The 54,537-nt window shown below is 55.6% G+C and carries 60 protein-coding genes and 1 tRNA gene (1 of these 61 only partly in view); 33 read left to right on the plus strand and 28 right to left on the minus strand.

The genetic code is table 11. The features are described from left to right. Nucleotides 1-63 precede the first annotated feature (63 nt). A complete protein-coding gene (locus FHL16_RS34020) occupies nucleotides 64-237 on the plus strand; it encodes a hypothetical protein (RefSeq protein ID WP_158080546.1) in 174 nt (57 codons plus the stop codon). 366 nt (nucleotides 238-603) lie between these two features. Here the strand turns inward: FHL16_RS34020 and FHL16_RS34950 are convergent, their stop codons facing one another. The 5 genes from FHL16_RS34950 to FHL16_RS08600 all read right to left on the minus strand — a co-directional run bounded on the left by FHL16_RS34950 (nucleotide 604) and on the right by FHL16_RS08600 (nucleotide 5,985). Then, nucleotides 604-999, minus strand: coding sequence for a GtrA family protein (locus FHL16_RS34950; RefSeq protein ID WP_077748030.1), 396 nt, complete (start codon nucleotides 997-999; stop codon nucleotides 604-606). A 5-nt stretch (nucleotides 1,000-1,004) separates the two neighbouring features. Beyond that, on the minus strand, nucleotides 1,005-2,021 hold the full coding sequence (locus FHL16_RS08585) for a glycosyltransferase family 2 protein (RefSeq protein WP_077748031.1): 1,017 nt from the start codon (nucleotides 2,019-2,021) through the stop codon (nucleotides 1,005-1,007). 28 nt (nucleotides 2,022-2,049) lie between these two features. Further along, complete coding sequence (locus FHL16_RS08590; RefSeq protein WP_138739026.1) at nucleotides 2,050-3,348, minus strand: hypothetical protein; 1,299 nt, start codon at nucleotides 3,346-3,348, stop codon at nucleotides 2,050-2,052. A 177-nt stretch (nucleotides 3,349-3,525) separates the two neighbouring features. Then, the gene (locus FHL16_RS08595; protein ID WP_077748033.1) at nucleotides 3,526-3,735 is read right to left on the minus strand and encodes a hypothetical protein; all 210 of its coding nucleotides are present in this window, start codon (nucleotides 3,733-3,735) and stop codon (nucleotides 3,526-3,528) included. Nucleotides 3,736-4,419: 684 nt separating this feature from the next. Continuing rightward, a complete protein-coding gene (locus FHL16_RS08600) occupies nucleotides 4,420-5,985 on the minus strand; it encodes a methyl-accepting chemotaxis protein (protein ID WP_077748034.1) in 1,566 nt (521 codons plus the stop codon). 191 nt (nucleotides 5,986-6,176) lie between these two features. Here FHL16_RS08600 and FHL16_RS08605 point away from each other — a divergent pair, with 191 nt between their 5' ends. Both FHL16_RS08605 and FHL16_RS08610 read left to right on the plus strand, forming a co-directional pair. Further along, nucleotides 6,177-6,371: a hypothetical protein gene (locus tag FHL16_RS08605; protein WP_077748035.1), complete on the plus strand. Its 195-nt coding sequence runs from the start codon at nucleotides 6,177-6,179 to the stop codon at nucleotides 6,369-6,371. Nucleotides 6,372-6,827: 456 nt separating this feature from the next. Next, nucleotides 6,828-7,283, plus strand: a complete 456-nt coding sequence (locus tag FHL16_RS08610; protein ID WP_077748036.1) for a DUF2214 family protein — start codon at nucleotides 6,828-6,830, stop codon at nucleotides 7,281-7,283. 185 nt (nucleotides 7,284-7,468) lie between these two features. Here FHL16_RS08610 and csrA read toward each other — a convergent pair whose 3' ends face one another. Then, a complete protein-coding gene (gene csrA / locus FHL16_RS08615) occupies nucleotides 7,469-7,663 on the minus strand; it encodes a carbon storage regulator CsrA (RefSeq protein ID WP_007938114.1) in 195 nt (64 codons plus the stop codon). 250 nt (nucleotides 7,664-7,913) lie between these two features. Here csrA and FHL16_RS08620 point away from each other — a divergent pair, with 250 nt between their 5' ends. Together FHL16_RS08620 and FHL16_RS08625 are read left to right on the plus strand one after the other, a co-directional pair. Then, on the plus strand, nucleotides 7,914-8,279 hold the full coding sequence (locus FHL16_RS08620; protein WP_010455972.1) for an SPOR domain-containing protein: 366 nt from the start codon (nucleotides 7,914-7,916) through the stop codon (nucleotides 8,277-8,279). Nucleotides 8,280-8,380: 101 nt separating this feature from the next. Then, nucleotides 8,381-9,292: a siderophore-interacting protein gene (locus tag FHL16_RS08625; protein ID WP_077748037.1), complete on the plus strand. Its 912-nt coding sequence runs from the start codon at nucleotides 8,381-8,383 to the stop codon at nucleotides 9,290-9,292. Nucleotides 9,293-9,350: 58 nt separating this feature from the next. On the opposite strand, the gene FHL16_RS08630 is transcribed toward FHL16_RS08625, so the two are convergent. The 3 genes from FHL16_RS08630 to FHL16_RS08640 form a co-directional block, all read right to left on the minus strand. Further along, the gene (locus FHL16_RS08630; RefSeq protein WP_010455967.1) at nucleotides 9,351-10,040 is read right to left on the minus strand and encodes an endonuclease; all 690 of its coding nucleotides are present in this window, start codon (nucleotides 10,038-10,040) and stop codon (nucleotides 9,351-9,353) included. A 4-nt stretch (nucleotides 10,041-10,044) separates the two neighbouring features. Beyond that, on the minus strand, nucleotides 10,045-10,335 hold the full coding sequence (locus tag FHL16_RS08635) for a DUF1654 domain-containing protein (RefSeq protein WP_042932723.1): 291 nt from the start codon (nucleotides 10,333-10,335) through the stop codon (nucleotides 10,045-10,047). Between the two features lie 169 nt (nucleotides 10,336-10,504). Further along, nucleotides 10,505-11,593, minus strand: coding sequence for an asparaginase (locus FHL16_RS08640; protein WP_010455963.1), 1,089 nt, complete (start codon nucleotides 11,591-11,593; stop codon nucleotides 10,505-10,507). A 346-nt stretch (nucleotides 11,594-11,939) separates the two neighbouring features. Here FHL16_RS08640 and FHL16_RS08645 point away from each other — a divergent pair, with 346 nt between their 5' ends. The 8 genes from FHL16_RS08645 to FHL16_RS08680 all read left to right on the plus strand — a co-directional run bounded on the left by FHL16_RS08645 (nucleotide 11,940) and on the right by FHL16_RS08680 (nucleotide 19,531). Beyond that, entirely contained in the window at nucleotides 11,940-12,377 is a 438-nt protein-coding gene (locus FHL16_RS08645; protein WP_077748038.1) for a hypothetical protein, read from the plus strand. A 176-nt stretch (nucleotides 12,378-12,553) separates the two neighbouring features. Continuing rightward, entirely contained in the window at nucleotides 12,554-13,510 is a 957-nt protein-coding gene (locus FHL16_RS08650; RefSeq protein WP_010455958.1) for a sugar ABC transporter substrate-binding protein, read from the plus strand. A 55-nt stretch (nucleotides 13,511-13,565) separates the two neighbouring features. Then, the gene (locus tag FHL16_RS08655; protein WP_077748039.1) at nucleotides 13,566-15,119 is read left to right on the plus strand and encodes a sugar ABC transporter ATP-binding protein; all 1,554 of its coding nucleotides are present in this window, start codon (nucleotides 13,566-13,568) and stop codon (nucleotides 15,117-15,119) included. Continuing rightward, the gene (locus tag FHL16_RS08660; RefSeq protein ID WP_010455954.1) at nucleotides 15,116-16,093 is read left to right on the plus strand and encodes an ABC transporter permease; all 978 of its coding nucleotides are present in this window, start codon (nucleotides 15,116-15,118) and stop codon (nucleotides 16,091-16,093) included. Before FHL16_RS08655 ends, FHL16_RS08660 begins: the two co-directional genes overlap by 4 nt. Before the next feature lie 3 nt (nucleotides 16,094-16,096). Continuing rightward, nucleotides 16,097-17,116 (plus strand): LacI family DNA-binding transcriptional regulator, encoded by a 1,020-nt coding sequence (locus FHL16_RS08665; RefSeq protein ID WP_010455951.1) that lies wholly within the window; start codon nucleotides 16,097-16,099, stop codon nucleotides 17,114-17,116. 24 nt (nucleotides 17,117-17,140) lie between these two features. Continuing rightward, a complete protein-coding gene (gene rbsK, locus FHL16_RS08670; RefSeq protein WP_010455949.1) occupies nucleotides 17,141-18,058 on the plus strand; it encodes a ribokinase in 918 nt (305 codons plus the stop codon). Further along, nucleotides 18,055-18,459, plus strand: coding sequence for a D-ribose pyranase (gene rbsD / locus FHL16_RS08675; RefSeq protein WP_077748040.1), 405 nt, complete (start codon nucleotides 18,055-18,057; stop codon nucleotides 18,457-18,459). Before rbsK ends, rbsD begins: the two co-directional genes overlap by 4 nt. A gap of 43 nt (nucleotides 18,460-18,502) precedes the next feature. Further along, complete coding sequence (locus tag FHL16_RS08680; protein WP_077748041.1) at nucleotides 18,503-19,531, plus strand: nucleoside hydrolase; 1,029 nt, start codon at nucleotides 18,503-18,505, stop codon at nucleotides 19,529-19,531. Between the two features lie 32 nt (nucleotides 19,532-19,563). Here the strand turns inward: FHL16_RS08680 and FHL16_RS08685 are convergent, their stop codons facing one another. After that, nucleotides 19,564-19,776, minus strand: coding sequence for a hypothetical protein (locus tag FHL16_RS08685; protein WP_010455943.1), 213 nt, complete (start codon nucleotides 19,774-19,776; stop codon nucleotides 19,564-19,566). A gap of 132 nt (nucleotides 19,777-19,908) precedes the next feature. Here FHL16_RS08685 and FHL16_RS08690 point away from each other — a divergent pair, with 132 nt between their 5' ends. Further along, entirely contained in the window at nucleotides 19,909-20,214 is a 306-nt protein-coding gene (locus tag FHL16_RS08690; protein WP_077748042.1) for a hypothetical protein, read from the plus strand. A 167-nt stretch (nucleotides 20,215-20,381) separates the two neighbouring features. Further along, on the plus strand, nucleotides 20,382-20,702 hold the full coding sequence (locus tag FHL16_RS08695) for an I78 family peptidase inhibitor (RefSeq protein ID WP_077748043.1): 321 nt from the start codon (nucleotides 20,382-20,384) through the stop codon (nucleotides 20,700-20,702). A gap of 72 nt (nucleotides 20,703-20,774) precedes the next feature. Here the strand turns inward: FHL16_RS08695 and FHL16_RS08700 are convergent, their stop codons facing one another. After that, nucleotides 20,775-20,987: a cold-shock protein gene (locus FHL16_RS08700; RefSeq protein WP_007905882.1), complete on the minus strand. Its 213-nt coding sequence runs from the start codon at nucleotides 20,985-20,987 to the stop codon at nucleotides 20,775-20,777. A gap of 290 nt (nucleotides 20,988-21,277) precedes the next feature. Continuing rightward, entirely contained in the window at nucleotides 21,278-21,580 is a 303-nt protein-coding gene (locus FHL16_RS08705; protein WP_077748044.1) for a hypothetical protein, read from the minus strand. A 372-nt stretch (nucleotides 21,581-21,952) separates the two neighbouring features. Between FHL16_RS08705 and thrS the strand changes: the two genes are divergently transcribed. The 13 genes from thrS (at nucleotide 21,953) to FHL16_RS08770 (ending at nucleotide 35,167) form a co-directional block, all read left to right on the plus strand. Beyond that, nucleotides 21,953-23,875, plus strand: a complete 1,923-nt coding sequence (thrS, locus tag FHL16_RS08710) for a threonine--tRNA ligase (protein ID WP_010455934.1) — start codon at nucleotides 21,953-21,955, stop codon at nucleotides 23,873-23,875. Further along, nucleotides 23,875-24,426: a translation initiation factor IF-3 gene (infC, locus tag FHL16_RS08715; RefSeq protein ID WP_169857083.1), complete on the plus strand. Its 552-nt coding sequence runs from the start codon at nucleotides 23,875-23,877 to the stop codon at nucleotides 24,424-24,426. Before thrS ends, infC begins: the two co-directional genes overlap by 1 nt. 60 nt (nucleotides 24,427-24,486) lie before the next feature. Further along, nucleotides 24,487-24,681: a 50S ribosomal protein L35 gene (gene rpmI / locus FHL16_RS08720; RefSeq protein WP_002553160.1), complete on the plus strand. Its 195-nt coding sequence runs from the start codon at nucleotides 24,487-24,489 to the stop codon at nucleotides 24,679-24,681. A gap of 28 nt (nucleotides 24,682-24,709) precedes the next feature. Continuing rightward, nucleotides 24,710-25,066 carry a 50S ribosomal protein L20 gene (gene rplT, locus FHL16_RS08725; RefSeq protein ID WP_007905879.1) on the plus strand — a complete coding sequence of 119 codons (357 nt, stop codon included), beginning with the start codon at nucleotides 24,710-24,712 and terminating at the stop codon, nucleotides 25,064-25,066. Between the two features lie 109 nt (nucleotides 25,067-25,175). Next, a complete protein-coding gene (gene pheS, locus FHL16_RS08730; protein WP_077748045.1) occupies nucleotides 25,176-26,192 on the plus strand; it encodes a phenylalanine--tRNA ligase subunit alpha in 1,017 nt (338 codons plus the stop codon). A 26-nt stretch (nucleotides 26,193-26,218) separates the two neighbouring features. After that, the gene (gene pheT / locus FHL16_RS08735; RefSeq protein WP_077748046.1) at nucleotides 26,219-28,600 is read left to right on the plus strand and encodes a phenylalanine--tRNA ligase subunit beta; all 2,382 of its coding nucleotides are present in this window, start codon (nucleotides 26,219-26,221) and stop codon (nucleotides 28,598-28,600) included. 3 nt (nucleotides 28,601-28,603) lie between these two features. Beyond that, nucleotides 28,604-28,906, plus strand: coding sequence for an integration host factor subunit alpha (gene ihfA / locus FHL16_RS08740; RefSeq protein ID WP_002553164.1), 303 nt, complete (start codon nucleotides 28,604-28,606; stop codon nucleotides 28,904-28,906). Continuing rightward, the gene (locus tag FHL16_RS08745) at nucleotides 28,887-29,243 is read left to right on the plus strand and encodes a MerR family transcriptional regulator (RefSeq protein ID WP_003179985.1); all 357 of its coding nucleotides are present in this window, start codon (nucleotides 28,887-28,889) and stop codon (nucleotides 29,241-29,243) included. The genes ihfA and FHL16_RS08745 overlap by 20 nt, the downstream gene beginning before the upstream one ends. Before the next feature lie 89 nt (nucleotides 29,244-29,332). Continuing rightward, nucleotides 29,333-29,409: transfer RNA gene (locus FHL16_RS08750), tRNA-Pro, on the plus strand. Nucleotides 29,410-29,925: 516 nt separating this feature from the next. Then, complete coding sequence (locus FHL16_RS08755) at nucleotides 29,926-32,256, plus strand: P-loop ATPase, Sll1717 family (protein ID WP_020300934.1); 2,331 nt, start codon at nucleotides 29,926-29,928, stop codon at nucleotides 32,254-32,256. A 259-nt stretch (nucleotides 32,257-32,515) separates the two neighbouring features. Continuing rightward, nucleotides 32,516-33,769: a tetratricopeptide repeat-containing protein gene (locus FHL16_RS08760; protein WP_077748047.1), complete on the plus strand. Its 1,254-nt coding sequence runs from the start codon at nucleotides 32,516-32,518 to the stop codon at nucleotides 33,767-33,769. Nucleotides 33,770-33,824: 55 nt separating this feature from the next. Then, on the plus strand, nucleotides 33,825-34,304 hold the full coding sequence (locus FHL16_RS08765) for a TIR domain-containing protein (protein WP_020300932.1): 480 nt from the start codon (nucleotides 33,825-33,827) through the stop codon (nucleotides 34,302-34,304). Then, nucleotides 34,304-35,167 (plus strand): DUF4231 domain-containing protein, encoded by an 864-nt coding sequence (locus FHL16_RS08770; RefSeq protein ID WP_020300931.1) that lies wholly within the window; start codon nucleotides 34,304-34,306, stop codon nucleotides 35,165-35,167. Before FHL16_RS08765 ends, FHL16_RS08770 begins: the two co-directional genes overlap by 1 nt. A gap of 77 nt (nucleotides 35,168-35,244) precedes the next feature. On the opposite strand, the gene FHL16_RS08775 is transcribed toward FHL16_RS08770, so the two are convergent. The 6 genes from FHL16_RS08775 to mobH form a co-directional block, all read right to left on the minus strand. Then, entirely contained in the window at nucleotides 35,245-35,712 is a 468-nt protein-coding gene (locus tag FHL16_RS08775; RefSeq protein WP_032903651.1) for a TIR domain-containing protein, read from the minus strand. Further along, entirely contained in the window at nucleotides 35,702-36,304 is a 603-nt protein-coding gene (locus tag FHL16_RS08780) for a 7-cyano-7-deazaguanine synthase (protein WP_020300929.1), read from the minus strand. Before FHL16_RS08780 ends, FHL16_RS08775 begins: the two co-directional genes overlap by 11 nt. Continuing rightward, nucleotides 36,301-36,999 (minus strand): 8-oxoguanine DNA glycosylase, encoded by a 699-nt coding sequence (locus FHL16_RS08785; RefSeq protein WP_032903619.1) that lies wholly within the window; start codon nucleotides 36,997-36,999, stop codon nucleotides 36,301-36,303. Before FHL16_RS08785 ends, FHL16_RS08780 begins: the two co-directional genes overlap by 4 nt. Further along, nucleotides 36,996-38,378 (minus strand): toll/interleukin-1 receptor domain-containing protein, encoded by a 1,383-nt coding sequence (locus FHL16_RS08790; RefSeq protein ID WP_020300927.1) that lies wholly within the window; start codon nucleotides 38,376-38,378, stop codon nucleotides 36,996-36,998. Before FHL16_RS08790 ends, FHL16_RS08785 begins: the two co-directional genes overlap by 4 nt. A 73-nt stretch (nucleotides 38,379-38,451) precedes the next feature. Beyond that, on the minus strand, nucleotides 38,452-39,606 hold the full coding sequence (locus FHL16_RS08795) for a carbohydrate kinase family protein (protein ID WP_020300926.1): 1,155 nt from the start codon (nucleotides 39,604-39,606) through the stop codon (nucleotides 38,452-38,454). Nucleotides 39,607-40,004: 398 nt separating this feature from the next. Further along, nucleotides 40,005-41,735: a MobH family relaxase gene (mobH, locus tag FHL16_RS08800; protein ID WP_020300925.1), complete on the minus strand. Its 1,731-nt coding sequence runs from the start codon at nucleotides 41,733-41,735 to the stop codon at nucleotides 40,005-40,007. Between the two features lie 222 nt (nucleotides 41,736-41,957). Here mobH and FHL16_RS08805 point away from each other — a divergent pair, with 222 nt between their 5' ends. Beyond that, a complete protein-coding gene (locus tag FHL16_RS08805; protein WP_020300924.1) occupies nucleotides 41,958-42,152 on the plus strand; it encodes a DUF7740 domain-containing protein in 195 nt (64 codons plus the stop codon). Between the two features lie 130 nt (nucleotides 42,153-42,282). Here the strand turns inward: FHL16_RS08805 and FHL16_RS08810 are convergent, their stop codons facing one another. Further along, a complete protein-coding gene (locus tag FHL16_RS08810; protein WP_032903620.1) occupies nucleotides 42,283-43,242 on the minus strand; it encodes an ArdC family protein in 960 nt (319 codons plus the stop codon). A gap of 131 nt (nucleotides 43,243-43,373) precedes the next feature. Beyond that, nucleotides 43,374-43,703, minus strand: a complete 330-nt coding sequence (locus FHL16_RS08815) for a hypothetical protein (protein ID WP_016978896.1) — start codon at nucleotides 43,701-43,703, stop codon at nucleotides 43,374-43,376. A gap of 456 nt (nucleotides 43,704-44,159) precedes the next feature. Between FHL16_RS08815 and FHL16_RS08820 the strand changes: the two genes are divergently transcribed. Next, nucleotides 44,160-44,558 carry a DUF3742 family protein gene (locus tag FHL16_RS08820; RefSeq protein ID WP_020300919.1) on the plus strand — a complete coding sequence of 133 codons (399 nt, stop codon included), beginning with the start codon at nucleotides 44,160-44,162 and terminating at the stop codon, nucleotides 44,556-44,558. On the opposite strand, the gene FHL16_RS08825 is transcribed toward FHL16_RS08820, so the two are convergent. From FHL16_RS08825 to FHL16_RS08845, 5 genes are all read right to left on the minus strand, one after another. Then, the gene (locus FHL16_RS08825; protein ID WP_020300918.1) at nucleotides 44,547-46,088 is read right to left on the minus strand and encodes a conjugal transfer protein TraG N-terminal domain-containing protein; all 1,542 of its coding nucleotides are present in this window, start codon (nucleotides 46,086-46,088) and stop codon (nucleotides 44,547-44,549) included. The genes FHL16_RS08820 and FHL16_RS08825 overlap by 12 nt on opposite strands. Before the next feature lie 10 nt (nucleotides 46,089-46,098). Continuing rightward, nucleotides 46,099-46,407 (minus strand): hypothetical protein, encoded by a 309-nt coding sequence (locus tag FHL16_RS08830; protein WP_020300917.1) that lies wholly within the window; start codon nucleotides 46,405-46,407, stop codon nucleotides 46,099-46,101. Between the two features lie 3 nt (nucleotides 46,408-46,410). Then, nucleotides 46,411-47,793: an integrating conjugative element protein gene (locus tag FHL16_RS08835; protein ID WP_032903621.1), complete on the minus strand. Its 1,383-nt coding sequence runs from the start codon at nucleotides 47,791-47,793 to the stop codon at nucleotides 46,411-46,413. After that, nucleotides 47,790-48,746 (minus strand): TIGR03756 family integrating conjugative element protein, encoded by a 957-nt coding sequence (locus FHL16_RS08840; protein ID WP_032903622.1) that lies wholly within the window; start codon nucleotides 48,744-48,746, stop codon nucleotides 47,790-47,792. The genes FHL16_RS08835 and FHL16_RS08840 overlap by 4 nt, the downstream gene beginning before the upstream one ends. Before the next feature lie 105 nt (nucleotides 48,747-48,851). Next, nucleotides 48,852-49,106: a helix-turn-helix domain-containing protein gene (locus tag FHL16_RS08845; protein ID WP_020300913.1), complete on the minus strand. Its 255-nt coding sequence runs from the start codon at nucleotides 49,104-49,106 to the stop codon at nucleotides 48,852-48,854. A 169-nt stretch (nucleotides 49,107-49,275) separates the two neighbouring features. Between FHL16_RS08845 and FHL16_RS08850 the strand changes: the two genes are divergently transcribed. The 3 genes from FHL16_RS08850 to FHL16_RS08860 all read left to right on the plus strand — a co-directional run bounded on the left by FHL16_RS08850 (nucleotide 49,276) and on the right by FHL16_RS08860 (nucleotide 50,878). After that, entirely contained in the window at nucleotides 49,276-49,533 is a 258-nt protein-coding gene (locus tag FHL16_RS08850) for a LasR-specific antiactivator QslA (RefSeq protein WP_076964374.1), read from the plus strand. Nucleotides 49,534-49,898: 365 nt separating this feature from the next. Further along, entirely contained in the window at nucleotides 49,899-50,147 is a 249-nt protein-coding gene (locus FHL16_RS08855; RefSeq protein ID WP_020300912.1) for a hypothetical protein, read from the plus strand. Further along, the gene (locus FHL16_RS08860) at nucleotides 50,144-50,878 is read left to right on the plus strand and encodes a zeta toxin family protein (RefSeq protein WP_020300911.1); all 735 of its coding nucleotides are present in this window, start codon (nucleotides 50,144-50,146) and stop codon (nucleotides 50,876-50,878) included. The genes FHL16_RS08855 and FHL16_RS08860 overlap by 4 nt, the downstream gene beginning before the upstream one ends. 37 nt (nucleotides 50,879-50,915) lie before the next feature. Here FHL16_RS08860 and FHL16_RS08865 read toward each other — a convergent pair whose 3' ends face one another. The 3 genes in view from FHL16_RS08865 to FHL16_RS08875 are tightly spaced (each overlapping or abutting the next) and all read right to left on the minus strand, a layout consistent with a single transcriptional unit that may run on beyond the window. Then, nucleotides 50,916-53,669: a conjugative transfer ATPase gene (locus tag FHL16_RS08865; protein WP_077748048.1), complete on the minus strand. Its 2,754-nt coding sequence runs from the start codon at nucleotides 53,667-53,669 to the stop codon at nucleotides 50,916-50,918. Beyond that, entirely contained in the window at nucleotides 53,669-54,085 is a 417-nt protein-coding gene (locus tag FHL16_RS08870; RefSeq protein WP_032903625.1) for a TIGR03751 family conjugal transfer lipoprotein, read from the minus strand. The genes FHL16_RS08865 and FHL16_RS08870 overlap by 1 nt, the downstream gene beginning before the upstream one ends. Further along, nucleotides 54,048-54,537 carry the final stretch of a TIGR03752 family integrating conjugative element protein gene (locus FHL16_RS08875; protein ID WP_020300908.1) on the minus strand. It continues 1,031 nt past the right edge of the window, so only the last 490 of its 1,521 coding nucleotides appear in the window; its start codon lies beyond the right edge, outside the window — the gene reads right to left on this strand; its stop codon occupies nucleotides 54,048-54,050. Before FHL16_RS08875 ends, FHL16_RS08870 begins: the two co-directional genes overlap by 38 nt.

Genomic DNA, 54,537 nt, shown 5'->3' on the forward strand with positions numbered 1-54,537 from the left:
GCCTCCTGAGAGAATCGGGAGCACAGCATCCGGCATCAGCTAAGCGCTTTGAATGTGGGGTTCATGGAGCGCTTACTTCACATCTGCGTGACCCATCAAGCCTTGGATGTATTCCTGTTCGAAACCCTGCTGCTCGTACAGCCAGGCGCCGAGTGTGCGGATCTCGTGGAAAGTGGGCCGCTCACCGGCCGGCACCTCTTCGTAGGCCTTCGAATCGTCGCGCGCCTGAGCGAATGACTTGCTCAGCTCAAGCTTCAGTGATGAAGAGCCTGTGCAGTTCGCCGTCTTTAAATACTGGTCGTGCTCTCACCTTTAATGGGTCATGGCGATTTAGGCCTTCATAAACTGGTCCAATGCGGCCTTCATGCTTGCCAAGTCAGAGCATGGGTATGCCGTTGGCAACAATTGAGCTGATGCACCCTTTGCGCGCCAGTCATTACCAGCGCCGATGTTCTCACCTATCGCGCCAGTGACCACCAGCCCCGCGAAGATTACCAACGCTAAAACTATTGCGACCCGATTAACTGAAGGCTTAGACGCTGATTGTTCATATGACCCTTTGATGATTTTTCTCCTTGCGCGATGGTTGTGGTAGAAAAAAGCTCATATTGAGCTTGGGCGAAACACGTAAAATTTGCACATGAAGAAACCAAAAAATGCGACAGTGATTATTGCAAGTACTTGGATCAATTCGTGTGGATGATGAAAGATGTCGACGAGCACGAACAGCATTGCGAAGTTTATTAAGTACCCAGCCACATGCATTTGGATGTAACGAACGAGAGCGCCTCGGTTTGTTTTTTGAGAAAATGTCCATTTGTAGTTCGCGATGAAACTAATCGCGACGCCTATCATGTACATTAAGGTCATTGCTGATTTTTCACCAACTCCAGAATATACAACCAGAAGATAACCGAGGTATAGCATAAGGTTATTTGCTAAGCCTACTGCGCCATAGCGAATGAATTGACCTATGGCGGGTGACGATAAGTAGTTCATCTGCGTCAATTTCCTCTTACGTCCTCTGGATCAAGGAACAGCATTGAATGGATTGACCCGCTACGTGCACCTTCTTGATCTAAGTCGTAAGTACTTCTACCTATTATGTACAATGGGCGTTGCTTTGTTTGGTCAAATGTCTTGCCAACGTATATGCCAACAACTCCTTGTATTGAAATCACAATGCCTCCAATGAAAAACATTGAAACCATGATGCTGGTCCAGCCCTGAACTACGGCGCCGTGTGTCATCGTTGTAAGGATTAGATACATACCATATATAAATGACAGCAATGCCATAGTGAATCCGAGTTTTACAGCGAGCCGGAGCGGTTTGTCAGAGTATGCAATGATAGTCTCCATAGCCAGATTCCATAGTTTTGAAAACGTATAGGTGCTTTTCCCGTCCATACGCTCCGCATGCTCTATCTCAATCCCTGTACTGGTAAAACCTGTCCAGTGAACCAGCGCTCCGAAAAATCGGAGTTGTTCCCGCATTTGGCAAACGTTATCTACAACTTTTCTGGAGATGATGCGGAAGTTTCCACTGTCTCCATTATATTCGAAGTCAGCTAAATAACTGAAAATCTTATAAAAGAGCCAGGAGGTCATCCGCTTTAGCGGCGGGTCGCTTCGCTTCCCTCGCAAAGCCAAGACAATATCGTAACCTTCCTGGGCTTTTGCATAAAGCCGCGGAATCTCCTCTGGACGGTCTTGTAGGTCGCAATCCATCACGACAGCCCATCGTCCACGGCAGGCATCCAAACCTGCTGTTATGCCGTAGTGCTGGCCGAAGTTTCGGCTCAGTTGTAAGCCGCGAACTCTTGGGTCAGCTTTTGCAAGCCGTTCTATTACTTGCCACGAACGATCGCCGCCACAGTCTTCGACCAATAAAATCTCAAATTCGGTAGATATGGTTTCAAGTGATTTCTTCAATCTAGCGTAAAGCTCATCGAGCGAATTTTCGGCTTTATAAACTGGGATGATTACTGAAATAAGAGGTCCGTCGATTTTTAGTTTCATTTTTATCGTATCTAAATTAAATCAGGGTTTACCAGAATTTAGCAGTATGTAGGAGTTCTTGTTTAAAAAACAATACCCCGAATGCTGCGTGCAATGAAAGCAAGATGAAACAGATTGCGTATTTTATTTTCCCTGTATTGCTATTAGTCAGCGCTTTAAAATTTTTTAGTAGAAAAGCCAATGAAAATAGGAAGGCTAGGTAAAGTCCAATTTGGCCGCTCCACCAAAAGTTTCCATCGTACATTCGGTATCCGCTCTCAGCGAAAAAGTACGTGAGGATTGCGCCCATTAAAAAGCAGCAGGATGATAATATATTTGCGTCGTCTTTGATGAATTGTTTTGGATAAAACAAGAAAGCAGCGAGCGGGAACGCTATCGACAAAAAGAATTTAGGCAACAAAAAATCTGAATAATGAGACATTGTCTCTAGCGGCATAATCACGATGTGATTTTCCGTACTGCCAACCATTTTGGAAAGGTCTTGTAAGAAAAATGTTTGGAAGAACTGTAGCCCGAGAACTGTAAATATTGGTAGGAAAAAACAAGTATATATATATGTTCTGCTTAGCATGATTTTAAGTTTTTTGGTGATAAGCAAAAATGTTAGGAAAGCTGGTAGCACAATCATCAAGAAACTTGGTTTCGAAATTCCACAAAAGAACAAAGATAGCGCTAAAGCCAATCCACTAGTAAGTCCGTTTTTTGATTGATCATTTGCGGCTTTCAAAGCGTAGCAGAACGCCAATAATGATAAAGGCTTCAGCAGAAGCATCGTAGGGCTATGGTAGATACTGATTCCAATGTAGCCAAAATATAGGTGAGAATCTAATAAATAAAACGCTTGCAGCGGTGTTACGATTAGAAGGCATATGGATAGAAAAATGGCAGCAGCTATCGATGTATACTGCGATAATACTTTGTAATTTAGAGCAGCTAAGAAAAAAATTGAAAGTACTATAATTACAGTTGATGATTGAGCGTAGTCTATGGTGAATATATGTTTTGCAAGGATGACTAATAGGTGATAAAGAGGGTGAGGTAGATTCACGGTATGGCTGGAATCCATTTCACTCGCCCACTTCAAATGGACTGAGTAGTCCATAGCGTGAATGGATAATGTGCTAATTAATGGTGTGAATATAATCGCACAAATCGCCAGAAGTATGGTGTAAATGAAAATATTACGGAAGAGGGTTGACTTTGCTTTGTGGCTTTCCGGATTAGTTATATTATTGTCGGTGTCACTTAAATGCTCAGCAGGTTTTAGCAAAGTCATGGTTGTCGCGCCGCCCGTATGTATTCCATATAAATTAAGAGATTGCAGCATTCATGGGGGCACCAGTATACCCGGTACGCGCACGCATCGCTGCTAATGACAGAACGAGTGTCGGCCCGATCGTCAGGGCTTCATTGGAAGGCTGTTTTCGTGCAATTAAACTGTTTATATATACAGTAATAGGGGCATGACTATTCTGCGAGAGGGGGCTGACGAACAGTCGCAGCTTTAGTCCGGGGTCATCATGAGCGCGAGCGTCATCTTGATGAATTCTTCGTTGCGGTCGATGGCGTCCAGGGAACTGCGGACATTGTCGGCGATGTCGCTGCCGCCGTGGTGCTCAACCCAGTTGGAAAGCTCGAGGATGGCCGCCTCCAGGGCAAGCTGGTTCTCGTTGATTTTGTAGAGCAGGGAAGGGAGCAGGTCGGAATTGGGCATGGCTGGGTCCTCGGTTATGAGGGCAGAGTAGCATCACGTGAAGGGATGTTTAACGGTCGGCAGAACGCCGGGAAGGGAAACTACTGTGGGAATATACAACGCTAAGTTGTTGATTCTTATAGGGTGAAGCGGCGATTTTGCACCCCCTCTAAAACGAATACTTTTCCTTATGGATCAATAGCTTGCATGGGTTTCGTGGTCGCCTTGACATGGTGGGGGTCGTTGGTTCGAATCCAATCGCGCCTACCAAACAAAATCCGCTCTGCTGGGCGGTCTAGAAGGGCTCACCGAAAGGTGGGCCCTTTTTTGTTGTCTGGCGTTTAGCAATTCCAGCCGCTCACCTACAGACGGTATAGTTTAGTCAGCTAAATTGTTAAGGAGATCTTGCTATGGATAAGGCATTTCGAAATCCCATGTTTCTAACCGGCATCCCGCTGGCCATTTGCGGATCCAGCTTTGGCTTGACCGGCTTGTTGAACGAAGCAACGTTCAGTGGCATGGCAGCCCGGGCTGCTCATTCCAGGGCTCGCCTTTAGGTTGATCGGCTGGATGCAGAGGAACAAGTGAGCTTCTCGGCCGTTTACGCCATAGCTAATCTTGAGCGTCGAGCAGAGAAATGACGTAAACAGCAGGATTGATCATCCTGCTTTTTCTATTTAGATCCCTGATCAGTAAGAGCAGGGGTTATCGGTTAAAGCGCTCAACCAGCGAATACTGAGTTTTAGCTGTCTGTGTTAGTTCCTTGGTTACCTCGGCGGAATGCCTGGCTTGCTCAGACGTCTGATCGGCGAGGGTTGCGATGGTGGTGATGTTGCGGCTGATTTCCTCTGCGACGGCCGACTGCTCTTCAGTCGCGGCCGCGATCTGGGTTGTCATATCGGTGATGTTGGCGACGGCTTCACTAATGCCGATCAGGGCTTTGTCGGCCTCCAGCACCCACGCAACTCCTTCTTCGGCCTGGCGCTGGCCGCTTTCCATAGTCTTCACGGCATTGTTTGAAGAGACCTGTAGCTTGGAAATCAGGCCGTGAATCTGGGTCGTCGACTCGGTTGTTCGCTGTGCCAATTGGCGCACTTCGTCCGCGACGACCGCGAAACCTCGGCCCATTTCTCCCGCGCGTGCAGCTTCGATTGCGGCATTGAGCGCCAATAAGTTGGTTTGATCGGCAATGCCTTTGATCACATCGACGACCGTCCCTATTTCGTTACTGTCTTTGGCCAGTTGCGCGACGGTCTGGCCTGTCTCGCCTACCACATTGGAGAGCCGCTGAATGGCGTCGCGGGTGTCCCGGGCTACGTCACGTCCGCGGCCTGTCAGCACGTTGGCTGCCTGGGTGGCGTTGGCAGTGCGCTGGACGTGGCTTGCGACCTCTTGCGTGGTCGCTGCCATCTGATTGACGGCGGCCGATACCTGCTCGGTTTCGATTCGTTGGCGATCAAGTCCACGTGAGCTGTCGGAGGCGAGAGCATCAGATCTCCCGGCCAGCCCGGTGAGCTGCTCTGCGGTGTCTTGTAAGCGTGTCAGGCAAGTCTTGAGGCGTGATGCCTGGCTCACGAAGGCCGTTTCAAGACGCGCCTGATGACCTCGCTCGTCGCTATACATTTGCGCGATCAGTTGGTCGGAAGTGGAAGCTTCTGCCATTTCCAGCAGATGCAGCGCACCGCGCTTCTGTCGGCGCGAAGCAATCAGGCCCATCGGAGTCGATACACCTACGGCTACCAATGCTGCCAAGGGAGGACTGAGGAAAACACCGCCCAAAGTCCCCGCTAAGCCCATGGCCAGGAACGGCAGCCAGTCCATCAAGACGGGTTGCCATTTGTCGCTGCCGGGCACGGCAGACTTGCCCCGGTTGATTCGTTTATAGAGAGCTTCGGCCCGGCGGATTTGTTCGATGCTCGGTTTTACCCGGACCGACTCATAACCAACGACTTGGCTCCCTTCAAATATGGGCGTGACGTAGGCATTGACCCAGTAGTGGTCGCCGTTCCTGGAGCGGTTCTTGACGATGCCCATCCACGGGTTGCCTTGTTTGAGGGCGCTCCACATATGGGCGAATATGGCGGATGGCACGTCAGGATGACGAACGATGTTTTGCGGGGCGCCTATCAGATCTGACTTGTTGAAACCGCTGATGTCTACGAAGGCGTCGTTGCAGTAAGTGATGACCCCTCGTGAGTCCGTTGTCGAGATGAGTTTCTGTTGAGGTCCAAGGGCAACCTCACGTTGTGTAACGGGTTGATTGTTTCTCATCTGTGTTGCTCCTATGCCCTAAGCTTGAGACATCGGCAAGAATTTGCAAAAGGTTAATGAGTTCTTGGAAATGAAACTGTCTTGTGTCGGAAAGTTTATGGGGCGGCGCGTTTGCGTTGGTCTTCAGCGGCTGAGGTTGTTTGCGGTTCAGGCGTAAGATAGCGGTGCTATCCCACCAAAAGGAGCCGCATATGATCGCCGACCAAATGAACAAACAGGCGTCTGAGGGCAAGGCTGTTTGGGATCAATACTTCTGCGCTGCGTTGATTGCGGAAAGCAATCTGACGGCACCCATTGTCGGAGGGGCTACTCACGAAGACAGGCAGAATCTGTTGATTGAAAGGGCCAAAGCGCTCGCCGATAAGATGATGGAAAACAGAAAATAACCAGGGCCCAGCCATCGTGCTGGGCTCTCTGTTTGGCGCTCTAATAGATGCTCAGTTACGACACTGGCCGTTATAGGATTGTTCAAGCTCCACAAAAATAGTGTGGATATTTAAGCACTTATAAAATTAATTAACCGAACGGTCCTCAAAATATATTGTTACAAGTGTCGGTTTTAGGTAAGATTGCTTCGCGTTCACCACCACGGTTTATGCATTTTTAAGTCCCAAGCGTCCATCAGCTGCTTGGGATTTTTTTTTCCCTGCGGTTTGTCCTGGTTCGCTCGAACATCGCAAGGACACCTCAGCCGCCTGCTTCGCTCTGAAAAAGTTGCCTGTATGCCGTGCCGCTTCTATGGAGAAGCGCGAAACGCCTCCTGTGCAAACCCGGGCGAATCGCGGTTTTTTGGACTACTACTGACTGGCCAAACTCAAACTCAGTCTGATAGGAGTCAATCGATGCTGGTTCATTGGTCGCTTGCGGCAATTCACTTGCTGGCTTTCGCCTTGGGGTTCTGGGCTGTACTGACGCGGGGAACCGCATTCAGCCGTCTGGCGGCCGGGTCGGGGGAGGCCCGCCGAGTGTTGATGGCCGATAATCTGTGGGGGATCTCTGCCGTCATCCTCTTGATCTCCGGTGGGATGCGGGCCTTCGGTGGGTACGAAAAAGGTACGGATTACTACCTTCACCAGCCATTGTTCCATCTCAAGATGACGCTGTTCGTGCTGATCTTGCTGCTCGAAGTGGCGCCGATGATCACGCTGATCAAATGGCGGGTCGCACTGAGTCGTGGCGCGGCGATCGATACCGGGCGCGCGAAGCTGTTTGCGCGGATCAGTCATATCGAAGGGCTGCTGGTGTTGCTGATGGTGGTGGCGGCCACGGGCATGGCGCGCGGCGTAACGTTTGGTTAGCCGAGTCGGATCACGTTCTTCCTGGGGGATAATCAGAAACGTCTGACAGTCAGGGCAGGGGACGTGTCGTTAATATCGGCTTCACGTTTTGGCGGGCAGGGGCGAACGGATGGCAATACTACGCTTGAATCTTTAGCCAGCCGTTGTCCGGGACTGAACGGGCTGGCTACTGACTGCAACAGGATTCAGGGAGTTTGCGGCTTGTCTGGAGCGGTCAGGCCAGCCTGAATGCGTTGATAGATTTCTTCGCGATGCACTGCGACGTCTTTCGGCGCGTTGATCCCGATCCGGACTTGCTGGCCGCTCACGCCCAGTATGGTGATCGTAATGTCGTCACCGATATTTATGCTTTCACCGACTTTGCGGGTGAGTATCAGCATGGTCTTCTCCTTGATTGCTTTGTAGGGCACCTGATTCGAACAGTGCAGAGGTCGGTGGTATGTATAGATTAGTGCGAAGTCTCACGGTTTGGGTGCCTCTTTCTGACGCGCAGATGCTGCATTAATTCCCAAGGCGTAACTATACAGAGGCCGCAACCATCATTCTCGTTGTTTTGCGCCCATTTTGCGGCACTCGGGAAGTATTCATGAATGCTAAAATCGCCGCTTTCAGCATTCAGAGGGACACGTTGTGCGCAAAATGGTCTTGGTAATCGCAGTACTGGCGCTGGTTGGGTGCGATCAAGGTAAGGGTGTTGACGCTCAAAAGCCGAAGCCGGCAGTCGTTTCCGCGCCCGCGGCAGTCACCGGGCCGCAATGGGATGTCGAAGTGAGAGGCGAAACGCCCCAGGCTGTCAGCGACCTGAGCGGTTGGCTGATCGAGCACAGCTTTGTGTCCAGCATCGTCAAGGAAAACGGCAAGACTCGCATTCTGCTCGGACCATTCAATTCGAAAGCCGAGGCCGAAGCCAAGCAGGCCGAGGTGGCTGCGGCGCTTACCCGGGCCAAGAAACAGAACATCGAAGTGCTGGTGCTTGAGCGTCCCGTAGCCCAGTAACAGCCCTTTTCACGCAGGCCTTCCGTCGAAGCCCCTTAAAGGGGATCCACATTGACTCGTCTCTAAGCGTAGTCACTGTCGATTCCCAGAAGGAGCTCTCCATGGCCTCCGCCACCCCTTACAAAATATTCGACGCGGTCCTGGCGCACAAAAAGACCCTCAGCCCACATTTAATGCGCGTGACCCTGGCCGGTCCGATGGTCACCGAAATGGCCACCTGGGCACCGGATCAGCGCGTCAAACTATTCTTTCCAGCCGAAGACGGGTCGCCTGCCAGACTGGCTCATGACCAGCATTGGTATGCGCGCTACCGTTCAATGCCGGCCAACCAGCGTCCGGCAATGCGCACTTACACCATCCGGCATCTGCGGGCCGAGCAAGGCGAAGTGGACATCGACTTCGTATTGCACGGTGAAACCGGTCCGGCCTCCCGTTGGGCAATCCGGTCGGGAGTGGGCGAGCCAATCCAGATTGTTGCGCCTGATCGTCAGTTTTCAGCGCAAGACGCGGGAGGTTTCGAATGGAAGCCGCCTCACACGCTCAAGCATCTGTTGCTGGTGGCTGATGCCACGGCATTGCCCGCCGCTCTCGGCATTCTGGACGAGATGGCTGCCTTGGCCGAGCCGCCGACGACTCAGGCATTTTTCGAGGTGGCCAGCGCAGAAGACGCATTGCCGGTTCCTGAATGGCCTGGGTTGTCAGTGCGGTGGCTGGTCCGGGATCATTCCGCCGGTAGGGCAGCAGGTTCGCTGATGGTTGAAGCGGTCCGTTGGGCGGAGCTGCCGGTTACTTCCTCGCAGACTCACGCAACAGTGGAGCTGGCCAAGGTCGATGTCGACCAAGAGATTCTCTGGGAAACCTCCGACTCGACCGGTCAGGGTTTCTACGGTTGGATCGCCGGGGAAACGATGGCCGTGATGAGCCTGCGCAAGTACTTGATCAAGGAGCGCGGCATCGCTCGGGAGTCACTGAATCTGATGGGTTACTGGCGCTACAACAAAAGCGGCGGATAGAAACGTAAAAAGGCCTCGGGCATGAATGCCCGAGGCCTTTTTGGTTTTATGCGGTCGATCAGCCGCAGGCCTTCATGTCCACGGGCCCGACAAACTCGTTGCCCCGACCCATCACGCAGGCCACGCTCTGGTTGCGCTGACGTTCCCAGGCTTCAACCGGATAGGTCTTGTTCCACGCGTCGTACAGTTGCCGGTCCTGTTTCGACAGGCGCAAACCGTACTGTTTGCTCATGTAGAAATACGTCCGGGCGATCATGCCGCGAATGGAGGGGCGGGGCATGACTTTCTTCGCCTTGAAATCGACCTGGGTCAGGCACGAACCGTACTGACCCGATTGCACCGGCAGCCAACCGAAACTGAAGTTACTGCGATCGCCATTCACTTCGCCGATGCTCGGCACCAGGTTGTGCAGATCAGCCTCGGCCTTTTGATAGACCGGATCGTACCGCGTGCAGTTCTTGCGTCCGCCCTCTTGCCAGCACTGACGCTGATGGCCGATTTGCCAAGCGGGAACAATGTGTTCCCACTCAATGCGGGCGGCGCGCTTGGCGTTCTTGCGCGGCACATACCCACAGGCTGCGAGGTTGACCTTGTTGCCGGTGTATTTACAGCCGCAATAGAACTCGGTGGATTGCGGCGCGTAAAGCTTCCAGGCAACTTTCTTGGCTTCGTTGAAGGTGCGGGGGGCGCCAGCCTGGGCGCCAAGGGTGATGAACAGAAACAGCAAAGCAAACCAGCGGACACTCATTGACTCAATCTTCCTTCGGCACAACCCAGAAAATCTGCACACCGCCATCGTCGCGATAGGCGAGGGTGACGTTGTCGTTCTCATCAATTTCTTCGAGCAATTGCTCCCACTCATCCACAGGCTCGTCCGGTAAACGGAAGATCAGTGCGGCTTTGGCTTTCTGAGCGGTGGGGGAGTTGATGATTTTCTGAACGCGTATGCCCATGCGCTGATAGGCATCAGGAGAAGCAGAGGTGGAGGCCACGGAATTATCCTTATTAAGCTGTACGTGCATACAGTATTTAACTGTAGGCATTTTCGCAACTGCTTAAAATTCAAGAAAATCCTCTGACAGCAGTTTTTTCCATTTGGTGTAGGAAGAAGGGAAAATTTTTATAGGAGTATCAGGCGGGGTATGAACCACTCGCCCAGGCTGGCGAGTGGTGAATGCAGTGCCCGACCGGAGTCGGTCGGGCGAGGGCGAATCAGTATTCCCAGAACATCCGTTGCAGCTCTTTGCTGTCGTTGGTCTTGGTCAGCGCGACCATGGCCAGGATGCGGGCTTTTTGCGGGTTCAGGTCATGCGCCACGACCCAGTCGTACTTGTCGTCAGGCTGTTCGGCATTACGCAGGACGAAACCGCCGGCGTTGACGTGGGACGAACGAATGATTTGCACGCCGTCCTTGCGCAGGGCTTGCAGGGCAGGGACCACACGCGAGGAGACCGAACCGTTGCCGGTGCCGGCATGGATGATCGCTTTGGCACCGGATTGAGCCAGTGCCTTGTAGGCCGTGTCGCTGACGTTGCCGTAGGAATAGGCGATTTCGACGTCAGGCAGGCTCTTGATGGTTTTGATGTCGAATTCCGAATCCATGGTGTGACGCTTGGCCGGCAGACGGAACCAGTAGGATTTGCCCTCAACTACCATGCCGAGCGGGCCCCAGGCACTTTTGAATGCCTCGGTTTTGATGTTGATCATTTTGCTGACGTCGCGCCCCGACTGGATCTCATCATTCATGGTCACCAGCACGCCTTTGCCGCGGGCGTCTTTGCTGCTGGCGACGGCGACGGCGTTGTACAGATTCAGCATGCCGTCAGCCGACATTGCGGTGCCTGGGCGCATGGAGCCGACGACGATGATTGGCTTGTCGGTTTTTTCCACCAGGTTCAGGAAGTACGCGGTTTCTTCCAGGGTGTCGGTGCCGTGGGTGATCACGATCCCGTCGACGTCTTTGCTGTCGGCCAGTTCGGCGACGCGGCGACCCAGTTGCAGCAGGTTGTCGTTGGTGATGCTTTCCGAGGCGATCTGCATGACCTGTTCGCCGCGAACGTTGGCCAGCTGGCTGAGCTCCGGAACCCCGGCGATCAGTTGCTCGATGCCGACTTTCGCTGCCTGGTAGGTGGCGCTGTTAGCAGCGCTGGCGCCGGCACCGGCAATGGTGCCGCCGGTGGCGAGGATCACCACGTTGGCCAGTTTCTGTTGGGTTTCGACTTCTTTTGCCTGAAGAGCGGTAGGCAGGAGCAGCAGGAGGGCCAAAGCGCCCGGAATAAAGGTGTTGAAGGCAGATTTCATTATTTTCTCTCTAGTAGTGAGACGGTGCTGATGCAAGTTCATCTAGATACGCCCCAGGCAGATCTGAACGCTTGGGGTCTAGGTGAAGAGCAGGATCTGTACCAGCCCTACGTTGAATGAGAAAAACTTTTAACTGGATGATTTATATCAATATTTACCCAGTGGGTTACCGGCCTTAAACAGCTTCGTGTCCGGGTTTCCGAATTAGTTGAGGTTTCGCGTTCGGCTCTCCGAAAAGGCCTACGACCTCTGGTGAACTCTTCGCCTTGCCAGATAGAAAATCAGTGCTAAAGAAACCCGCGCACAGGTCGATGTCCCTTCAAGGGATTTTTTTTCGGGAGTGCACATGTCTTTTTCTGTCGGTTTTCCAAATGCGGGCGCAATCACCATTGGTGGCAAGACACCGTCGACGATCAATGCCTTGAGCGAAGCGACGGAAGAGGCGTCGACACAGCTGACTGGAAAAGAAGAAAACCAGGTCAGAACCGGAGGGGCTGCTCAGGACGAAAGCAAATCCGAGAGCAAAAGCAGCCAGAGTATTGCGGTTCAGGTGTTGCTCAAGCGTATGCAGGAACTGCAACAGCAGTTGCGCGAACAACAGCAGCAATTGGCGGCCGCTCAGGCAGCGTCCTATCCAACCGAGGAGGCCAAAGCCACAGCCGTCATGTCGATCCAGGGGCAGATCGCCGAGACCAATGGTGCGCTGGCGCAAGTCACCGGGAATCTGGTGAAAGAACTGGCCAAAGACTCCAGCGCGGGTGGTCTGGTCAGCACGACGGCGTGATCTGGTGCCAACCGAGACACAAAACAGGTCGTTGACAAATCACAGCAGGGTTCGCATAGTTCGGTCTACGCAAACGTTTGCGCGTTGTTCTTGATGGCTCTGTCCATAGTCGGACGCCATGAAGCTTACGCCAGCGCAAGCGTTGCTCACAATAATCATAAGATCGGAGTGAACCCATGAAGCTGCCATTCGCTGGACGTCTTCTTGCTGTCGCTATGCTGGCCGCCGCATCCGCCGCGCTGCCTGTCTCTTCGGCTTTCGCCGAGACTCCTGAAAAACCCAAAGTCGCACTGGTCATGAAGTCCCTGGCCAACGAGTTCTTCCTGACCATGGAAGACGGTGCCAAGGCTTATCAAAAAGACCATTCCGGCGATTTCGAGCTGATCTCCAACGGCATCAAGGACGAAACGGATACTGCGGGCCAGACGCGCATCGTCGAGCAAATGATTCTGGCCAAGGTCAATGCGCTGGTCATCGCGCCGGCTGACTCCAAGGCCATGGTTCCCGTGATCAAGAAAGCCATCGATGCCGGTATCACCGTGATCAACATCGATAACCAGCTCGACCCGGCCGTGGTCAAAAGCAAGAACATCACCGTCCCGTTCGTAGGCCCGGATAACCGCAAAGGCGCTCGTCTGGTCGGCGAGTATCTGGCCAAGCAGCTGAAGGCCGGTGACGAAGTCGGCATCATCGAAGGCGTGTCCACCACCACCAACGCCCAGGCCCGCACCGCAGGCTTCAAAGACGCGATGGAAGCGGCGCAGATCAAGGTCGTCTCGTTGCAATCCGGTGACTGGGAGATCGACAAGGGCAACAAGGTTGCCGCCTCGATCCTCAGCGAATACCCGGACGTCAAAGCGCTGCTGGCCGGTAACGACAGCATGGCCGTCGGTGCCGTTTCCGCCGTGCGTGCGGCAGGCAAGGCCGGCAAGGTGCAAGTGGTTGGTTACGACAACATCAACGCCATCAAGCCAATGTTGAAAGACGGCCGCGTCCTGGCGACCGCTGACCAGTTTGCCGCCAGGCAAGCCGTGTTCGGTATCGAGACTGCGCTGAAAATCATCAAGGGCGAGAAGGTCGACAGCGGCGCCAACGGCGTGATCGAAACGCCGGTAGAGCTGGTCACCAAGTAACCCTTCTGGCGGCACAACGGTGCTCGCCCGATCGGGCGAGCGCATGGAGAGTTTTATGTCAGTTTCCGCCCCGAACGCTGTCCTCTCGGTCAGCGGCATCGGCAAGACCTACGCCCAACCTGTCCTGACCGGCATCGACCTGACGCTGATGCGCGGTGAAGTGCTGGCGCTGACCGGCGAGAACGGTGCCGGCAAGAGCACGCTGTCGAAAATCATTGGCGGGCTGGTCACGCCGACCACCGGCCACATGCAATTTCAGGGGCAGGAATACCGCCCTGGCAGCCGCACCCAGGCCGAAGACCTGGGCATCCGCATGGTCATGCAAGAACTCAATCTGTTGCCGACCCTGTCAGTGGCGGAAAATCTGTTTCTCGACAACCTTCCCAGCAATGGCGGCTGGATCAGCCGCAAACAACTGCGCAAAGCCGCGATCGAGGCCATGGCCCAGGTTGGGCTCGACGCGATCGACCCGGACACCCTGGTCGGCGAACTCGGCATCGGCCACCAACAAATGGTCGAGATCGCGCGCAACCTGATCGGCGACTGCCATGTGCTGATCCTCGACGAACCGACGGCGATGCTGACCGCCCGTGAAGTCGAGATGCTGTTCGAGCAGATCACCCGGCTGCAAGCTCGGGGCGTGTCGATCATCTACATCTCCCACCGCCTCGAAGAACTGGCGCGGGTCGCCCAGCGCATTGCGGTGTTGCGTGACGGCAACCTGGTCTGCGTCGAGCCGATGGCCAATTACAACAGCGAGCAACAGGTCACGTTGATGGTCGGCCGTGAACTCGGCGAACACATCGACCTGGGGCCGCGCAACATTGGCGCTCCCGCCTTGACGGTCAGAGGGCTGACTCGCTCGGACAAAGTTCGCGACGTGTCCTTCGAAGTCCGCGCCGGTGAGATCTACGGGATTTCCGGATTGATCGGGGCAGGGCGCACCGAGTTGCTGCGTCTGATCTTCGGTGCCGACACCGCGGACAGTGGCACCGTTGCGCTGGGGTCACCGGCTCAGGTAGTGAGCATCGGCTCGCCGGCCGATGCGGTCGGTCACGGCATCGCCCTGATCACCGAGGACCGCAAAGGCGAAGGCCTGCTGCTGACCCAGTCGATCAGCGCCAACATCGCGCTGGGCAACATGCCGGTGATTTCCAGTGGCGGCATCGTCAACAACGCTGACGAAATGTCCCTGGCCCAACGTCAGATCGATGCCATGCGCATCCGCAGTTCGAGTCCGACGCAACTGGTTTCCGAGCTGTCGGGTGGCAACCAGCAGAAGGTCGTGATCGGCCGTTGGCTGGAGCGTGACTGTTCGGTAATGCTGTTCGATGAACCGACCCGTGGCATCGATGTGGGCGCCAAGTTCGACATCTATGCGCTGCTCGGTGAACTGACCCGGCAGGGCAAGGCGCTGGTGGTGGTGTCCAGCGACCTGCGTGAACTGATGCTGATCTGCGACCGGATCGGTGTGTTGTCGGCGGGGCGCCTGATCGACACCTTCGAGCGCGACAGCTGGACCCAGGATGATTTGCTTGCTGCCGCGTTCGCCGGCTACCAAAAACGTGATGCGTTGCTCAACGAAGCAGCGCCTAGGGATCTTCCATGAAAACTGCATCTTCTGCCGGCAAACGTAGTGGCAATTTCTACGGCCTGGGCACCTATCTGGGCCTGGCCGGTGCCTTGCTGGCGATGGTTGCGCTGTTCTCGGTATTGAGCAGCCACTTCCTGTCCTACGACACCTTCAGCACCCTGGCCAACCAGATTCCCGATTTGATGGTGCTGGCGGTCGGCATGACGTTCGTGCTGATCATCGGCGGTATCGACCTGTCGGTCGGCTCGGTGTTGGCGCTCGCAGCGTCGGCCGTCAGCGTGGCGATTCTTGGCTGGGGCTGGAGCGTCCTGCCTGCAGCGCTGCTCGGCATGGCGATCGCGGCATTGGCCGGGACCATCACCGGATCGATCACCGTGGCGTGGCGAATTCCGTCGTTCATCGTGTCCCTTGGCGTGCTGGAAATGGCCCGTGGCGTGGCGTATCAGATGACCGGCTCGCGCACGGCTTATATCGGTGATGCCTTCGCCTGGCTGTCCAACCCGATTGCCTTTGGCATCTCGCCGTCGTTCATCATTGCCTTGCTGATCATCATCATCGCCCAGGCCGTGCTGACCCGTACCGTGTTCGGCCGCTACCTGATCGGCATCGGCACCAACGAAGAAGCGGTGCGTCTGGCCGGGATCAATCCAAAACCCTACAAGATCCTGGTATTCAGTCTGATGGGGCTGTTGGCCGGTATTGCCGCGCTGTTTCAGATTTCCCGTCTGGAAGCGGCGGACCCGAATGCCGGCTCCGGTTTGGAGCTGCAAGTGATCGCCGCGGTGGTGATCGGTGGCACCAGTCTGATGGGCGGCCGTGGTTCGGTGATCAGCACCTTCTTCGGGGTTCTGATCATTTCCGTACTGGCGGCGGGCCTGGCGCAGATCGGCGCGACCGAGCCGACCAAACGCATCATCACCGGCGCAGTGATCGTGGTGGCGGTGGTGCTTGATACTTATCGCAGTCAGCGCGCAAGCCGGCGGACCTGAGTCATGGCAACGATCAAGGATGTAGCGGCACTCGCGGGGATTTCCTACACCACGGTGTCCCATGTGGTGAACAAGACCCGGCCGGTCAGCGAAGAGGTACGGATCAAAGTCGAGGCGGCGATCAAGACCCTGGACTACGTGCCGAGCGCCGTGGCCCGATCATTGAAAGCCAAGACCACGGCGACCATCGGTTTGCTGGTGCCTAACAGCCTCAACCCGTACTTCGCTGAACTGGCCCGTGGCATTGAGGATTACTGCGAGCGTAACGGCTATTGCGTGATCCTCTGCAACTCCGACGACAACCCGGACAAACAGCGCAGCTACCTGCGCGTGCTGCTGGAAAAACGCATCGACGGGTTGATCGTGGCCTCGGCCGGTGGCGACGCGGGGCTGGCAGAGGGGCTCGCCGGCGTGCGCACACCGATGGTCATCGTCGACCGCGGGCTGGAAGGTGTAAATGCCGACCTGGTGCGTATCGATCACGAATACGGTGCCTACCTGGCTACCCGGCATCTGCTGGAGCTGGGCCACCGGGACATCGCCACCATCGGTGGCCCGGCAGGTACCAGCGTGGCGCAGATGCGTCTGGCCGGTTATTGCCGAGCCTTGAAAGAGGCGGGGGTGGAAGTACATCGCGAGCGCATGCTGGAAAGTGACTTCACCAGCACTGGCGGTTACAACGCCGCCGCGATTCTGCTGGAAAAGAACCCGCCCAGCGCGATCTTCGCCGGCAACGACATGATTGGCATTGGCGTGTTGCGAGCGGCTGCCGAGCGCAATGTGCGTGTGCCGACAGAACTGTCGGTGATCGGCTTCGACGATATCCAGATGAGCCGTTATGTCTACCCGGCGCTGACCACCGTGGGCCAGTCGATCCTGCAACTCGGTGAGATGGCGGCCGAGGTTCTGTTACGACGAATCGCAACACCCGACATGGCCACTGATCAGCGGATCGTGACGCCCAGTATTGTCCTGCGAGAATCGACTGCGCCGCTTGCCGGTGTGTTCGACGAATACCGCTGAAACCGAATTGACGAGTAGTGATGTATGCCAGCAAAAGTAGTGGTGATAGGCAGCCTGAACATGGACCTGGTGACCCGGGCTCCACGGCTGCCCCGTGGCGGTGAGACGCTGATCGGGCAGTCGTTTGCCACGGTTTCAGGCGGCAAGGGCGCTAACCAGGCGGTCGCCGCGGCGCGGCTGGGGGCGCAGGTGTCGATGGTCGGTTGTGTCGGCAGCGATGCTTACGGTGAAGAACTGCGCGGGGCTCTGATGGTCGAGCAGATCGACTGCCAGGCCGTCAGCACTGTCGAGGGTTCCAGCGGCGTGGCATTGATTGTGGTCGATGACAACAGCCAGAACGCAATCGTGATCGTCGCCGGTGCCAATGGTGCGCTGACGCCACAGGTGATCGACCGGTTCGATGCCGTGTTGCAGGCGGCGGACGTGATTATTTGTCAGCTGGAAGTGCCGGATGCCACGGTGGGTCACGCCCTCAAGCGCGGCCGTGAGCTGGGCAAAATCGTGATCCTCAACCCGGCGCCGGCCAGTCGTCCGCTGCCAGCAGATTGGTATGCGTCCATCGATTACCTGATTCCCAATGAAAGCGAGGCCTCGGCGCTGAGCGGTTTGCCGGTTGACTCCCTTGCGTCCGCCGAAACCGCCGCAACCCGATTGATCGCACTGGGTGCCGGTAAGGTCATCATCACCCTGGGAGCTCAAGGGTCAATGTTCGCCAACGGTACAGGCTTCGAACACTTCCCGGCACCGACGGTGAAGGCTGTCGATACCACGGCGGCCGGCGATACCTTCGTCGGCGGTTTTGCTGCCGCGCTGGCGTCCGGCAAAACCGAAGCTGAAGCGATCCGTTTCGGCCAGGTAGCCGCGGCGCTTTCAGTCACCCGTGCCGGCGCGCAACCCTCGATTCCCACCTTGTCCGAAGTACAGGCGTACAAAGCACCATGAAAAAGACACCTTTGCTCAACGTCGCGCTGTCTCGGCTGATCGCTTCCCTGGGTCACGGCGACATGGTCGTGATCGGCGATGCCGGCCTGCCCGTACCGCCGGGCGTCGAACTGATCGACCTGGCCCTGACCCAGGGTATTCCGGATTTCGTCAGCACCTTGAACGTCGTGCTCAGCGAAATGCAGGTTGAGCGCCATGTGCTGGCCGAGGAAATTCTGGACAAACAACCACCCGCCTTGAGCTCTCTGGATGAGCTGAATGCCAAGGGCGCGCTGGGCCAGCGTGAGCTGCTCAGCCATGAACAATTCAAAGTCCTCAGTCGACAGGCGCGAGCGATTGTCCGTACCGGCGAATGTGCGCCGTACTGCAACATCGTGCTGGTCTCGGGGGTGACCTTCTGACCCGCTGTACACAATCTGTTTCCCCACGCACAAGGAGTGCGATATGCACCGCTATGCTCAGAAACTGCACCACCTGCTCCGGAGTTTGCTGCTTTTGTCCCTGATTACTGCAACAAGCGCCCAGGCTGCGGAAAAGATCGATTTGATCATCGACACCGACCCGGGTGCCGACGACGTCGTCGCTTTGCTGTTTGCGTTGGCGTCGCCGGAAGAATTGAATATCCGTGCGCTGACCACCGTCGCGGGCAACGTGCGACTGGACAAGACTTCGCGAAATGCGCGACTGGCCCGTGAGTGGGCGGGGCGCGAGGAGGTGCCGGTCTACGCAGGCGCACCGAAACCGTTGATGCGCACACCGATTTATGCCGAGAACATCCATGGCAAGGAGGGCTTGTCGGGCGTCACCGTGCACGAGCCGAAGAAAGGCCTGGCCGAAGGCAATGCGGTCAATTACCTGATCGACACTTTGAAGGCCGCCAAGCCTCACAGCATCACCATCGCCATGCTCGGTCCACAGACCAACCTGGCCTTGGCGCTGATCCAGGAACCTGAAATCGTTCAGGGCATCAAGGAAGTGGTGATCATGGGGGGAGCGCATTTCAACGGCGGCAACATCACCCCGGTGGCCGAGTTCAACCTGTTCGCCGACCCGCAGGCTGCGGAAGTGGTGCTCAAGAGTGGCGTGAAGCTGACCTATCTGCCGCTGGACTTGACCCACAAGATCCTCACCAGTGAGGCGCGCCTGAAGCAGATCGCAGCGATCAACAACAACGCCAGCAAGCTGGTGGGCGATATTCTCAATGAGTACGTCAAAGGCGACATGGAACACTACGGCATTCCGGGTGGCCCGGTGCATGACGCCACCGTCATCGCCTACCTGCTCAAGCCTGAATTGTTCACCGGTCGTTCGGTCAATGTGGTCGTTGATAGCCGCGAAGGCCCGACCTTCGGCCAAACCATCGTCGACTGGTATGACGGCCTGAAAGCGCCGAAGAATGCATTTTGGGTAGAAAGCGGCGACGCCCAGGGATTCTTCGACTTGCTGACCCAGCGTCTGGCTCGTCTGAAGTAAGTTTCACACCCGCAGCTGCCAGCCTGCGGGTTTTACGCCCGCTCGTTCTCTGTCAAGCCCATATAGCCGGCGGGGTATTTTTCGAATATCTGCGCGATGAATTTCCTGGCCGCTTCAGTTCCCAGTTCCTTGACCAATAGATCGATGCCAATGATTGCGAACTCTTCCGGGCTGCCCGGGCTGTAAGAGCTGTGACCCTGCGGCCACTTGACGGTGATGTTGGCGTCGATGCTTATGGTGGACATGATGGCGCTCGTGAAGTCGGGAAAGTCTGAGTGTCGAGTTAACCATTTTGCGCGGCGTTTGGCACTCCGACTTAGGCATGAGAGGAGGGCTATGCGACACTTGGTCTTTGACGAATTTTCAAGGACCGTGCTGTGCAGATCGATTTGAACACGCCCGACGGCTTGACCCTCGAGGCGGTGCGCCAGTTACTGGCTTCTGCCAGTGATGACGAGCATACGCAACTGCGGGTGACCAAGGCTGGCGTTGCCTATATTTCTTCGGGCGTTGTGGGCGGCACCGATATCAACGGACTACTGTTTCGGCTGGAGACGTGGGCCAAGGGCTCCGGTTACGTAGGCTTGGTCGCAGCAAGCGATGAGGTCTGGGTCATGCAGATCTTCAATGCGCTGAAAGAGAACTGGCCGAACCCGCCGTATGATTACATCGACGTCTATTGAGGGCTGTTCATATTCAGTCACGATTGAGTGATGAACGGCGCGGCGATGCTCAGGCAAACTCGCCGCTCGTGCGGTTCCAGGGCAGAGTGATGGCACTCACCTTGAAACCAAATGCCGGATTGGCGGTCGCAAGATCTCAGCTTAACTATTGGAAAAAAGGAGGCTTCATGCCTTGGAAGCTCGCGTCATTGGGTACTTTGTTCGCCGTCACTTTGCTGGCTGGTTGCAGTAGCACGTCCTCCGAGTCGGCGGCAGACCCTGTAGCGACGTCTGACACAGGTCACAGCCGTTGTGAGGCAAAGGCAGCCGAATTCGCCATCGGCAAACCGGCTTCGCCCGCACTGTTGGAGCAGGCACGTACCCGCGCAGGCGCACAGAACGCACGGTTCCTGTCGCCTAACGATATGGTGACGCTGGAATACCGCTCCGATCGTCTGAACCTCAACACCGATGCCAGCCGGGTGGTCACCCGCGTCAACTGCGGCTGATCGCTTCAGGCTTTTGCTTCACCCATAAAAAACCCCGTCACATGGACGGGGTTTTTTTAGTGCGGCTGAAAATTACTCAGCGCGGACTTGTGCAGCTTGCATACCCTTTTGGCCTTTCTCAGCCACGAAGGAAACAGTTTGGCCTTCTTTCAGGCTTTTGAAACCGTCGCTTTCGATAGCTTTGAAGTGTACGAACAGGTCGTCACCGCCACCTTGAGGAGTGATGAAGCCGAAGCCTTTTTCATCGTTGAACCATTTAACGGTGCCGGTTTGGCGATTAGACATGGTGTATCTCCAAGAAACATATATTTTCAGTAGTGCTGTGCTGCTCAGGCCAACTGGGCACACCGGGGTATCATAGTCGAAATGTTCGCTTTGGGAGCCCCCCGGACGTGCTGTTTGCCGTGCAGTCGCGTTCCGTTTGCTGCTTGATGTAGCTGAAAGCCCCGTTTTACAAGGCTTTCAGCCGAAAGTAAAGACGATAAAAAAACCTGTAAAACCTGCATAAATTGTACGAAAAAGCTCAAATGCAGCGGTTTTTATCAGCGATAAGCCGAGTCAAAAGGACTTTTTTGTCACTTCTTCGCCGGTGTATTGGCCTTGCATTTGGCTATCTGACCCAGAGCTTTCTGCTGCAATTCCGGGCTGGCCTTATTGTCCATCAATGCCTGGATATCGCCAGCCGGATACGATTTGATCGCATCAGCACCGCAAGCGCAGTGGGCCTTCGCTGCGGCCGCACCAATCTGCGGAGTGGCTGCATCTGTGCACTGAGCCATGTATTTTTCGCGCTCGCCCTTTGGCCAATCGGCATGGGCGGCCAATGGCAGCAACAGAACGATGGGGGCGACGACTGCGAACAAACGATTCAGACGCATGCTGGGATGCTCCTTGTGGGTCAATGTCTTGTTATCTGAGGGGTAAAGTGGGGTTCAAGTTCAGCACTCTGGCATAAATTGCGAGATTTGCCCCGGCATAAGCCTCGTTGCATCGATGACCGTTCATCTGTGCTAGCATGCCTCGCTCGGGCTTTTGCGGGCTCCGGATGACCTTCAGTCCCGGTGGCGGCAACGGCGCGAATAACCCTGATTTGAATCCCAGTCACTCTGGTTCGGTTTTCCGGTTGGCCGCAAGGCTCCTGCCGCTGTAAGGCAGGCGTTCGTCATTGAATGGCCTGGATCGGATCTTGTACTGGCTCATCCCAACCCACGTGACCTTTGGTAGGGGTCACCACTAGGAGAGGAGGCGCCATGCCAACTATTACTCTTCCCGACGGCAGTCAACGTTCATTCGATCACCCGGTTTCCGTAGCCGAGGTCGCCGCATCCATTGGTGCAGGTCTGGCCAAGGCCACCGTGGCCGGCAAGGTCAATGGCAAGCTGGTCGACGCCAGCGACATCATCGACAGCGATTCCACGCTGCAAATCATTACGCCAAAGGATGAAGAGGGGCTGGAGATCATTCGCCACTCTTGCGCCCACCTGGTTGGCCACGCGGTCAAGCAGCTGTACCCGACCGCCAAGATGGTCATCGGTCCGGTCATCGACGAAGGCTTCTATTACGACATCGCCTTCGAACGTCCTTTCACTCCGGACGACCTGGCAGCCATCGAACAGCGCATGCAGCAGCTGATCGAGAAAGATTACGACGTGATCAAGAAAGTCACTCCGCGCGCCGAAGTGATCGAAGTGTTCAAGGCCCGTGGCGAAGACTACAAGCTGCGCCTGGTCGAAGACATGCCGAACGAGCAGGCCATGGGCCTGTACTATCACGAAGAATACGTCGACATGTGCCGTGGTCCGCACGTGCCGAATACGCGCTTCCTGAAATCCTTCAAGCTGACCAAGTTGTCCGGCGCCTACTGGCGTGGCGATGCCAAGAACGAGCAGTTGCAGCGCGTTTACGGCACCGCTTGGGCGGACAAGAAGCAGCTGGCGGCTTACATCCAGCGCATCGAAGAAGCTGAAAAGCGCGATCACCGCAAGATCGGCAAGCGCCTGGGCCTGTTTCATACCCAGGAAGAGTCGCCGGGCATGGTGTTCTGGCACCCGAACGGCTGGACTTTGTATCAAGTGCTCGAGCAGTACATGCGCAAGGTTCAGCGCGACAACGGCTATCTGGAGATCAAAACTCCACAAGTCGTTGACCGCAGCCTGTGGGAGAAATCCGGGCACTGGGCCAACTACGCCGACAACATGTTCACCACGCAGTCGGAAAACCGCGACTACGCGATCAAGCCGATGAACTGCCCTTGCCATGTGCAAGTGTTCAATCAAGGCCTGAAGAGCTACCGCGAGTTGCCGATGCGTCTGGCCGAATTCGGTGCTTGCCACCGTAACGAGCCATCGGGTGCGCTGCACGGCATCATGCGTGTGCGTGCGTTCACTCAGGACGATGCCCACATCTTCTGCACTGAAGAGCAGATGCAGGCCGAATCCGCCGCTTTTATCAAGCTGACCATGGACGTTTATGCCGACTTCGGCTTTAAAGACGTCGAAATGAAGCTGTCCACTCGTCCGGAAAAACGTGTTGGTTCCGACGAACTGTGGGATCGCGCCGAAGCCGCATTGGCTGCAGCCCTTGATAGCGCTGGCTTGCCATATGATTTGCAGCCGGGCGAAGGTGCGTTCTACGGTCCGAAGATCGAGTTCTCGCTGAAAGATTGCCTCGGCCGTGTCTGGCAGTGTGGTACCCTTCAGCTCGATTTTAACCTGCCTGTCCGTCTGGGAGCCGAATACGTCTCCGAAGACAACAGTCGCAAGCACCCGGTGATGTTGCACCGGGCGATCCTCGGATCCTTCGAACGTTTCGTCGGAATCCTGATCGAGCACTACGAGGGTGCATTCCCTGCGTGGCTGGCTCCGACCCAGGCAGTGATCATGAATATCACTGACAAACAGGCCGATTTTGCCGCCGAGGTCGAAAAAACCCTCAACGAAAGCGGATTTCGTGCCAAGTCTGACTTGAGAAATGAAAAGATCGGCTTTAAAATCCGCGAGCATACTTTGCTCAAGGTTCCTTATCTCTTGGTTATCGGAGATCGGGAAGTCGAGATGCAGACTGTCGCTGTGCGTACTCGTGAAGGTGCTGACCTGGGCTCGATGCCCGTCGCCCAGTTCGCTGAGTTTCTCGCGCAAGCGGTTTCCCGGCGTGGTCGCCCAGATTCGGAGTAATTACTATTAAGCGTGAAATGAGACAAGATAAACGAGCTGCACCGAAAGCCCCGATCAACGAGAATATCTCGGCACGCGAGGTTCGGTTAATTGGGGCTGAAGGTGAACAGCTTGGGATTGTGTCAATTGAAGACGCGCTTCTTAAGGCTGAAGAGGCCAAACTGGATTTGGTGGAAATTTCCGCCGATGCAGTACCCCCTGTTTGCAAACTGATGGACTACGGCAAATCGATCTTCGAGAAGAAGAAGCAGATTGCCGCGGCCAAGAAAAACCAGAAGCAGATTCAGGTTAAAGAAATCAAGTTTCGTCCAGGGACGGAGGAAGGGGATTACCAGGTAAAACTGCGCAACCTGGTACGTTTCCTGAGTGATGGGGACAGGGCCAAGGTATCCTTGCGATTCCGCGGCCGTGAGATGGCCCACCAGGAGCTGGGGATGGAACTCCTCAAGCGAGTTGAAGGTGACTTGCTCGAGTACGGTTCGGTCGAACAGCATCCTAAGATGGAAGGACGCCAGCTGATCATGGTCATCGCCCCGAAAAAGAAGAAGTAATCATCAGGGCACGGCAGGCCTTCTGATTATGTTTATCAACTGAATGCGGAGTATCCGAACATGCCAAAAATGAAAACGAAAAGTGGTGCTGCTAAGCGGTTTCTGAAAACTGCTAACGGTATCAAGCACAAGCACGCTTTCAAGAGCCACATCCTGACTAAAATGTCGACCAAGCGTAAGCGTCAACTGCGCGGTAGCAGCTTGCTGCATCCGTCTGACGTGGCAAAAGTCGAGCGCATGCTGCGCCTTCGTTAATTTTAGTCAAGAATAGAGGAAGTAACTCATGGCTCGTGTAAAGCGTGGCGTCATTGCCCGTAAACGTCACAAAAAAATTCTGAAACTTGCTAAAGGCTACTACGGCGCTCGCTCGCGCGTATTCCGTGTTGCCAAGCAAGCGGTAATCAAGGCAGGCCAATACGCCTACCGTGACCGTCGTCAGAAAAAACGTCAGTTCCGCGCTCTGTGGATCGCTCGTATCAACGCTGGTGCACGTATCAACGGTCTGTCCTACAGCCGTTTCATCGCCGGCCTGAAAAAAGCGTCCATCGAGATCGACCGTAAGGTTCTGGCTGATCTGGCAGTGAACGAAAAAGCGGCGTTTGCTGCGATTGTCGAGAAAGCTAAAGCCACCTTGGCTTAAGTACCCCCGACAGTCACCCGGTCTCACCTCTGTGGGACCAGGTGTTAAACGTCATAAATAGGGGAAGAGCCTTCAAGCTCTTCCCCTATTTTGTATCTGGAGTCTGTACATGGAAAACCTGGACGCGCTCGTCTCTCAAGCACTAGAGGCTGTGCAAAGCGCTGAAGATATCAATGCCCTGGAGCAAATCCGGGTTCACTACCTTGGCAAGAAGGGTGAATTGACTCAGGTGATGAAGACCCTGGGGAATTTGCCGGCAGAAGAGCGTCCGCAAGTCGGCGCCCTGATCAACGTTGCCAAGGAGCGTGTCACAGAGGTTCTCAATGCCCGCAAGGCGCTGTTTGAAGAGGCCGATCTGGCCGCCAAACTGTCTGCCGAGTCCATTGACGTGACCCTGCCTGGCCGCGGCCAGACCTCGGGTGGTCTGCATCCGGTTACTCGTACTCTGGAACGTATCGAACAGTTCTTCACCCACATCGGCTACGGCATCGCCGAAGGTCCTGAGGTCGAAGACGACTACCACAACTTCGAAGCGCTCAACATCCCAGGCCATCACCCGGCCCGGTCGATGCATGACACCTTCTATTTCGATGCCAACATGTTGCTGCGCACCCATACCTCGCCGGTACAGGTCCGCACCATGGAATCGAAACAACCACCGATCCGCATCGTCTGCCCAGGTCGTGTGTACCGTAGCGACTCCGATATCACCCACTCGCCGATGTTCCACCAGGTCGAAGGCCTGCTGGTCGACCGCGACATCAACTTCGCCGACCTCAAAGGGACCATCGAAGAGTTCCTGCGCGTGTTCTTCGAAAAAGAGCTGGCCGTGCGTTTCCGTCCTTCGTACTTCCCGTTCACCGAGCCGTCCGCTGAAGTCGACATGGAATGCGTGATGTGCAGCGGCAAAGGCTGCCGCGTCTGCAAACAGACGGGCTGGCTGGAAGTCATGGGCTGCGGGATGGTTCACCCGAACGTGCTGCGCATGTCCGGAATCGACCCGGAAGAGTTTTCGGGCTTTGCCTTCGGCATGGGCGTTGAGCGTCTGGCCATGCTGCGTTACGGCGTGAATGACTTGCGTCTGTTCTTCGACAACGACTTGCGGTTCCTCGCGCAATTTCGCTAGTCGTAACGAATTCTTAGGAGAGCAGGATGAAATTCAGTGAACAATGGCTGCGTGGCTGGGTAAGCCCGCAGGTAAGTCGCGACGAGCTGGTTGCTCGTCTGTCGATGGCCGGTCTTGAGGTCGATAGCGTTACGCCGGCCGCCGGTGAATTCAGTGGCGTGGTCGTGGGCGAGGTGCTGAGCACCGAGCAGCACCCGGACGCCGACAAGTTGCGCGTTTGCCAGGTCAGCAATGGCTCGGAAACCTTCCAGGTTGTGTGCGGAGCGCCAAACGTGCGCCCTGGCCTGAAGATCCCGTTCGCCATGATCGGTGCCGAACTGCCAGGCGACTTCAAAATCAAGAAAGCCAAGCTGCGTGGCGTTGAGTCCAACGGCATGCTGTGCTCGCAAGCCGAGCTGCAAGTCGGCGAAGGCAACGATGGCCTGATGGAATTGCCGGCGGATGCGCCGGTCGGTCTGGATATTCGCGAGTACCTGAGCCTGGACGATGCCAGCATCGAGGTTGACCTGACCCCGAACCGCGGCGATTGCCTGTCCCTGGCCGGTCTGGCCCGTGAAGTCGGCGCGCTGTATGACGCTGAAGTCACCCGTCCGGTGGTGGCTGTTGTGCCCGCTGTGCATGACGAAGTGCGCTCGATCGAAGTACTGGCGCCAGCCGCTTGCCCGCGTTACCTGGGTCGTGTGATCCGTAACGTCGATCTGTCCAAGCCTACGCCGCTGTGGATGGTCGAGCGCTTGCGTCGTGGCGACGTGCGCAGCATCGACGCGGCCGTGGACATCACCAACTACGTGATGCTTGAGCTGGGTCAGCCGCTGCACGCGTTCGATCTCGCTGAAATCAATGGCGGCATCCGCGTGCGCATGGCCGAAGAAGGCGAGAAGCTGGTACTGCTCGACGGCCAGGAAGTCAGCCTGCGTAGCGATACGCTGGTGATTGCCGACCATACCCGCGCCTTGGCCATCGCCGGCGTCATGGGGGGCGAGCACAGTGGCGTCAACACCGCGACCACGCGTGATGTATTCCTGGAAAGTGCGTTCTTCGATCAGATTGCCGTCGCTGGCAAGGCTCGTTCTTACGGCCTGCACACTGATGCTTCGCACCGCTACGAGCGTGGCGTGGATTGGCAATTGGCCCGTGAAGCCATGGAGCGCGCCACTGGCCTGCTGTTGGAAATCACTGGCGGCGAAGCTGGCCCGATCATCGAAACCGTCAGCGAACAGCACCTGCCGAAGATTGCTCCGGTCACCCTGCGTGCGCAGCGCATCACTCAGATGCTGGGCATGGAAATGGAGTCGGCCGAAGTCGAGCGTCTGCTCAGCGGCCTGGGCCTGAAGATTGCTGCAGATGGAGCAGGGCAGTGGCGCGTTGAAGTGCCAAGCCACCGCTTCGACATCAGCCTGGAAGTCGATCTGATCGAAGAACTGGCCCGTCTGTACGGCTACAACCGTCTGCCGGTTCGCTACCCGCAAGCTCGCCTGGCACCGCAAGCCAAAGCCGAAGCGCGTAGCGATCTGCCTGAACTGCGTCGCCTGCTGGTGGCGCGTGGTTATCAGGAAGCGATCACCTACAGTTTCATCGATCCGAAACAATTCGAGTTGTTTAATCCGGGTGTCGAGCCGCTGCTGCTGGCCAACCCGATCTCGAACGACATGGCGGCCATGCGCTCGTCCTTGTGGCCCGGTCTGGTCAAGGCACTTCAGCACAACCTGAACCGTCAACAAGATCGCGTCCGTCTGTTCGAAAGCGGCCTGCGTTTTGTCGGTCAGCTGGAAGGCCTGAAGCAAGAGCCGATGATTGCGGGTGTTGTTTGCGGTAGCCGTCTGCCAGAAGGCTGGGCTCAGGGTCGCGATGTCGTGGATTTCTTCGACGTCAAAGCCGACGTGGAAGCGGTGCTGGGCTTTGCCGGTGCGCTGGATTCGTTCACTTTCGTGCCGGGCAAACACCCTGCGTTGCACCCGGGTCAAACCGCGCGCATCGAACGAGAAGGTCGTCTGGTTGGCTTCGTCGGCGCTATCCACCCTGAATTGTCAAAAACCCTCGGTCTCGACCGTCCGGTTTTCGTCTTCGAGCTGGTTCTGGCCGAAGTGGCATTGGGAAAAATGCCAAAATTCCAGGAGTTATCACGCTTTCCTGAAGTGCGTCGTGACCTGGCACTGATTGCGTCCACAGACGTTGCGGCCAGTGCCGTACTGGATGTAATCCGTGAAAATGCAGGCGAATGGCTCACAGACCTCAGGCTATTTGACGTGTATCAGGGTAAAGGCATTGATCCTGATAGAAAAAGCCTTGCAGTCGGCTTGACCTGGCAGCATCCATCGCGCACTCTTAATGACGATGAGGTGAATACCACGACGCAAAACATCCTCACCTCGCTCGAACAAAGGTTGAACGCCACGTTAAGGAAGTGACGTATGGGGGCTCTGACGAAAGCTGAGATGGCGGAACGTCTGTATGAAGAGCTGGGCCTGAATAAACGGGAGGCCAAGGAATTGGTCGAACTGTTTTTTGAAGAAATCAGGCACGCTCTTGAAGACAACGAACAAGTCAAATTGTCCGGTTTCGGCAATTTCGACCTTCGGGACAAACGCCAGCGGCCTGGCCGCAATCCGAAAACGGGTGAAGAAATCCCGATCACGGCTCGCCGTGTGGTCACCTTTCGTCCAGGGCAGAAGTTGAAGGCCCGAGTTGAGGCTTATGCTGGAACCAAGTCATAACGACGAGCTACCCGTCATCCCAGGCAAACGCTACTTCACCATTGGTGAAGTCAGCGAGCTGTGTGCGGTAAAACCGCACGTGCTGCGCTATTGGGAGCAGGAGTTTCCTCAACTCAACCCCGTCAAACGCCGCGGAAACCGCCGGTATTATCAGCGACAAGACGTGCTGATGATCCGGCAGATCCGCGCGCTTCTTTATGATCAAGGGTTCACCATCGGCGGCGCGCGCTTGCGTTTGTCCGGCGATGAAGCCAAAGACGACACCACCCAATACAAACAGATGATTCGGCAGATGATTGCTGAGTTGGAAGATGTGTTGGTTGTCCTCAAGAAATAATTTCCTGCATTTGAATACTTCCAGTTTTCAAAAGCTTGCGATATATTCTTGAGCGTTCTTCGAGAAGAGGAACGAGTTTCACGCCTAGTCGGGGCGTAGCGCAGTCCGGTAGCGCACTAGCATGGGGTGCTAGGGGTCGAGTGTTCGAATCACTCCGTCCCGACCATATTTTTCAATGACTTAGCCCAATCTTCACAGGTTGGGCTTTTTCATGTCTGAAAAAATACTCCCACATTTACTCCCACGGATATTCTAGATCTAGGTAGCTTTGGTATCTCAAGGGCTGTGAGCTAGCGACAGCTTTGGCATAAGCAGCAACGTGGGCGTTAGTTGAAATCAGGAACTTCGGGTCCTTTTTCGGTGCGCCCAGCATGGGCGCAATCTTGTGGGAGAAGATCCCGCCGTAATGCAAAGCCAAGCAGCAGGCGAAAGATGTGATTCATCTCTGTCGTGGAGACGCAAAGCAAGCGGCCGAGATCTATAGCCCAAGAGAGGTGGTCGCTGAACCTATGACTGCCTGGAAGCCAGGCTACGTGTACGATCCGGGGGCCTTCGACACCAACTAGTGGTCTTGATCCTAGCTCTAGCATGTGATGGGCATACTGATAGCCATTTACCATCGGCATGGTGGTCGTTATCCTGAAGACACGAGAACAACCGGTTGTTATTTCAGGGAAAGGATATGAAGGACGTCATTGGCTTTTTTGCTTACGCGTCAACGCCTGCCGAGATAGGGCAAACCATTGAGAGTGCTGTTGCTACCAGCTCAAGAACCAATACGAAAACGGTTGTGTCTACCTGGAGGGCCTTGGACATCGTCGGTCACTTCATCTCTGACGAAGTGCTGGCAAGTATTGATGCAGCCGATTTCCTGGTTGCTGACATCAGTGAGCTAAATTTCAACGTCACGTATGAAATTGGCTACGCCCTTGGTAAATCAAAGCGCGTTCTGCTTGTCAAAAACAAAAGCCTCCAGTCGCAGGGGTTGAAAATTTCCGATGTCGGTATTTTTGACACCCTTGGGTTTCAGGAATACCAGAACTCGCCTGAGCTGAGCGGTTTCTTGAACAACGCGTCAGCCTGGAAATCGATTGACGTGTCTGCTGCGCTCAATCTCAAGGCACCGGTTTATTTGTTGGATACACCGCACAAAACCGACTGGTCGACCCGCATCATCTCGAGAATCAAAAAGGGCGGCTTCATCTTCCGTAACTTTGATCCAAACGAAACTCCCAGGCTTTCGGCCTATGACGCGATCAATCAGGTCGCACAATCCTATGGAGTTGTGGTTCCGTTGCTATCTACTGGGGCGACAGGAGCGGCCATCCACAACATGCGAGCCGCCTTCATTGCTGGTTTGGCCGATGGCATGGGCAAGGCGATGTGCATTCTTCAGTCAGGCGATGAGCCGGTCCCAGTGGATTATCGAGACTTTGTCCAGGTTACCTACCATCCGAATGATGTTAACCGCGCCATTGAGGTGTTTGCGTCCGATGTGACCCAAGCGTTTCAGCAGCTTGAGGCTTCTGGCGCGAAACCCGAGCGGTCATTTATCAAAAAACTCAACCTCGGCGCGACATCTGCCGAGAACGAAATGCGGGATCTCGAACGTTATTATCTGGAGACCGATCAGTTTCTGAAATCGTTGCGTGGCGAGGCGCATTTGGTCGTCGGTCGTAAGGGTTCTGGAAAATCAGCCATCTTTCTTCAAATCAGGGATGCCGAGCGCGACAAAAACCGTAACAAGAATATCGTTTTGGATTTGAAGCCAGACGGCTACAAACTCATCAAATTCAAAGAACGCATCCTTCAGTTTCTTTCCGAAGGCACCTACCAGCACACAATCACGGCGTTTTGGGAGTACGTGCTACTGCTGGAAATTTGCTACAAGATTTTGGAAAAAGACAAACAGCGTCACATCCATGATCATAGGCTGTATGAAGGCTATCGCGAGCTCGCCGAGCTGTATCGGGGAGAAGATTACGATTCAGAAGGCGATTTTTCTGAGCGCATGTCGATGCTCATGGAGAAAATCTACTCCGAATACCAATCCAAGTACGGTTCAACCAAAAGCGTCAATCTGAGCTCATTCGAAGTGACCGAACTCCTGTACAAGCATGACGTAAAGCAACTCAAACAAAAGCTGGGACGTTACCTTGAGAACAAGCAGGTGCTATGGCTTCTCTTCGACAATATTGATAATGGCTGGCCAACGTCCGGACTGAAGCATGAAGACCTGCTTATGGTCAGAGCTTTGATCGACGCTACGCGAAAAATTGAACGTCAGTTCAGCAGCGACAACATCAAGGTGCGCTCGGTAGTGTTCCTACGCAACGACGTCTACGAGCTGCTGGTCAAGGAGACGTCTGACCGCGGCAAGGAAGCCAGTGTGGTGCTGGATTGGACGGATTCTGACTTGTTACGCGAGCTCGTTCGTTTGCGAATCGTGTCCAACGGTCTTGAAGAAGACCTGGACTTCAAGTCGGCCTGGCTGCGGCTTTTTGTAAGCCATTACAAGGGCGAGGAAACGTCTCAGTTTCTGATAGAGCGTTCCTTGATGAGACCACGCTTTCTCTTGAATCTGATCAATCATTGCAAGAGCTTTGCCATCAACCTCAACCACGAGATTATCGAAGGCAGCGACATTGAGAAAGGCATCGCGGCCTATTCAGCGGATCTGCTGCGCGATATTGGCTACGAGCTTCAGGACGTGTCCGATGAGACTGAAGGCCTTCTCTACGCTTTCGTCGCATCATCCGCCGACCTTTCTGAGCAGCAGGTGATGGATACTCTCCTTAAGTCTGGGCTTGATCAGCAGAAGGCGAGTCGCGCGGTAGATCTGCTGCTTTGGTATGGATTCCTGGGCATTCGAATCAACTCGGACGATCCTAAGTTTATTTATGATTTTAGCTACAACAAAGCGCTCATGGACGGGGTTAAGAAGAACTCGAACCAAGCGGTCAGTCTTGTAATTAACCAGGCGTTTTGGCCAGCATTGATGATCAACCAATAATCTAAAAATCATCCGCCAGATGGTAGGGATAGCCCCGTTGTCTGCCTTAGCCGCCGTTGGCCTGACAGACCTCAAAACAATGCTCTATGTGCGTCGCACGATTCAGATTTGCCCTTTTGCCGGAGATCGAATTCGTGGTTGCTTCATATCTTTCGAGGGCTCATCAATGAGCCTTGCATGGGCTTAGCTTGTGCTCGAACAGGATCGATAGACAGCCGCGATTTTGATCAAACATTTTTGCGAGTAAGAGATCGCTGTGATGAAGTTATGCTTTGTCGTGATGGGGTATGGCAAGAAAACCGAGTATGAGTCTGGTCGCACGCTCGACCTGAATGCAACGTACGAAACGATTATCGAGCCCGCTGTCACCAGCCGCGGCTTACGCTGCGTTCGGGCTGACGAGATCATGCAGTCGGGACTTATCGACGTAAAAATGTACGACCTGCTGCTCAGGGCTGATCTGGTCATCGCCGATATTTCCACGGGAAACGTAAACGCCGTCTACGAACTGGGAGTACGTCACGCGCTGAGACCGAATTCGACCATCGTCATGAGCGAGGACAAGGGCAAGCTGTACTTTGACCTCAATCACATCAGCACTTTCCAGTATTCGCATTTTGGTGAGGACATTCTTGCACGTGAGGCGCGGCGCGCCACGGAGGCCCTGGGTAACCTGATTGAGGCCGTGATGGCCGCCCAGGCTATCGACAGTCCAGTTTATACGTTCCTGCCCAGGTTGCGCTCGCCGAGTATGTCGGATGAAGAGTTTGAAGAGTTGGTCGATGAAGCAGAAGCCGCTCAACAACGACTTTTTCATCACATGCGCGAAGGTGAAAAGTTGATGCGGCAGAGTCAACATCATGCTGCCAGCGTAGAGTTTGCTGCTGCAAGGGATATGAAGCCTGGTGAGCCTGATATTTTGCAAAAGCTTGCACTGAGCACCTATAAGTCAAAGATTCCTAATGAGCTCGCCGCGCTGCGAGCTGCCATGGAAGTGCTTAGCCCCCTCAATCCTGAAAGCTCGAATGACCCCGAGACTGTTGGCATTGCGGGAGCGATCGTCAAGCGAATCTGGCTGCTTGAGGGTGATAGAGCTTCACTTGACTCCGCCATTGCTTTTTATCGCCGAGGCTTTGAGGTCAAGCGTGACTATTACAACGGCGAAAACCTTGCGCTGTGCTTCGAGTTTCGAGCGCAAATACAAACAGAAGACGCGGAGAGAATGTTCGACTTCATGTGCGCGCAGAAAATCCGTGAAGCGATTTTGAGGATTCTGTTGCCTGTGCTGGAGTCTCCCGATTTCATTGAACGCAGCGACAGACGCTGGGTGTATGCGACTTTGGCCAACTGCTATTTTGCGGTCGGAGACGCCACGCAAGCCGAGACGTTCGAGAATCATTTTATGGGAGCCTTCATTGCTCAATGGGAGGTTGATACTTATCAGGCGGGCAAAAGTCACGTGTTAGCAACCCGAGAGAAACAGCTCGCAGCGGTGGCCCCGTCTCAGCACTGACCGTTTGAGGTTATCGACAATGCTCAACCAACGACTTCAAGAAAGGAACAGCGAAATGGGGTTGCCCAGAACATTCGTCGGCTTCAGCAGCACAGACCGACACATGTATGAACTGATGGGGGCGTGGAAGAAAAACACTCGGATCGATTTTGATTTCGCCGACTGCCAGTTGAACATGGCGTTGAACTCGGAAGACGAGGATTACATCAAGCGCAAATGCCGGGAAAGGATTGATATGGCCGGCACCTTCGCACTGCTGATTGGCAGGGACACGCGTTCGAAACACAAATACGTGCGTTGGGAGATACAGGTAGCGATAGAGAAGGGGTGCAAGCTCATCGGCATCAACCTGGACGGAGCCCGCCAGGTGAATGCTGATCTTTGCCCTCCCATCCTGCAGGACGTTGGGGCAGTGTTCGTCCCGTATTCCCCTGCCATTATTGCTCATGCCCTGGCGAACCCCACGGCAAGTGAGCGTGGCAACTATTTCTATCCGCCAGCCGTGTATCAAAAACTCGGCTATGAGGTTCCTTGATGCAGATTTCTGATTTCCCTGGTCTCTATCAGGCCGCCGATGAGCTGTCGGGTTCCGCTCAGAAGCATTTTCTTGCCGCGCTGCTCACTAACCTGGCGCTGTTGGTGGTGGCCGCAGTCGTCTCGGTTATCAATTATCCTCACTGGGGTGCAGCGGCCCTGCAGGCGGCTCTTTTAGCCGGCGCATTAGCCAGCTCTGTGTATTTGGCGACACAGCGGCCTGAGCGGCTTTGGTATTCGGGGCGTGCCGTCGCCGAATCAATCAAAACCATGGTGTGGCGCTACGTGTCCCGCGCAGAGCCTTTTCATGAAAGCGACGAGGCGGCCAAGAAGCATTTGCTGGCAAAGCTTACGCAAGTGGTTGAGCAAAACCCAGGCGTGTCGAACAAGCTGCTCACGCATCTGCCGGCCCAGCAAATTACGTACAAGATGAAGCTGATGAGGGCCGGTGATTTCGAAACCCGGCGCGATACGTACATCGAATCCCGGATCAACGACCAACTGGGATGGTATTCACGTAAAGCTAACTTCAACGCCCAGGCCGCCAAGTATTTCTTCATTACATTGATCGCCGTTAACGCCATCGCTTTTGGATGTGCGCTGATCAAGATCGCCAACGTGGAATACCAATACTTTCCGACTGACGTGCTGATCGCTGTTGCAGCAAGTATTCTGACGTGGATGCAGGCAAAACGCTTCACTGAGCTATCGGCGTCTTACGCACTGACTGCGCATGAGATTACGCTTATACGTGAACAGGCCGATGAGCTGAAAAAAGATGAGCATTTGTCGACATTTGTAGGTGACGCTGAGAACGCATTTTCTCGTGAGCACACTCAGTGGGAGGCAAGGAAGGACAACTGACAGCGCCTCGCGTGCGAACGACTACTGGCAGGAGTAGGGCGCTAGTTTCAGAAGCTAAACACCTTCCTGCCGGCAGCTTATTTAAGCTCGTCGGAGAGCTTCGACCAGGGTACGGTTTTGATCTTGTGTTCCGATACCCATTTAGGCTCAGCTGCGCCGAACTGCTTACCGGAATGCACAGCTACAACCTTCTTGCCAAGCTCTAGGCTCTTTTCTACCTCCCATTTCACCCACTTGCTCTGGGCAGTGTCCTTGGAAATGAAGACCACAGTGATAGATGAGCGGTTGATGCGCTCGGCGATCTTGCGCTTGATGTACTCCGCCTGCTCACTGTCGTAGGGTTCGCGGACTGAATGATCATTGAACTCGATGTCATTGTTATCGTTTTTTGCCTGTCCCCTGAGCAGATTGACCTCAGCCATGTCCTCAGTGGCAAAACTGATGAACACGTTGCGCTTGCCCTCATTTAGAGCAGCCTTGGCTTTTTGCTCCAGTGACCTGACATCACCGAGTCGGCTCCATCCACCTGTGCTGCTACCGCCCATCATTGGCACCCTCAAATTTGAATTCGTTGCAGGCGATACAGTTGCCGCACGGCTGTTCTTCACCCAGGTGGCACGAGTAGGTCTGAGAGATGCCTTTCTCGGCTGCCAGCGTCACGACGTCAGGTTTGGTGAACGATGAGAGCGGTGCAAGCACCTTGATATTCCGGCCCATGCATAGAGTTATCATGCGCTCAGCCTCCTCGAGGAATCCGGAGGTCTGATCAGGAAAAAGGCTGGTGCTTTCGTGAAGCAATCCGATGGAGATCGCATCGGCGTTTTTCTGATGGGCGTAAGCGGCGGCGGTCAACAGAAAAAGCATGTTCCGGCCGGGAGTGAAGGCGTCGTCAATGATGTGCAAGGTCGGGTCGGTGAGTCCCGAGCGAATCAACCTGCCAAATCCCGACAGACCGGCAATTTCGGGCTCAGGAAGTCCAAGCTTCTGCATGGCCAGCTTGCAGGCTGCGAGCTCTCGGTCGCGGGCGCGTTGACCATAATCTACAAAGAGTGGAAATATCTGCAGGCCTTGCTCCTGTGCCAACTTGGCGACGAGCGTAGAGTCTAGGCCTCCGGAAACCAGTGTCACGATACTCATACTAAAACAGCCTCCTGCTTGCGATTTGCAACGCGCATAACGATCCATATGGCCCAATCCAAAAGACCAACCGGGCAATCCATTTCCCGGGCATGGTCACGAAGCCTGTCTTCATGCCTGCCATACTGATTCAATCCGGATATGGATACCTGAGTGCCTGAATATATCCCCTGAGCAGACATGTAATTGAGCACGTGCCGATCAAGGATTGCCAAGTCATAAGTAACCCCGCAATTGCGCAAAAACATACTGGCTTGCTTGGGCCCCATACCGGATGCATGGGCCACTAGCCACGCGCGTACATCACTGACGTCACCACTGATCAGCGCCTTGAGTGAGCCGCCAATGCTTGCTACGGCCGCCCACGTGGACGCTAAGTGACCGGCTTTTGCCCTGGGAAACCTGTAAGTGCGCATTTTGCCGTCGACAACGAGAGGGGTTCTGAGCACTTCAAACAATTTCTCGGCAAGGTGCTCGCTGTGTTGTTTGTTGTGATAAAGATAGCCACGTTCATCGATGGCATCGGCGGCTGCCATAGCGAGCGGGTAGGGGACCTGGCTACTGAGAATGCAGCAAGAAAGCTCCCACCATAGATGACGCTCGTCAGACACTGCGCCGGCTTCGATGCGTGTGCGAATATCTGGACAGACCGCAGCGACAGCTCTGCAGAGCGCTTCAGCGCTATAAGTGGTCATAGAAAAATTCCTGGGAATAGCGATCGAAGCTCGGCGCTTTTCATGCCGGTAACTCCCATGGCGAACGGTTCTTCGCGGCCTTTCGAATACATGTCACGCATGATTCGGCCAAACTCCGCATAATACTCTAGATTGTGGAACGCAACCTTGCCTGCGTAGCCTATGTTGTTGTTTGCCATCACCCTATCCATAAATTCACTTCGGATCCTTTTCGTTTTGAAAAAGTCGAAGTGTTGGAAGTGGTGAAGCCGCTCAAGCTCAGGATCTACCGCAAACCGACACCACTCAAGACCGTCGAACGTGTCCGCGCCAGCGGCCGCCAGTAGTGCAATGCTCCACGGGTTTCCAGTGCCCAGTAGATGAATGGGTTGATAATAGGGCAGCTTGTCCAGTTCATCCCTGATATGTCTGACAGTCAATGCACGCTGCGCAAGGCCCGCACCCAGTTCCCTTTCCGGAATGGCGATGATAGGCGGTTGCAGGTGCTCGGATATCGCCCTGACGATCCGAGGAAGTCTTTCGAGCCCCTTAGGGGTCTGCTTGACGTGAATGATGGGTAGCACCGGAGCAGAGGTGTGCTTGGCGTCGCGCTCCACTGCTTTTATGACCTGCCTGACCGCCACTTCGAATTTGTCACTGGGGGTCATGTTGTCAAAACAGAACGCCCAATCGTGTGGCGTATCGGTTAGCGCGCGCTTCAGGTTCGATGGCTTCCACTGTTTGTCATTCAGGCGGTAAGCCTCATAATTGCCCGAGTCGATGAGAACAAAACCGCCTAGGTCTCGATAGGTCGTTATTTCAGCAATCATCTTGTGTCGCGATTCAGAATTAACCAGGTCATAGGCAGAAACAAGAATCGAGCGCGTCGGATACACCGTTAATGCTTCCAACGCTTCTACGGGATCGAACTGTGTCTCGTGTGACGAAACAGACATGAAGACATTAGGAAGGGCAAGCGCACCGTCAGCTATCGTGGCTAACCGGACGGGCTTACCCTGAGGAGGTACAACGAGCCCGATTTTCTTCTGCAGCAACTGAAAGCATGAGTGATCTGCTTCGCCCTGCCATGACCGGAAATCAACACTGCTGAAGTGACCATATGGGTACGGCGGATCACTGTCATCCAAAATGAGAGGGACGACCTTCTTTTGATATTTTTCTGCCAAGCTCAACTCGCCAGTGATGGTGTGCTTGTGAGCAAATGAGGAATATAGAGCAACGACGCATTTCGCTTCTTTGAGATTTTCTGTAATCGCGACACTGAAGTCGCCAACTATCAAATCGTCTAGCCACACGCTCCAGGACGCGGAGAGGAGATCGCGAACCTTCAGCGCTGTCTTGCTATTTTCTTTGGCATATATGATATAGACGTCCGCCATGGATCGATCTGGCCTCAGCTGGTTACATTCCGTTGCATGACCCTGCGGGCGATGCCGATTATTGTTTTATCTTTCAGTGAGTGGCAGCGGCTTCGCCAGCAGCCCAGACTGCGAGGTACATTGCTGTCGTGAAGTCATCCGTTGTCTCTGTTGCAACGGTTAATACACTCGCGGCAGTAGTGCGCTCGTGGAGTGTGATGATCGGAATTGATCGGGCTCGGTCTTCTGCAATTCGTGCCAGGGACTCCACCGACAACTCATCATTTATTACCAAGGTCGCATCCGTATTCCAGCCAGCGTTTGCCACTTCAATCTGTGGACATGTCACATCAACACCCAGTTCGCGCAATGCAAACCGGGCTTCTTCCATCGTGTATCGCTGTCCTAGTGAATCAACACCACCTTCAAGACGAACCCTGCCACCTCTCCAAGATGAGATAGGCTGACGTTGCTTGAGGATGGATTCATCAAACTCGAACGCACGGGTATCGCAATAGACAGATACCGACCGTGACGCCAGATCTGCAGCTTGGTGAGGCGGCAGTTCGCCTTGCGCCCAATGAACCGCAAATACGGCAGTAAATATGTCACCTGTTCCGATTTTAAAAACACTGCTGGAACGATAAGCCGGTATGTGTGAAATCTTGCCTACACCCTCGTAAACTGAGGCGCCACGTGCACCTTGTTTGATCACGACAACCTGTGCGCGTTGTTTTTTCAGCAGGTGTTGCGCCGCTAAGTGCAACTCATCGATTCCAGTTATCTGGCGCACTTCCAGTTCATTCATTACTAGGGCCAATTCTCTGGCCGTCGACCCATTGGCTCCAAACGATGGCGGGTTATGCCAGGTTTGCGGGTCGTATACGGCCCGATTCGCCGTGACCACCGCATCTCCCTCAAGAAAGCCGAAGCGCAAAACGGCGTTCCCAGTCACCGATATCGAGTTTTCGCGGTTGATGGACGCGCGGGGTGGCTCAATATGGGGCGAAGAAAGGGGGTGGAAATACGCAAAGACTATTGGCGATGGCCTGGTAGCGGCATGCGTGATGATTCCCTGCGACTCCAGCGAAACCAATGCGGAGCGATCAGCGGGGGAGGCATAAGTGGAAAACTCGACACCCGAAGCCAGTGCGTTGGCGGCCAAGGCAGCGCGACCTCCAGAGCCCAGCGTAGAGTCCCAGAACGGTACATCACATAACTCGCGATATAGACCACCAACGATGTGCATTCCGTGCCCTCGGTCAGTCTTACGTCGGATCGGCAGCCAATGCATCGCTTCAGAGACTGAAGTTCAGATGATTTGCTCTTTAACGCATATCGCATCATGCCCTACAAAAAAAGCCTGAAAACCAGCAGCCACATAGTCGCTGCGCGGCGAACGACAACGATCGTCGATTGACACTTCGGTCGATCAAGCTCACGTCCTCGAGGCCCGATGATGCTGCACGAGTATAGGTGTCATGATGATATTATCGTCAAGCAGGGCGCCCCAAAAAACTTTGAGACTAAGCCAATCAACCATCGAACTCTATGAGCTCCTGGAGAGCGGCAACGGAACGGTTCAGTAATGAGCGCTGCCCCGAGTTGATTGTGCATGTCGAGCACCCAATGGGATGCTACGGAGATTTAAGCTTTTTCGAGCTTAAGAAAGGGATTATCGGTAGGTACGGCCGCAGCTTTGAACAATAGTGCTGGTTCTTCTAGCAAATAGCCTTTGAGTTTTGCCTTCTTACGGGGACCTTCGACCTGACAAGCCCAGATATTTAGACCGTCGTCACGCTTCCTGTGGACCTTCAATTTTTCGAATTGCTTCTGCACCCAACGCCATTCTTCAGTCTCTTGATTGGCACCCTGAGAGATACCAGGGAACTCCTGCGCATAGCGTTGGAAGAGACCAGGCGTGACCAGAAATACGCTGCCACTCACCGTGTGGATTTTGGCCTTGCTGTCATTGATGACCAGTTTGTGGCTCAGGATGCTTTCCTTGACCCAATTCAAGAATGCCTGGCCAGGGTTATTCGAAGGAGGATTTGAGATTTCGAGAGCGTTTGCTGACGGTGCATCACGTGCCTCGGGTTCTGCCATTTCGAACATATCCAGCAACGCTCCTAAGTAGTCGGCATCTTCCGTGGCTACGGGATCTGGCTGTGATGGGCTTTGATCTGATCCTCTACTGACAACCTTGGGTGCTAGTGGCGATGCCGGAGCGTCAGTTGAGTGGTCATCGACTGCGAAGCTTACCGTTCCGCTGAAAGCTTCAGGTCGGTCTTCGTTCGCCCAAATCAACGCCGGTTGAAGGCGCAGAAAGGTAAAGCTCTGCTGCCAGTTTCCCTGCGTGACAAGCGCAGTCCAGATGGCTTTGCCTTCCGGCGTGGACTCAACCAATCCATGCGATTGCAGTTCGTCGAACACAGCAATGTTGGACGACGGAATGCCTTCTATCGCTTGTGAAAGCAAATAAGCTCGGAGTTTGTCCGTGACTGCCTTACTAACCAACCACAGGGAGTCCTGGGTCAGCCATCCCGCGGCCCCTGGCTGGTTGAGTTTCAGCTCGTGCTGAACGAGATGACGCAGTCCGCTGATCAAGTGATGTTGCAGCGTATGAATCGGCGCTTGCAACGCCTTGCTTGGGTTGCCACCGATGTTCTGTGCGGTGGAGACCCGGTCGGCTTGAATCACCAACTCGCCCAGCACGCCGGCGCGTTCATACTGGCCGGCTAGGACATACAGCAGACTCGCCCACAGCGGCGGAAAGCCACTCAGCCAATCGAGGATCGGTCGGTTGAGAATCTGGGTGTAGAGCAAGCCTGCGGCGGCGCCGTGCAGGTGATAGTCGCGACCTTTGAGGTAGCGAAAGCGGTAGGGCTGATCCAGGGGACCCTGCCAAGGATGCCAAACACGGCCATCCTGGCGTTCGACTAGCAGGTCCACGGCGATCTTGCCGATGTCATGCAGAAGGGCACCATAAGCAATACCCGCCGACCAGGCATCGGTCTGGGCGGCTTGGTCTTCGGGCGCAGCGCCGGTTGGCAGCAGATACGACTGACGCAGTTTCAAACTGCAAGCGACCAGTTCCAGTCCATGGTCGAGCATGCCGCCAAGGTAAGCATGGTGGTGCGTCTCGCTGGCAGGCAGTTGCTGGACCTGTTCGGCGTAGCGATGGATCGGATTTATATAGAGCTGGGTGAACTGCGCGTGGGAGAGGGCGGTGTACTGCCAGATGCGGTCGAGCAACTGGCGGCGGTGTTCCGCGGCTAACAAACTGTGAGCCGACTCGATGGGCAGGTAACCTTCGGCGACGTTGACGGTCGGTGGCGGAGGGGGCTTCTGCCTTTTGCGGCGAAACAGGCTGAGCATCGTGATCTCCGGGAAGTGGCTGGGTCATTGGCCTTTTAGCCTTTTCGGATAGCGCTCTTACCCTTGAGTGCCCATTCCCTTCCAACCCTTACCCGTCCTTTTGGCTCGTGTCCCTTTGTGAGGCAATCGGAATATGGATACTGCTAGGCATCATTTTTTTGGGGGCTAGTACGGAAAAGAAAAGAGTCGGTACACTGCGGTGCCTATTTTTTGGGTCTTGCCATGAACCTTACTGACGCCACGCTCGTGCTGCTGCTCGCGGCACGTATCCATGGGACCGACGAAGCCGTCAGGGCCTCGGCGAAGAGCGTGGTCAAGAAGTTACCGCGCAGTAAACGCGATCTGATCTACAAGGTGATCGACAGCCGGAGTCCGCTCGAGCTGGTGGATTTTCTGGCGCAGAACCTGGATACATAACGGCATGCTGCGGGTGTGCGCCCCTCTCTTTTTCTTTGCGTGAGGGGCCCGCCGTCTGTTTTCTGGAAACAGAAAAAAGGGCTCAACTCGCGTTGGGCCCTGTGAAGCGTTTGCAGCGGTGAGGTAACGATCAAGCTCCATCGTTCATGCATAGTGAGTCATCCAAGACCGCTTGCTTCAGTTGCTGCTCCAGGTTGAGTACATACTCCGAGGCGCTTCGGGCCTGGCCACTGGCGCGGAAGATCGCGCGTTTGTCAGCCTTGAGCAGGCCGAGCCAGGAGTCAATGTAGCCCTCGTGCCTAAGTTCTCCCTGTATACCGGTGTAGGCACATAAAAACGCAGCGCCCATCTCGGCGATCAACTCCTCAAACGCGTAGCCTGGCGAGCCGAACGGACAGGCTGACGTCATGCCTTCGCGCTGCAACCGAGAGTGATGCCCGGTCCAGTGCGTCAGCTCATGAAGTGCCGTGGCGTAGTACCCGCCTTCATCGTGAAATTGTGCTTTTGTCGGCAGTTGGATGAGATCCCTGATCGGGTGGTAAAAGGCTTCGTCGGCAGGCCGATGAACGATGCGTGCACCTGAACTTAATAGCAGATTTTCCGCGGCGCTGTTGGGCTGGAAGGGATCACTCTGTTCCGTCTCGAGCAGGGTTTCATTGAGCATTTCGAGCCCCTCCGTTTGCTCGATGTTGAACAGAAAATGTGTCCTGAGAATGCCGAAGTGAGCGACCTTGGGTTGACCGTTTTCATCGAGTACGGGTTGGCCTGACTCGGTCTGTTCCTCGCGCTCCATCGGCTTGTAGAGCACCGCCAGAGTGCTGTGCTCACCCTTACGAATGTGCCCACCGGTCTTTTTGGCTTGGTTGAAGGTCAGCCAACGATCTTGAGTGAACCCCTGCAACCTGGCCTCGGCCCAGAGCAGCGGTAAATTGATGCCCGAATACGGACGTCGTGTGATGGCGTTGACGGGGTAGGGTTGATGACCGATGTAAGCGGAGCCACTTGAGGACCAGGGTTTGATCCAGGGAGCAACGCCTTGGTCTAACGCGGTAACGATCTTGTCAGTTACGTCTTGGTAGATATCGCGCATGGCAATTTCCTCGAGAGAAAACGGAGGAACGCCTTGCCCGTCGGGGGAGGGTTCCCCGGTTGGGTGATGGGTTGGATTGATGCAGGTCTTGCATGCCGCCCGAATGTGGAGGTGGGCGCCGCCCATTGCGCTTAGCGCTGGTGTTCTCCTGCAAGCGCTATCAGCAAGGCGGCAGGCTGACCCGGTTCTTGGAGTAGGCTCAGACTCAATTGCAGCAACGGGTCGTGGTGTAAGTGATCGGTTGGTTCAATGTGGATTACCTCGAACAGCACGTAGGGCTTGTGTGGATAGGCCAGGTGGGCTTCGAAGGCTGCGCGCAATACGTGGCTCAACCGATCGACCTGCAGCTTCTCAGCGTGATCGGATTGCTCGAGCAGTACTGCGCGTTGCCACGCGCCAGGGGTGAACACGATGGGCAACCGAAGGGTGTTCAGTGTTTGCGGTGTAAGTGAGTCGGGCATGGTATGTCTCCGTTGAATACGCGAAGAAACCTGCCCTGTGCGGGGAAAGATTTCCCCGCAGTGGGTTGAAGAAAATCAAGAGGGCTTATCTCACGAGCAGCGCTCGAAAGGCGCTCAGGAGAGCAGTAGGCGTTCATCATCGTAGCAACGGTCACCGTGCGAGCCACCGAACGCTAATCGCACTTGGGGAGAACCATCATCGAAGTGACGGAGCCTTGAAGGTTCTGGCTACCTGGGAAAGTGCTGTCGATAACAGCGATCCGTACCTTGTATTTAGCTGGACGATTTATCTGGGTCAATCACTGTAGATAGGCTTTTTCACGGGGCTTGTCTTCTGTCTTCCAGTGAAGATTTTTTCGGCTGGGCAAACTGATAAACGGTCAGGCACGGACAGTTTTCAGTAGTAGGCTGTTACTCCTGTCTCAACCATGAAAACGCTCAGAAGAGTGCGAGAGCATGCCGACTCAGCAACCTGTTCAGAATTCACGTGGCCACAGCTGGGCGTACGCATGTGGCACGTCGGTAAAGCGTGGTTATCGCAAATTGCAAGCGTTTGAGTCCCGCCTGGCTGAGCGTGCGGTGACGGCAGGTATGCCCGCAGGTAAATTACTTGTTCGCGGGAGCTTTCTGATTGCCAAACTGGCATTGATCGGAGGATTGCTCTTTGTCAGTGTTTGGCTGGTTACTTTTTTTGTGATGATGCTGGCTGTCATCACTTTGCTATGGTTCAGGGCTTTTGTTGGTTCCGATCATCAAGAGGAAAGTCCAGGGCCAGACTACCTAGGTGCTGATCTCTACATCGGTGACTTCGATGACAATGGGCATTATATAGGCGACAGCAAGTCATCTAATTGAACGTTTTGCAGCACCCAATATTTGATCCGTACCTTTGCTCGCTGAATCACTTGCGGCTTTGCTACCGTTCGCCAACATGCCTTGAATCCCGTTGCCGACTGAATATCCTGCCCAGCTCATGGCCCCTAGAAACAGCATTGGTAGCACGATGAACATCGCCCCCATCACATACTCGATCACCTGTGCCGTGACGGTTCCATCCATGAAGCCGGATGTGGGCAGCGATAACAGCACTTGATTGGAAGCCGAAACCTGGTTGTACAGCGTATCGAGCATGCTGGAGTCGATCCAGCGAGCGAGTTCCCACCAGAAGCTCAGCATGTGTAAGGTGAACAGCGCGAACGTCACGGTCATGACAGTTTTCAACTGGTAGGTACTGACCAGCAGGATCAGCGGCAAGCTGATGATGACGCCCATGATCAGGAACGCCTGCACCATCGGCAAGGCGGCGCGTAGTGCATTCATTGCCGGGAAGTTGCTGAAGGAACCGAGGGCCAGCCCGGTATTGGTGGCTAGGTTATTGAGCCCCTGATTGATCGAGCCGCCACGAGCGCTGGAACCATAGTCCTGGTACACCTGTCCGGGCGACATGGACATCGATTGCTGGCGCGGACTGACCAGTTCGCGCAGGGTGGCATCCTCGATGTCGTTGCTCGAGCGGCCAGTCAGCCAATTTTTCAGCTGAGTCAGCAGAGAGGGATCAACCTGCTGGATCAACTGCTCGCGCAAGCCAACACCGCTGTCGCTCCACCACTGCTTGCAAGTGGGGTAGCCCGCGGCACTCTCCAGCCGCGGCAAGGAAACATCGCGGCTTTCGTCATACGGCCAACTGATTCGCGGTGTGCGTGAACGATCCGTGTCGTAGTAGCCGGGCGTGTCGAGAAGATAGCTTGAGCCGATCCAGGACGCGTCGTGACTTTGTGCCTTGTCCAGTTGCGGGCGATTGGTAAACAACCGAGAACGGGAATAGCCATAACAGTCGCGGGTGAAGTCGGCGACTTCCTGCAGCAGTACCTGGCTGTTGATACGCGAGCTGTCGATCTCCATGCGCATCTGCCGAATATCCGGTGCGCAGGGAATGGAGGCGGTGGCTGCGGCGGTTACTCCTTTGCTCAAGGCATGCACTAGAAACCACCAGATCGGTACGTTGGCGGAGCGTTCGCCGATGGTATTGAAGGTTGTCCCCCAGGCGGTTTCCGCTGGCTTGGCCACATTTACGCCGCAGCGCTGACTTGCCGCATCATCGAACGTCATTGACGAGAGGCTCAACGGAAAGACCGGCGCGCAGCCGAACAATACGACGATGTAGGCCAGCCACAACCGGTTCTCGATCCGTGGCACCGAGAGCAATCCCTTGTTTCCCTCATCCGCGCCTTGCTGACGGGCTGACAGCCATTCCTGGAGGATGATCGCGCCAAAGGGCGCGGCGAACAGTCCGGTGTCGGACAGGACGCTCCAGAGTCCGTTGTTGATGATCCAGGCCAGCAGGGAGAGGTAAAACTCCAAGTAGCTGTTGGTGCTCATGAGCATGGTGGTGACCTCACAGTCGGGTGAGTTCGACGAAGGTAAAGAGCACGAGCCCTAATGCCCCGATGCGTTTCACGCGCAGTCGATCCTGTGGTCGATGTCGGTAGCGCCGAAGCAGATCCACCCACAGCGCGAAGAGGGCGCCGTAGAGCAGGGCACGCCACCACTGCAGATAGGGCCTTACGGATTCGAATGCCTGCTGCCAGACCTCGAAGCTGCCCAGCGCAGCGTGGCCGATCCATGCGACCAGTGCGGCGGTCAGGATCATCACTGCGGCAATCCCCAGACTCGAAAGCAAAGTGAATAGCGGTGAGCGTTTCATGGCTCACTTGCGCCTGGCGTCAGCGTCATTGAGTCGGCCCGGCTCAGGGTCGCCTTGCTCGACGGTGCGCGAAGCATCAGCACCGCCGGCATGCCGATCGAGCACTAGGCTGGCGGTATTGGTGGCCAGCATCTGCCGGACCTGCAGTTCGGTCTGCAGCAGGCGGATTTCGCGCTCCAGAGCGTCGATGTTTTTCGTCAAGGCGGTTTGGGCCGGCTCGGCGGAGGCGATGTTCGGTTCGTGACTGCCCGCCAACAGGGTGCGCAGTAGCAGCAACGCTTTGTCGAGCACACTGGACAAGGCCGTCTCACTGGCCAGGCGCCGTGCCAACAGATCCTGGTCGGGATCGTCGCGCAGGGCTTCGACCACGCCACGGGTTACCGGCAGCATTGGGCTGGAGGCTTTAGCCAGATTGTCAGGGGTAGGCGGCAGTGAGCCAGACAGCAGCCCTTGCAGGGCCTTGAGGCGTTCGCTGTAGGCCTCCTGGATCAGCGGCGTCAGTCCGCTGCCAGCGGTCGCACGCAGGGTTTCGCAGGTATCGCAGGTCGTGACTTCAGTTTCGCCCAGCACGCGAACGGCCCATTCGGATTCCTCCTGGGGCGAAGCCCAGGTCTGGCAAATGGCCCCACCCAGGCAATCGCTATTACTAATCGAGGCATTGTCATCCATCGACCGGTTATGCAGCAGGTTGTAGCCCGCGCGCACTACGTCGGCGGTCACCCGAATGGGCGTCTGCCCATCACCGCCAGCCTTCGAGCCGCCGACCCAGGACACCCCCTTGTTGCCGTTATGGGCCTCGGTGTTTTTCACCGCGGCCACCGCATCACCGCCGGTTTGCTCCAGATTGCCCTGCATCTCCTGGTTCTTGGCCAGCGCGCCCCAGCCGGCTTGACCGACCTTGTCCGCCATCTTCTCGGCCATGGCCTGGCAGGTCAGCTTCGAGCGGTCGAAGTCGATACGCCCCTGCATCACCCCGTTGCTCAACAACTCATAGAGGCCGGGGTTGGCGCGTTGGATGATCAACGCCGGCAGCGACATCACGGCTTGGGTCGCGTTCTGCACGATGCTGCCCATGATCTGCTGGAAACCTTCGGTGACGCCGTTCAGCTGGTTTTGCAGGGTGTTGGTGAGGCTCATGTTTCCGCACATCATGTTCGCCCGCCATGACCCGCCGACACCGAGACCACTGGGTCGGTAGAGCGAGCTCGGTGAGCCGACTGCCGAGCCGCCACCAATGGTGTACATCACTCGGTCGTCGAGTACTTCACCTTGAGTACCCAGACGGTAATCGCCCTCGGCGGCGTAGGCATGTGTGGCAATGGCGAGCAGTCCACAGAGCAACAGACTCATCGTGCCCAACCAGGGCCGCGCGAGAAGCCGACTCATGAAGCACCTCCTTCGAAGTCGATGCTGAACAGGAAGGTCTGTCCCTCACGTTTGCAGCAGCTATAGGGACGCCACAGCGACCAGGCGTAGCCGCCATCCGCGCTCTGTACCGGATCGCTGGGGAAGATGGCGCACGTGGGCTGCACCTGGGGGTAGAGCAATTGCCATTTGTGGGTCGAAGCGTCGTTTTCAACGATCGGGCCAGGCGGCCAGTAGCCGTCGCGTTTGGCGGGCGTGAGTGGTAAGTACACATGCGGCTGCCAGTTGTGGGTAATCACATCGCCGGCGCGTTGCGCCATGACTGCGGCCGCCTTGAAATCGTCGGGCTGTACCAGAAAGCCCTGCCGGGGATAAACGTTGCCCCACATGTTTCCCGAGACCTGACGACCAATTTCACGGATCCCCGGCATGAGCGATTCGGGGTAGAAACTTTCTGGGATGCCATGGCGCCAGGCCAGTGAGTCCAGGGTACTCAGGTAGTAAGGCATTAATGCAGTTGCACCGCTGGCGCAGGCATAGCCGGATTGCGAAGCCAATTGCGTTGCGACCCAGCCACCGGGGTGGCCGATGCCATCAACGTTCTTGAATCGAGGCAGGTTGTCGCGGCGGGCGTTCGGCGTGATCAGGTTGCCGCCACCTTCTGCACCGCTGATGGGAGCGGAGAGGGTGGTCATCTCGGTCCAGGGGTTATTGCCGGTGGTGGCGTAGCTCGAGACGACCAGTTCAGGAATGAAATGACGAACCTTGGTCGAGGTTTTGACTGTGCAGCCGAAGGGCGTGCAGAGTAGCCAGAAACAAATGCCGACGACCCTGTATTCGAGACAGTTTGGCGAAAGCACGGAGGAGGTGATGCTGACGGTGTCCAGCGCCATGCTTGGGCCGCACGCCAGCAGAATGCTTAGCGCCAAGGGCCTTAGTTTTGTGGGCGGAAGTGACGAGCAGGCAACAGGCATTATCCAGGCTCTCGGTGTATGGCCTGGGCAGGTTCGGTTAGGGACTGAAGACTGTCAGTGGGAATTATGAAGGCGGATCTATCGGATTTGTGAGGCGTGGGTCTATTATTTGACGTGAAGGGAGCTGCGCAGGGTATCGGCGTCTACAAGTAGTTGATCTGTGGTGATTTCGAAAATATTGGCGAGTTTGCACAGGACCAACAGCGAGGGGTTGCCCGCGCATCGTTCGATTTGGCTGACGTAGGTGCGATCCACCTCGGCCATGAGCGCCAGCTGCTCCTGGGTAAGGTTCTTTACGCGCCGCATCCAGCGGATGTTCTCCGCCAGTTGCAGACGAAGTTGTTCGTAGTCTTGAGTCATGCGCGCAAATTGCGCCTTGAGGGACTCTCAATCCACGGGATATAGTCTACATTGGCATTCAACTAGGCCATTTGGTGTTCATGCCTGGTATCGAGCGTTCATTTGGTGTCGTTACGCTTTTCGAAGCTGCGCCCAGCATCTAACAATAAATCAGAAATTTAGGGTGTGTATGGACCAAAACTACATTTCAATTCCTGCGGCGGATGGTTGCCCAAGTCTTCTGACACCTTGGGGCAGCGAATTTTCGCCGATGATCGAGCGTGGTGTGCAATGTGCCCAGGCTTGGCTTGAGGCAACGACCGATATTCCTTTGTGGTGGGAACTGGCGCAAACGCGCAAGACCTTTCCTGTCGGTGACTGCCAAGATGCCTTCGAAGCCGGTTTTCTGTTGAGAATTCAGCAACGGCTTCGGAGCGTGTCACAGTAACCCTGTTGCTTATGGGCGATTGCATCGTCTTGATCGCCCGTTTGCACTCAACCTGGCTGCATCGACACAGACCATGCAGTTTAAGAACGATTGCCGCTTCGCTGGCGCGTTTTTTCCACCGGCTGAACAACTCGGTGGGGGATTGTGCTTCCCTTATTTGGGCGCTGCACCAAGGGCGGCACTTGCTTCAAATGCCACCGGTCATGCATCGAACGTGAAAATCTCTTGAAAGGTATGGTTCCAGACGCCATTCCTCTAGAATGAAGGCTGACAGAAGTAGCTTTCGCCCTGTTACAAACAGGTTTACGTAGCTAAGATTCTGATTAAGTGCAGATTCTGCACGCTCTGAGAACGTGGAGCGCGATATGAAAGCCAAACGAGTGTTGAGTGACGATCTGGTGAGCCGACTGGAGGATAAGATCCCGGTCATGGCTGAAGGCGCCATCAATACCGCCTATATCAACGCCCTGGCTGCCGGCCGCAGTGTGATGGAAGTCATGAACGGCATGCTTGTTGAAACGACTGCTGACGGTAAGCACAAAGTCATTCGGGTGGCCAAGCCCAAGCACAAAGTGACTCTGGGTGGCGTCATTAAGGTGCGCCGTTGCTCATGACTGTCCCTCGGTTGAGGGTCTTTGCTGGACCCAACGGCTCCGGCAAGAGCACGATGAAGAGTGCCATCCCTTCCCACCTGATCGGTATCTACATTAACCCGGATGAAATCGAGAAGGCTGCCAAAGACAGCGGTCGTCTGGAGTTCAGTGATTTTCAACTGGAAGTTGAGGGTGATGAGGTCCTCGGTTTCATTAGGGAGCATCGGCTGGTCAGGTCTGCCCGGCTCGATGAGGAGGCGACCAACATAGGCTTTAGCAGCAACGGCCTGAATTTCCAGACGGTCGCGATGAACTCCTATTTTGCCTCCGTGCTCTCTGACTTCATCCGGAACAAGCTCCTCGAAGACCAGCTGTCTTTCACCTTCGAAACGGTGATGTCTAGCGACGACAAAATCGCTTTTATGCTCAAGGCAAGAGAGTCTGGATACCGAACCTACCTGTACTTTGTGGCAACTGAAGACCCTGACATCAATATCAACAGGGTCAGGAACCGTGTCGCGGCAGGTGGGCACCCAGTTCCCACAGAAAAAATTGTACAGCGCTACGGCCGTTGCCTGAGCCTGCTGCCTGTGGCTATTGCTGCTTCGGACCGGGCCTACATCTTCGATAACTCCGGTGCCGATCTGGTGCTGCTGGCCGAAGTTACGGATGGGACGGACCTTGAGTTCAAGGTTGATGAGGTCCCTGACTGGTTCATGGATGCCTACGTTGAAAAGGTGTCCAACGGCTAGCTGCCGGATTGGCCAAGCTGGGAGCGCCACACCTCCCTTATATGGGCTCTATTCCTCGTGCGCTATCGATCCGTTCAGCTACCCGGTAAGCCGCTTCCAACTCCGAACAGCCATTCTCCTGCATCAGTGTCCAGCGTTCGGCTTTTTCCTCGGGCTCTGTCATGGCCAAAGCGAGGTAAAGACTGGGTGGCACGGCTCGAAACAGCGTCTCGAGCTTTTTCGACAGCACCACTCCCTCGGTGTATTTCCCCGGCTCTTTGCTGGCGGAGAGCAACAGGGCTTTCTGCGCAGGTGAAAGCTTCTTGAACCGTGCGATTTCTTCGATTTCCGCGGGCGGCATATTCAAACAAATCCACCATTCGATCATGTTGAGCATGGTCTGCGCAGCCGTGGGAAAATCAGCAAGGTTCTGCGTCGCCAGCCAGAACCAAGCGCCGAGCTTGCGCCACATCTTCGTCCCCTTGACCACGAACGGCGCCAGCAACGGGTTCTTGGTGATGATATGACCCTCGTCGGTGACCATGATGATCGGTCGGCCCAGGTACTGGTCGCGCTCGGCGAGGTTGTTCACGGTGTTCATCAAGCTGATGTAGCTGATGGACATCTGTGCCTCGTAGCCTTCGCGCGCGTAAGTGGCAAGGTCGACAATGGTCACATCGCTCTCGGGCCAAGGCGTGCCTTCGCGATCGAACAGTTCACCCTCGAAACCCTGGCAAAATAGGTCGATGGACTCGCCCATTTCCTGGGCACGCTCGCGACGTTTCTCCGGCAAGTGCGGGTCGGCGGCGATGCCCAGCAAGGCGTCGCGTACGTCGCGGGTCAGTACCTGGCGACCCGCCGCGACGCAGGTCTGCGCCGCATCGAGAATGCACTCGCGGATCAAGCTGCGATCGGCTCGACTCATGCGCGCCTCTTCTTTGGCCTCGCCGCCGGTGATCATCAGGCGGGCAGTGATTTCCAGTTCGCCGAGAACATCGCGCTGGTCTTCGTGACTGGTTACCACCTCATCGTCCAGCTCATCGATCGACAGACTCGCCACCTGATCCGGCTGCTCGACCAGGCGCCAAGCATCGGCGAACGGGGCGAGACAGACCGAGGCGCCAGGTTTCAATTGGACCTTGTTGACCGACAGGCCCTGTGTCGCGAAGTAGTCTCCCTGCAAGCCGAATGAGTTGCCGGCCTCTACGATAAACAGGCGAGGGCGGTACACGGCCATGACCTGCATCAGTAGGGTGACCAAGGTCGCCGACTTCCCGGCACCGGTGGGGCCGAACAACAGCAGATGACCGTTCATGGCCCGATCCAGGCGTGACAATGGGTCGAAGCTCAATGGCGAGCCGCCGCGGTTGAACAGGGTGATGCCCGGGTGGCCGGTGCCGGTGCTGCGGCCCCAGACCGGAACCAGGTTCGCTAGGTGCTGGGCGAACATCAGGCGGGTGTACCAGTTACGCGTGTCGCGGGCCGGGTTGTAAGCCATCGGTAACCAACGCAGGTAGCTGTTGCAGGCGGCGACCTCATCGCCTTCACTTACCGGTTGCAGCCCCGCGCCCAACAGCGCGTTGGCCAGGCTGACCGAGCGCTGGTGCAATTGCTGTTCATCGTGACCGCGTACGTAGAACGCCAGGGTTCCTCGGTACAGCTTGTGCTGGCGGCCGATGATCGCGCGAGCCTCTTCGACATCCTGACGAGTCTGGGTCGAGGCCAGGTTTTCACCGATGGCTTTGCGAGCTAGGCGGTTCAACTGATCCTCGAGTACATCCTGTGGTTTGACCATTAAGGTCAGACTCGTCACCGTACCTTCGGGTAACTGGTCGAACAGCGCATTCACCGCGTCACCCTTGCGGGTTTCGCCGGTGAGTTGACCAATCGATGGTGCCCGCCGCAGTTTGTCCACCACTATCACCCGGTGGGGTTGATCGTCGAAAAACCAGAGTCCGTGCTGCACATCCGAACGCGGTTCGTTGAAGAACAGCCGCTCGGCAAAGTCATGATCGAAGGGCAGATCCAGCGACTCACCGTCACCCGACTCCGGATAGGCCACGCGGCGGTAGAAATTTTCGGGCGCTTCATCAGTGAGCCTGGGGGCCGGATTGAACCAGGGCAATAACCAGGCATACAGACCTCGGCCATCGACTCGCGTTGAGTGCACCCCGCACGCCTGCAACGAAGCACGGATACGTTCGCAAGCCTGTTGCAGGGATTGCACCGGGGTGAGTCCCGTCTCCTCAGCGTCAGATTCAAGCCAGCGATAGACCACCAGACGCACCCGTCGGTTATTGCCGCGCCAGGGCAGGCGCGTCACCACCTGATCCTCAAACAGACCACCGGGCTTGGCGATGGCCTTCAGATGACGGCGGCTGAGCTGCAAATACGCCTCGGTGAAGACCGTACCTCGCGCGCTGTTCTGAATATAATCGGTGAGCTGGGTCAGGTAGGGTGTGAAGTCGTTGTCGTCTTGACAGAAAAACTGCGCCACCCAAGGCGCTTGATCCAGCTCGTCAAAGCTATCTTGCAGGGCGTCTTCGAGGGCGTCGCGGACCGCCATCAGCCAATCGGGTTCGCGCCCTTCGGTGCCGATGGGCAGCAACTCGAACACCGCACCCACCGAGCGATTGTCATCCAGTAGAAAACACTGCTCAGTGTCGAGGTATTCGACCCAAGGCAGGTAATCGGTGAAGCTGGGGTTGTGCGCATAGAGTGCGGCCTCATCGGCCAAGGTCGCGCGAGGGCGCAATGGATTGCGCCAGCCTTTCCACGTGGGAGTGCGATTGCCCGAATCGCCGCTACGCACTACAGGTCTTCCTGACGTTCACCAGGTAATGCGTACTGCACACGTTGGTAGAACGGAAAGACGGTCGAGTAACCTGGGATCGGTGCCTGCTCGGTACCACTCAGATGCGGATACACGTATAGCACCAGATCGGGATTGGGCAAGCGAGGGAACAGGTTGCGGATCTCGTTCGCCGCTGTGCGAGTGTACGGTTCCTGGAGAGAAAAGGAGAAATCTGCTTGAGCCAACGGGCGGCGTAACTGCTGCCGAGCATCCAGCAGTTGCTGCTGAGTGCCTTGCGAACCGGCGCCGTTCCAGATGTCCAGCATGGTTTGCTCTCCATGGGGCAGAAGCGTCTCCTTGTCGGTGGAGCACCCCGCCAGGACCCAGCAGAACACGCTAATCCAGGTCAGGCAGGGAGGCATGGTCTTTTTCATGGCGAACGCTCCGGCCCTTGGGCTCGTAGTCGATGGTGATCTCATGGTCGAGGTGCAGCGCGACTTGTGCTGCCGGTGGCACGTACACGGCAGCAAAGGCTTCGCCATACAGCTTGTTGACCCACTCGCGGATGTCGCTGACCCCGCCGCTGAGAATTGAATTCAGCGCGCTGTTGCCACTGCTACTGGTGACCCCGAGGGTACTGCCGCCTGAACTGATCACGCTGCTGTTGTTCCGCTCATCCCCGAGCAGGGCGGCGACACCGGCGCCGGCGGCAGTGATCAGGCTCTGGCTGCCGAGGTATTGCTGAGCGTTCGAGCGGCGCTCGCCAGCGATGCAAGGAATGCCATACGGATCGGACAGGTAACCGAGTCCGCCGCGGATCTTGTCGGTGTTTGAGCTCTGGGTGGTGGAGGCAGTGCGGCTGGCTACTGCTTTCGGCTGAGGTACC

The organism is Pseudomonas sp. FSL W5-0299 (assembly GCF_005930655.1).
In the GTDB taxonomy this organism is placed as follows: Bacteria; Pseudomonadota; Gammaproteobacteria; order Pseudomonadales; family Pseudomonadaceae; genus Aquipseudomonas; species Aquipseudomonas mandelii.

Excerpts from the sequence above, each read along its gene's own strand:
- FHL16_RS08665 (WP_010455951.1), top strand. The coding sequence starts at position 16,097 with ATGGCAACGATCAAGGATGTAGCGGCACTCGCGGGGATTTCCTACACC.
- FHL16_RS08695 (WP_077748043.1), top strand. The coding sequence starts at position 20,382 with ATGCCTTGGAAGCTCGCGTCATTGGGTACTTTGTTCGCCGTCACTTTG.
- FHL16_RS08610 (WP_077748036.1), top strand. The coding sequence starts at position 6,828 with ATGCTGGTTCATTGGTCGCTTGCGGCAATTCACTTGCTGGCTTTCGCC.
- FHL16_RS08795 (WP_020300926.1), bottom strand. The coding sequence starts at position 39,606 with ATGCACATCGTTGGTGGTCTATATCGCGAGTTATGTGATGTACCGTTC.
- FHL16_RS08590 (WP_138739026.1), bottom strand. The coding sequence starts at position 3,348 with ATGCTGCAATCTCTTAATTTATATGGAATACATACGGGCGGCGCGACA.
- FHL16_RS08655 (WP_077748039.1), top strand. The coding sequence starts at position 13,566 with ATGTCAGTTTCCGCCCCGAACGCTGTCCTCTCGGTCAGCGGCATCGGC.
- FHL16_RS08850 (WP_076964374.1), top strand. The coding sequence starts at position 49,276 with ATGGACCAAAACTACATTTCAATTCCTGCGGCGGATGGTTGCCCAAGT.
- FHL16_RS08755 (WP_020300934.1), top strand. The coding sequence starts at position 29,926 with ATGAAGGACGTCATTGGCTTTTTTGCTTACGCGTCAACGCCTGCCGAG.
- FHL16_RS08815 (WP_016978896.1), bottom strand. The coding sequence starts at position 43,703 with ATGCCCGACTCACTTACACCGCAAACACTGAACACCCTTCGGTTGCCC.
- FHL16_RS08650 (WP_010455958.1), top strand. The coding sequence starts at position 12,554 with ATGAAGCTGCCATTCGCTGGACGTCTTCTTGCTGTCGCTATGCTGGCC.
- csrA (WP_007938114.1), bottom strand. The coding sequence starts at position 7,663 with ATGCTGATACTCACCCGCAAAGTCGGTGAAAGCATAAATATCGGTGAC.
- FHL16_RS08780 (WP_020300929.1), bottom strand. The coding sequence starts at position 36,304 with ATGAGTATCGTGACACTGGTTTCCGGAGGCCTAGACTCTACGCTCGTC.
- FHL16_RS08830 (WP_020300917.1), bottom strand. The coding sequence starts at position 46,407 with ATGAAACGCTCACCGCTATTCACTTTGCTTTCGAGTCTGGGGATTGCC.
- FHL16_RS08775 (WP_032903651.1), bottom strand. The coding sequence starts at position 35,712 with ATGGGCGGTAGCAGCACAGGTGGATGGAGCCGACTCGGTGATGTCAGG.
- FHL16_RS08860 (WP_020300911.1), top strand. The coding sequence starts at position 50,144 with ATGACTGTCCCTCGGTTGAGGGTCTTTGCTGGACCCAACGGCTCCGGC.
- FHL16_RS08745 (WP_003179985.1), top strand. The coding sequence starts at position 28,887 with ATGCTGGAACCAAGTCATAACGACGAGCTACCCGTCATCCCAGGCAAA.
- FHL16_RS08630 (WP_010455967.1), bottom strand. The coding sequence starts at position 10,040 with ATGAGTGTCCGCTGGTTTGCTTTGCTGTTTCTGTTCATCACCCTTGGC.
- FHL16_RS08785 (WP_032903619.1), bottom strand. The coding sequence starts at position 36,999 with ATGACCACTTATAGCGCTGAAGCGCTCTGCAGAGCTGTCGCTGCGGTC.
- FHL16_RS08840 (WP_032903622.1), bottom strand. The coding sequence starts at position 48,746 with ATGCCTGTTGCCTGCTCGTCACTTCCGCCCACAAAACTAAGGCCCTTG.
- FHL16_RS08700 (WP_007905882.1), bottom strand. The coding sequence starts at position 20,987 with ATGTCTAATCGCCAAACCGGCACCGTTAAATGGTTCAACGATGAAAAA.
- pheS (WP_077748045.1), top strand. The coding sequence starts at position 25,176 with ATGGAAAACCTGGACGCGCTCGTCTCTCAAGCACTAGAGGCTGTGCAA.
- FHL16_RS08805 (WP_020300924.1), top strand. The coding sequence starts at position 41,958 with ATGAACCTTACTGACGCCACGCTCGTGCTGCTGCTCGCGGCACGTATC.
- FHL16_RS08810 (WP_032903620.1), bottom strand. The coding sequence starts at position 43,242 with ATGCGCGATATCTACCAAGACGTAACTGACAAGATCGTTACCGCGTTA.
- ihfA (WP_002553164.1), top strand. The coding sequence starts at position 28,604 with ATGGGGGCTCTGACGAAAGCTGAGATGGCGGAACGTCTGTATGAAGAG.
- FHL16_RS08660 (WP_010455954.1), top strand. The coding sequence starts at position 15,116 with ATGAAAACTGCATCTTCTGCCGGCAAACGTAGTGGCAATTTCTACGGC.
- FHL16_RS08765 (WP_020300932.1), top strand. The coding sequence starts at position 33,825 with ATGGGGTTGCCCAGAACATTCGTCGGCTTCAGCAGCACAGACCGACAC.
- FHL16_RS08825 (WP_020300918.1), bottom strand. The coding sequence starts at position 46,088 with ATGCTCATGAGCACCAACAGCTACTTGGAGTTTTACCTCTCCCTGCTG.
- FHL16_RS08870 (WP_032903625.1), bottom strand. The coding sequence starts at position 54,085 with ATGAAAAAGACCATGCCTCCCTGCCTGACCTGGATTAGCGTGTTCTGC.
- thrS (WP_010455934.1), top strand. The coding sequence starts at position 21,953 with ATGCCAACTATTACTCTTCCCGACGGCAGTCAACGTTCATTCGATCAC.
- FHL16_RS08640 (WP_010455963.1), bottom strand. The coding sequence starts at position 11,593 with ATGAAATCTGCCTTCAACACCTTTATTCCGGGCGCTTTGGCCCTCCTG.
- FHL16_RS08625 (WP_077748037.1), top strand. The coding sequence starts at position 8,381 with ATGGCCTCCGCCACCCCTTACAAAATATTCGACGCGGTCCTGGCGCAC.
- FHL16_RS08635 (WP_042932723.1), bottom strand. The coding sequence starts at position 10,335 with ATGCCTACAGTTAAATACTGTATGCACGTACAGCTTAATAAGGATAAT.
- FHL16_RS08605 (WP_077748035.1), top strand. The coding sequence starts at position 6,177 with ATGATCGCCGACCAAATGAACAAACAGGCGTCTGAGGGCAAGGCTGTT.
- rbsD (WP_077748040.1), top strand. The coding sequence starts at position 18,055 with ATGAAAAAGACACCTTTGCTCAACGTCGCGCTGTCTCGGCTGATCGCT.
- FHL16_RS08760 (WP_077748047.1), top strand. The coding sequence starts at position 32,516 with ATGAAGTTATGCTTTGTCGTGATGGGGTATGGCAAGAAAACCGAGTAT.
- mobH (WP_020300925.1), bottom strand. The coding sequence starts at position 41,735 with ATGCTCAGCCTGTTTCGCCGCAAAAGGCAGAAGCCCCCTCCGCCACCG.
- FHL16_RS08835 (WP_032903621.1), bottom strand. The coding sequence starts at position 47,793 with ATGAGTCGGCTTCTCGCGCGGCCCTGGTTGGGCACGATGAGTCTGTTG.
- FHL16_RS08680 (WP_077748041.1), top strand. The coding sequence starts at position 18,503 with ATGCACCGCTATGCTCAGAAACTGCACCACCTGCTCCGGAGTTTGCTG.
- FHL16_RS08585 (WP_077748031.1), bottom strand. The coding sequence starts at position 2,021 with ATGAAACTAAAAATCGACGGACCTCTTATTTCAGTAATCATCCCAGTT.
- FHL16_RS08645 (WP_077748038.1), top strand. The coding sequence starts at position 11,940 with ATGTCTTTTTCTGTCGGTTTTCCAAATGCGGGCGCAATCACCATTGGT.
- FHL16_RS34950 (WP_077748030.1), bottom strand. The coding sequence starts at position 999 with ATGAACTACTTATCGTCACCCGCCATAGGTCAATTCATTCGCTATGGC.
- FHL16_RS08770 (WP_020300931.1), top strand. The coding sequence starts at position 34,304 with ATGCAGATTTCTGATTTCCCTGGTCTCTATCAGGCCGCCGATGAGCTG.
- rpmI (WP_002553160.1), top strand. The coding sequence starts at position 24,487 with ATGCCAAAAATGAAAACGAAAAGTGGTGCTGCTAAGCGGTTTCTGAAA.
- rbsK (WP_010455949.1), top strand. The coding sequence starts at position 17,141 with ATGCCAGCAAAAGTAGTGGTGATAGGCAGCCTGAACATGGACCTGGTG.
- FHL16_RS08595 (WP_077748033.1), bottom strand. The coding sequence starts at position 3,735 with ATGCCCAATTCCGACCTGCTCCCTTCCCTGCTCTACAAAATCAACGAG.
- rplT (WP_007905879.1), top strand. The coding sequence starts at position 24,710 with ATGGCTCGTGTAAAGCGTGGCGTCATTGCCCGTAAACGTCACAAAAAA.
- FHL16_RS08600 (WP_077748034.1), bottom strand. The coding sequence starts at position 5,985 with ATGAGAAACAATCAACCCGTTACACAACGTGAGGTTGCCCTTGGACCT.
- FHL16_RS08705 (WP_077748044.1), bottom strand. The coding sequence starts at position 21,580 with ATGCGTCTGAATCGTTTGTTCGCAGTCGTCGCCCCCATCGTTCTGTTG.
- pheT (WP_077748046.1), top strand. The coding sequence starts at position 26,219 with ATGAAATTCAGTGAACAATGGCTGCGTGGCTGGGTAAGCCCGCAGGTA.
- FHL16_RS08855 (WP_020300912.1), top strand. The coding sequence starts at position 49,899 with ATGAAAGCCAAACGAGTGTTGAGTGACGATCTGGTGAGCCGACTGGAG.
- FHL16_RS08845 (WP_020300913.1), bottom strand. The coding sequence starts at position 49,106 with ATGACTCAAGACTACGAACAACTTCGTCTGCAACTGGCGGAGAACATC.
- FHL16_RS08790 (WP_020300927.1), bottom strand. The coding sequence starts at position 38,378 with ATGGCGGACGTCTATATCATATATGCCAAAGAAAATAGCAAGACAGCG.
- FHL16_RS08685 (WP_010455943.1), bottom strand. The coding sequence starts at position 19,776 with ATGTCCACCATAAGCATCGACGCCAACATCACCGTCAAGTGGCCGCAG.
- FHL16_RS08820 (WP_020300919.1), top strand. The coding sequence starts at position 44,160 with ATGCCGACTCAGCAACCTGTTCAGAATTCACGTGGCCACAGCTGGGCG.
- FHL16_RS34020 (WP_158080546.1), top strand. The coding sequence starts at position 64 with ATGGAGCGCTTACTTCACATCTGCGTGACCCATCAAGCCTTGGATGTA.